The 57,671-nt window shown below is 43.6% G+C and carries 52 protein-coding genes, 1 riboswitch and 1 other annotated feature (2 of these 54 only partly in view); of the genes, 33 read left to right on the forward strand and 19 right to left on the reverse strand.

Going from position 1 to position 57,671, the window contains the following annotated elements:
* The 5 genes from QWZ04_RS18705 to QWZ04_RS18725 all read left to right on the forward strand — a co-directional run.
* Nucleotides 1-45, forward strand: the end of a protein-coding gene (locus QWZ04_RS18705; protein WP_290329754.1) for a LapA family protein. Its footprint begins 231 nt before the window's first position; the window shows 45 of its 276 coding nt (coding positions 232-276); its start codon lies beyond the left edge, outside the window; its stop codon occupies nucleotides 43-45.
* Nucleotides 46-57: 12 nt separating this feature from the next.
* Entirely contained in the window at nucleotides 58-1,227 is a 1,170-nt protein-coding gene (gene lapB / locus QWZ04_RS18710) for a lipopolysaccharide assembly protein LapB (RefSeq protein ID WP_290329755.1), read from the forward strand.
* A gap of 88 nt (nucleotides 1,228-1,315) precedes the next feature.
* Complete coding sequence (gene pyrF, locus QWZ04_RS18715) at nucleotides 1,316-2,011, forward strand: orotidine-5'-phosphate decarboxylase (RefSeq protein WP_290329756.1); 696 nt, start codon at nucleotides 1,316-1,318, stop codon at nucleotides 2,009-2,011.
* A 533-nt stretch (nucleotides 2,012-2,544) separates the two neighbouring features.
* Nucleotides 2,545-3,405, forward strand: coding sequence for a hypothetical protein (locus QWZ04_RS18720; protein ID WP_290329757.1), 861 nt, complete (start codon nucleotides 2,545-2,547; stop codon nucleotides 3,403-3,405).
* 29 nt (nucleotides 3,406-3,434) lie between these two features.
* On the forward strand, nucleotides 3,435-7,100 hold the full coding sequence (locus QWZ04_RS18725) for a zinc-dependent metalloprotease (protein WP_290329758.1): 3,666 nt from the start codon (nucleotides 3,435-3,437) through the stop codon (nucleotides 7,098-7,100).
* 79 nt (nucleotides 7,101-7,179) lie between these two features.
* Here QWZ04_RS18725 and miaE read toward each other — a convergent pair whose 3' ends face one another.
* Together miaE and QWZ04_RS18735 are read right to left on the reverse strand one after the other, a co-directional pair.
* On the reverse strand, nucleotides 7,180-7,950 hold the full coding sequence (gene miaE / locus QWZ04_RS18730; RefSeq protein WP_290329759.1) for a tRNA isopentenyl-2-thiomethyl-A-37 hydroxylase MiaE: 771 nt from the start codon (nucleotides 7,948-7,950) through the stop codon (nucleotides 7,180-7,182).
* 88 nt (nucleotides 7,951-8,038) lie between these two features.
* Nucleotides 8,039-8,803 (reverse strand): DNA repair protein, encoded by a 765-nt coding sequence (locus tag QWZ04_RS18735; protein ID WP_290329760.1) that lies wholly within the window; start codon nucleotides 8,801-8,803, stop codon nucleotides 8,039-8,041.
* Between the two features lie 349 nt (nucleotides 8,804-9,152).
* Between QWZ04_RS18735 and cysB the strand changes: the two genes are divergently transcribed.
* On the forward strand, nucleotides 9,153-10,127 hold the full coding sequence (cysB, locus tag QWZ04_RS18740; protein ID WP_290329761.1) for an HTH-type transcriptional regulator CysB: 975 nt from the start codon (nucleotides 9,153-9,155) through the stop codon (nucleotides 10,125-10,127).
* A gap of 55 nt (nucleotides 10,128-10,182) precedes the next feature.
* A complete protein-coding gene (locus QWZ04_RS18745) occupies nucleotides 10,183-11,379 on the forward strand; it encodes a methyltransferase (protein ID WP_290329762.1) in 1,197 nt (398 codons plus the stop codon).
* Nucleotides 11,380-11,456: 77 nt separating this feature from the next.
* Here the strand turns inward: QWZ04_RS18745 and ald are convergent, their stop codons facing one another.
* On the reverse strand, nucleotides 11,457-12,581 hold the full coding sequence (gene ald / locus QWZ04_RS18750; RefSeq protein ID WP_290329763.1) for an alanine dehydrogenase: 1,125 nt from the start codon (nucleotides 12,579-12,581) through the stop codon (nucleotides 11,457-11,459).
* 153 nt (nucleotides 12,582-12,734) lie between these two features.
* On the opposite strand from ald, the gene lrp reads away from it, so the two are divergent.
* The 5 genes from lrp to serS all read left to right on the forward strand — a co-directional run bounded on the left by lrp (nucleotide 12,735) and on the right by serS (nucleotide 19,751).
* Nucleotides 12,735-13,229 carry a leucine-responsive transcriptional regulator Lrp gene (gene lrp, locus QWZ04_RS18755; RefSeq protein ID WP_102521801.1) on the forward strand — a complete coding sequence of 165 codons (495 nt, stop codon included), beginning with the start codon at nucleotides 12,735-12,737 and terminating at the stop codon, nucleotides 13,227-13,229.
* A gap of 156 nt (nucleotides 13,230-13,385) precedes the next feature.
* A complete protein-coding gene (locus QWZ04_RS18760) occupies nucleotides 13,386-16,325 on the forward strand; it encodes a DNA translocase FtsK (protein WP_290329764.1) in 2,940 nt (979 codons plus the stop codon).
* A gap of 69 nt (nucleotides 16,326-16,394) precedes the next feature.
* A complete protein-coding gene (gene lolA, locus QWZ04_RS18765; RefSeq protein ID WP_290329765.1) occupies nucleotides 16,395-16,994 on the forward strand; it encodes an outer membrane lipoprotein periplasmic chaperone LolA in 600 nt (199 codons plus the stop codon).
* A gap of 9 nt (nucleotides 16,995-17,003) precedes the next feature.
* Nucleotides 17,004-18,353: a replication-associated recombination protein A gene (locus QWZ04_RS18770; protein WP_290329766.1), complete on the forward strand. Its 1,350-nt coding sequence runs from the start codon at nucleotides 17,004-17,006 to the stop codon at nucleotides 18,351-18,353.
* A 90-nt stretch (nucleotides 18,354-18,443) separates the two neighbouring features.
* Nucleotides 18,444-19,751, forward strand: coding sequence for a serine--tRNA ligase (gene serS, locus QWZ04_RS18775; RefSeq protein WP_290329832.1), 1,308 nt, complete (start codon nucleotides 18,444-18,446; stop codon nucleotides 19,749-19,751).
* Nucleotides 19,752-19,913: 162 nt separating this feature from the next.
* Here serS and bioA read toward each other — a convergent pair whose 3' ends face one another.
* Nucleotides 19,914-21,194: an adenosylmethionine--8-amino-7-oxononanoate transaminase gene (gene bioA / locus QWZ04_RS18780; RefSeq protein ID WP_290329767.1), complete on the reverse strand. Its 1,281-nt coding sequence runs from the start codon at nucleotides 21,192-21,194 to the stop codon at nucleotides 19,914-19,916.
* A gap of 138 nt (nucleotides 21,195-21,332) precedes the next feature.
* Between bioA and bioB the strand changes: the two genes are divergently transcribed.
* Genes bioB through bioD form a run of 4 tightly spaced genes read left to right on the forward strand, consistent with a single transcriptional unit; the run spans nucleotide 21,333 to nucleotide 25,008 of the window.
* On the forward strand, nucleotides 21,333-22,385 hold the full coding sequence (gene bioB / locus QWZ04_RS18785; RefSeq protein WP_290329768.1) for a biotin synthase BioB: 1,053 nt from the start codon (nucleotides 21,333-21,335) through the stop codon (nucleotides 22,383-22,385).
* Nucleotides 22,372-23,520, forward strand: a complete 1,149-nt coding sequence (gene bioF / locus QWZ04_RS18790) for an 8-amino-7-oxononanoate synthase (protein ID WP_290329769.1) — start codon at nucleotides 22,372-22,374, stop codon at nucleotides 23,518-23,520. Before bioB ends, bioF begins: the two co-directional genes overlap by 14 nt.
* 1 nt (nucleotide 23,521) lies before the next feature.
* A complete protein-coding gene (gene bioC, locus QWZ04_RS18795) occupies nucleotides 23,522-24,325 on the forward strand; it encodes a malonyl-ACP O-methyltransferase BioC (protein WP_290329770.1) in 804 nt (267 codons plus the stop codon).
* Nucleotides 24,322-25,008, forward strand: coding sequence for a dethiobiotin synthase (gene bioD / locus QWZ04_RS18800; protein ID WP_290329771.1), 687 nt, complete (start codon nucleotides 24,322-24,324; stop codon nucleotides 25,006-25,008). The genes bioC and bioD overlap by 4 nt, the downstream gene beginning before the upstream one ends.
* Before the next feature lie 95 nt (nucleotides 25,009-25,103).
* Here the strand turns inward: bioD and QWZ04_RS18805 are convergent, their stop codons facing one another.
* Nucleotides 25,104-25,271 carry a hypothetical protein gene (locus QWZ04_RS18805; RefSeq protein WP_290329772.1) on the reverse strand — a complete coding sequence of 56 codons (168 nt, stop codon included), beginning with the start codon at nucleotides 25,269-25,271 and terminating at the stop codon, nucleotides 25,104-25,106.
* 324 nt (nucleotides 25,272-25,595) lie between these two features.
* On the opposite strand from QWZ04_RS18805, the gene htpX reads away from it, so the two are divergent.
* Together htpX and QWZ04_RS18815 are read left to right on the forward strand one after the other, a co-directional pair.
* The gene (gene htpX, locus QWZ04_RS18810; protein ID WP_290329773.1) at nucleotides 25,596-26,462 is read left to right on the forward strand and encodes a protease HtpX; all 867 of its coding nucleotides are present in this window, start codon (nucleotides 25,596-25,598) and stop codon (nucleotides 26,460-26,462) included.
* A 172-nt stretch (nucleotides 26,463-26,634) separates the two neighbouring features.
* Nucleotides 26,635-27,177, forward strand: coding sequence for a chalcone isomerase family protein (locus QWZ04_RS18815; RefSeq protein WP_290329774.1), 543 nt, complete (start codon nucleotides 26,635-26,637; stop codon nucleotides 27,175-27,177).
* Between the two features lie 9 nt (nucleotides 27,178-27,186).
* Here QWZ04_RS18815 and rsmS read toward each other — a convergent pair whose 3' ends face one another.
* Genes rsmS through dinG form a run of 4 tightly spaced genes read right to left on the reverse strand, consistent with a single transcriptional unit; the run spans nucleotide 27,187 to nucleotide 30,787 of the window.
* Nucleotides 27,187-27,354: a pleiotropic regulatory protein RsmS gene (rsmS, locus tag QWZ04_RS18820; protein ID WP_290329775.1), complete on the reverse strand. Its 168-nt coding sequence runs from the start codon at nucleotides 27,352-27,354 to the stop codon at nucleotides 27,187-27,189.
* Nucleotides 27,355-27,891 (reverse strand): primosomal replication protein, encoded by a 537-nt coding sequence (locus QWZ04_RS18825; RefSeq protein ID WP_290329776.1) that lies wholly within the window; start codon nucleotides 27,889-27,891, stop codon nucleotides 27,355-27,357. It lies immediately after the preceding gene.
* Complete coding sequence (locus QWZ04_RS18830; RefSeq protein WP_290329777.1) at nucleotides 27,888-28,697, reverse strand: sulfite exporter TauE/SafE family protein; 810 nt, start codon at nucleotides 28,695-28,697, stop codon at nucleotides 27,888-27,890. Before QWZ04_RS18830 ends, QWZ04_RS18825 begins: the two co-directional genes overlap by 4 nt.
* Before the next feature lie 11 nt (nucleotides 28,698-28,708).
* A complete protein-coding gene (dinG, locus tag QWZ04_RS18835; protein ID WP_290329778.1) occupies nucleotides 28,709-30,787 on the reverse strand; it encodes an ATP-dependent DNA helicase DinG in 2,079 nt (692 codons plus the stop codon).
* A 513-nt stretch (nucleotides 30,788-31,300) separates the two neighbouring features.
* Here dinG and QWZ04_RS18840 point away from each other — a divergent pair.
* From QWZ04_RS18840 to QWZ04_RS18850, 3 genes are all read left to right on the forward strand, one after another.
* Nucleotides 31,301-32,266 carry a porin gene (locus QWZ04_RS18840; RefSeq protein ID WP_290329779.1) on the forward strand — a complete coding sequence of 322 codons (966 nt, stop codon included), beginning with the start codon at nucleotides 31,301-31,303 and terminating at the stop codon, nucleotides 32,264-32,266.
* A gap of 175 nt (nucleotides 32,267-32,441) precedes the next feature.
* On the forward strand, nucleotides 32,442-33,113 hold the full coding sequence (locus tag QWZ04_RS18845; RefSeq protein ID WP_290329780.1) for a YccT family protein: 672 nt from the start codon (nucleotides 32,442-32,444) through the stop codon (nucleotides 33,111-33,113).
* A 229-nt stretch (nucleotides 33,114-33,342) separates the two neighbouring features.
* The gene (locus tag QWZ04_RS18850) at nucleotides 33,343-34,647 is read left to right on the forward strand and encodes an inosine/guanosine kinase (protein WP_290329781.1); all 1,305 of its coding nucleotides are present in this window, start codon (nucleotides 33,343-33,345) and stop codon (nucleotides 34,645-34,647) included.
* An 87-nt stretch (nucleotides 34,648-34,734) separates the two neighbouring features.
* Here the strand turns inward: QWZ04_RS18850 and QWZ04_RS18855 are convergent, their stop codons facing one another.
* Entirely contained in the window at nucleotides 34,735-35,142 is a 408-nt protein-coding gene (locus QWZ04_RS18855) for an H-NS family histone-like protein (RefSeq protein WP_290329782.1), read from the reverse strand.
* A 314-nt stretch (nucleotides 35,143-35,456) separates the two neighbouring features.
* Nucleotides 35,457-35,642, forward strand: a riboswitch (Lysine riboswitch).
* Nucleotides 35,643-35,742: 100 nt separating this feature from the next.
* Between QWZ04_RS18855 and QWZ04_RS18860 the strand changes: the two genes are divergently transcribed.
* The 9 genes from QWZ04_RS18860 (at nucleotide 35,743) to hisIE (ending at nucleotide 44,927) form a co-directional block, all read left to right on the forward strand.
* Nucleotides 35,743-37,338, forward strand: coding sequence for a Na+/H+ antiporter NhaC family protein (locus tag QWZ04_RS18860; protein WP_290329783.1), 1,596 nt, complete (start codon nucleotides 35,743-35,745; stop codon nucleotides 37,336-37,338).
* A 181-nt stretch (nucleotides 37,339-37,519) separates the two neighbouring features.
* Nucleotides 37,520-37,658, forward strand: a sequence feature (His leader region).
* A gap of 42 nt (nucleotides 37,659-37,700) precedes the next feature.
* Nucleotides 37,701-38,597 carry an ATP phosphoribosyltransferase gene (gene hisG / locus QWZ04_RS18865; protein WP_290329784.1) on the forward strand — a complete coding sequence of 299 codons (897 nt, stop codon included), beginning with the start codon at nucleotides 37,701-37,703 and terminating at the stop codon, nucleotides 38,595-38,597.
* 4 nt (nucleotides 38,598-38,601) lie between these two features.
* Nucleotides 38,602-39,900 (forward strand): histidinol dehydrogenase, encoded by a 1,299-nt coding sequence (gene hisD / locus QWZ04_RS18870; RefSeq protein ID WP_290329785.1) that lies wholly within the window; start codon nucleotides 38,602-38,604, stop codon nucleotides 39,898-39,900.
* Nucleotides 39,901-39,914: 14 nt separating this feature from the next.
* Nucleotides 39,915-40,967 (forward strand): histidinol-phosphate transaminase, encoded by a 1,053-nt coding sequence (gene hisC / locus QWZ04_RS18875; protein ID WP_290329786.1) that lies wholly within the window; start codon nucleotides 39,915-39,917, stop codon nucleotides 40,965-40,967.
* A gap of 14 nt (nucleotides 40,968-40,981) precedes the next feature.
* Nucleotides 40,982-42,055, forward strand: coding sequence for a bifunctional histidinol-phosphatase/imidazoleglycerol-phosphate dehydratase HisB (gene hisB / locus QWZ04_RS18880; RefSeq protein WP_290329787.1), 1,074 nt, complete (start codon nucleotides 40,982-40,984; stop codon nucleotides 42,053-42,055).
* On the forward strand, nucleotides 42,055-42,675 hold the full coding sequence (hisH, locus tag QWZ04_RS18885; protein ID WP_290329788.1) for an imidazole glycerol phosphate synthase subunit HisH: 621 nt from the start codon (nucleotides 42,055-42,057) through the stop codon (nucleotides 42,673-42,675). Before hisB ends, hisH begins: the two co-directional genes overlap by 1 nt.
* Nucleotides 42,676-42,802: 127 nt before the next feature.
* Entirely contained in the window at nucleotides 42,803-43,540 is a 738-nt protein-coding gene (gene hisA / locus QWZ04_RS18890) for a 1-(5-phosphoribosyl)-5-[(5-phosphoribosylamino)methylideneamino]imidazole-4-carboxamide isomerase (RefSeq protein WP_290329789.1), read from the forward strand.
* The gene (hisF, locus tag QWZ04_RS18895; RefSeq protein WP_290329790.1) at nucleotides 43,522-44,295 is read left to right on the forward strand and encodes an imidazole glycerol phosphate synthase subunit HisF; all 774 of its coding nucleotides are present in this window, start codon (nucleotides 43,522-43,524) and stop codon (nucleotides 44,293-44,295) included. Before hisA ends, hisF begins: the two co-directional genes overlap by 19 nt.
* Nucleotides 44,292-44,927, forward strand: coding sequence for a bifunctional phosphoribosyl-AMP cyclohydrolase/phosphoribosyl-ATP diphosphatase HisIE (gene hisIE / locus QWZ04_RS18900; RefSeq protein WP_290329791.1), 636 nt, complete (start codon nucleotides 44,292-44,294; stop codon nucleotides 44,925-44,927). Before hisF ends, hisIE begins: the two co-directional genes overlap by 4 nt.
* 147 nt (nucleotides 44,928-45,074) lie before the next feature.
* Here the strand turns inward: hisIE and QWZ04_RS18905 are convergent, their stop codons facing one another.
* The 4 genes from QWZ04_RS18905 to QWZ04_RS18920 all read right to left on the reverse strand — a co-directional run bounded on the left by QWZ04_RS18905 (nucleotide 45,075) and on the right by QWZ04_RS18920 (nucleotide 48,263).
* Complete coding sequence (locus QWZ04_RS18905; protein ID WP_290329792.1) at nucleotides 45,075-45,599, reverse strand: YchJ family protein; 525 nt, start codon at nucleotides 45,597-45,599, stop codon at nucleotides 45,075-45,077.
* Between the two features lie 66 nt (nucleotides 45,600-45,665).
* Nucleotides 45,666-46,874 carry an EAL and HDOD domain-containing protein gene (locus QWZ04_RS18910; protein WP_290329793.1) on the reverse strand — a complete coding sequence of 403 codons (1,209 nt, stop codon included), beginning with the start codon at nucleotides 46,872-46,874 and terminating at the stop codon, nucleotides 45,666-45,668.
* 126 nt (nucleotides 46,875-47,000) lie between these two features.
* On the reverse strand, nucleotides 47,001-47,729 hold the full coding sequence (gene lpxH / locus QWZ04_RS18915) for a UDP-2,3-diacylglucosamine diphosphatase (RefSeq protein WP_290329794.1): 729 nt from the start codon (nucleotides 47,727-47,729) through the stop codon (nucleotides 47,001-47,003).
* Nucleotides 47,730-47,768: 39 nt separating this feature from the next.
* A complete protein-coding gene (locus tag QWZ04_RS18920) occupies nucleotides 47,769-48,263 on the reverse strand; it encodes a peptidylprolyl isomerase (protein ID WP_290329795.1) in 495 nt (164 codons plus the stop codon).
* A 215-nt stretch (nucleotides 48,264-48,478) separates the two neighbouring features.
* On the opposite strand from QWZ04_RS18920, the gene cysS reads away from it, so the two are divergent.
* On the forward strand, nucleotides 48,479-49,870 hold the full coding sequence (cysS, locus tag QWZ04_RS18925; protein ID WP_290329796.1) for a cysteine--tRNA ligase: 1,392 nt from the start codon (nucleotides 48,479-48,481) through the stop codon (nucleotides 49,868-49,870).
* 92 nt (nucleotides 49,871-49,962) lie between these two features.
* Nucleotides 49,963-50,541, forward strand: coding sequence for a thymidine kinase (locus QWZ04_RS18930; protein WP_290329797.1), 579 nt, complete (start codon nucleotides 49,963-49,965; stop codon nucleotides 50,539-50,541).
* Between the two features lie 107 nt (nucleotides 50,542-50,648).
* Here the strand turns inward: QWZ04_RS18930 and QWZ04_RS18935 are convergent, their stop codons facing one another.
* The 5 genes from QWZ04_RS18935 to cmoA all read right to left on the reverse strand — a co-directional run bounded on the left by QWZ04_RS18935 (nucleotide 50,649) and on the right by cmoA (nucleotide 55,882).
* The gene (locus QWZ04_RS18935; RefSeq protein ID WP_290329798.1) at nucleotides 50,649-51,620 is read right to left on the reverse strand and encodes an alpha-L-glutamate ligase-like protein; all 972 of its coding nucleotides are present in this window, start codon (nucleotides 51,618-51,620) and stop codon (nucleotides 50,649-50,651) included.
* 3 nt (nucleotides 51,621-51,623) lie between these two features.
* Entirely contained in the window at nucleotides 51,624-53,132 is a 1,509-nt protein-coding gene (locus tag QWZ04_RS18940) for an inactive transglutaminase family protein (RefSeq protein WP_290329799.1), read from the reverse strand.
* 22 nt (nucleotides 53,133-53,154) lie between these two features.
* Nucleotides 53,155-53,892 (reverse strand): ATP-dependent zinc protease family protein, encoded by a 738-nt coding sequence (locus QWZ04_RS18945; protein ID WP_290329800.1) that lies wholly within the window; start codon nucleotides 53,890-53,892, stop codon nucleotides 53,155-53,157.
* Nucleotides 53,893-53,999: 107 nt separating this feature from the next.
* A complete protein-coding gene (gene cmoB / locus QWZ04_RS18950) occupies nucleotides 54,000-54,971 on the reverse strand; it encodes a tRNA 5-methoxyuridine(34)/uridine 5-oxyacetic acid(34) synthase CmoB (RefSeq protein WP_290329801.1) in 972 nt (323 codons plus the stop codon).
* 182 nt (nucleotides 54,972-55,153) lie between these two features.
* Nucleotides 55,154-55,882, reverse strand: coding sequence for a carboxy-S-adenosyl-L-methionine synthase CmoA (gene cmoA, locus QWZ04_RS18955; protein WP_290329802.1), 729 nt, complete (start codon nucleotides 55,880-55,882; stop codon nucleotides 55,154-55,156).
* A gap of 421 nt (nucleotides 55,883-56,303) precedes the next feature.
* On the opposite strand from cmoA, the gene aspS reads away from it, so the two are divergent.
* On the forward strand, nucleotides 56,304-57,671 hold the 5' portion of the coding sequence (aspS, locus tag QWZ04_RS18960; protein ID WP_290329803.1) for an aspartate--tRNA ligase. Its footprint extends 411 nt past the window's final position; the window shows 1,368 of its 1,779 coding nt (coding positions 1-1,368); its start codon is at nucleotides 56,304-56,306; its stop codon lies beyond the right edge, outside the window.

Below are 57,671 nucleotides of genomic sequence, written 5' to 3' on the forward strand. Positions count from 1 at the left end.
AAAAAGTATCAACCAAAGATTGATGCAAAAGAGAGCAAGGCCTAAAAGGGCAACTGAATGCTGGAATTACTCTTCTTGCTCCTACCCGTTGCGGCAGCTTATGGCTGGTACATGGGCAACCGCAGCGCTAGGTTCGACAAGCAGAAACAATCTAATCAAATCTCTCGTCAATATGTGATGGGGTTAAACTTGCTACTGTCTGATCAATCAGATAAAGCCGTTGACCACTTCATTGAGCTACTGCAAGTAGATGACGAGACCATCGATACCCATCTTGCACTCGGTAACCTGTTCCGTTCCCGAGGTGAAGTTGATCGTGCTATTCGCATACACCAAAATTTAATATCTCGTTCCGGTTTAACGATTGAACAAAAAAATATAGCTTTGCAGCAGCTAGCGAAGGACTTCATGGTCTCTGGTTTGCTCGATCGCGCTGAGCGTATTTTCATGCAGTTATTGGATGAACCTGATCACCGAACGGCAGCTCTTGGACAATTGGTCGCTATCTATCAACAAACTCGTGAATGGCAAAAAGCCATTGATTATGCATTGGCCTTGGTTAAAACAGGTAAGAAAAAATTCAAAAAAGACATCGCACATTATTATTGTGAACTTGCTATGTTGGAACAGGGTGAAGGTAACCAAAAGCGTGTTATTGGCTTATTGAAAAAAGCGTTACTTGAAGATCCTAAGTGTGTACGAGCTACTATCCAGTTGGGCAAAGTCTATTTAATTAACGAAGATTATGCTCAAACTGCGTCTTATATGGAAATGGTCTTGGATCAAGACATCGACTTTGTCGGGGAAGTCTTACCAATATTGGCAGACTGCTACCACCATTTAGGACGTGAAAATGAACTGCTCACGTTCCTTCAACAATGTATCGCGAAAAAAGCAGGGGTATCAGCTGAATTGATGCTTGCTCAATTAGTCGCGCAACATGAAGGGCCGGCTGCTGCACAAACCTTGCTTACAAGGCAGCTAATTAAGAACCCAACAATGAAAGGGTTCTATCGCCTAATGGACTACCATCTTTCTGAAGCAGAGGAGGGTAGGGCAAAAGACAGCTTAACGACTCTTCAATCCATGGTTGGCGAGCAGCTTAAATTAAAACCTCATCATCGATGCCGCAAATGTGGCTTTTCGACCCATTCCCTTTATTGGCATTGTCCATCATGTAAGGGTTGGGGGACGATCAAGCCTATACGAGGCCTTGATGGAGAGTAATTTACAGAGTTGGGATAATACCCAAATTAAAATGGCAGCGGCGTTCCCGCTGCTTTTTTTAGATTTTCAAAGTTAGTTAGGAGAGAAAATGAACGACCAAAAAGTCATCGTGGCATTAGACTATGATAACCAAGCAGACGCATTGGCCTTTGTAGACAGAATCGACCCAGCAAGTTGCCGCCTAAAAGTAGGCAAAGAGATGTTTACTTTATTTGGTCCTGAATTTGTACGCGAACTGCATAAGCGCGGCTTCAGTGTTTTCTTAGACCTAAAGTTTCATGATATTCCAAATACATGTTCCAAAGCCGTTCGTGCTGCTGCAGAAATGGGCGTATGGATGGTGAATGTTCATGCGAGTGGCGGAGAGCGCATGATGACGGCTTCACGCGAGATACTTGAACCGTATGGTAAGGATCGTCCTTTACTTATTGGTGTAACAGTCTTGACTAGCATGGAACAATCAGACTTAGCAGGTATAGGTTTAGACATTGCTCCACAACAACAAGTGATGCGCCTTGCGAATTTGACCAAAAATTCTGGTTTAGACGGGGTGGTATGCTCTGCTCAAGAAGCCTCTATGCTTAAATCTGAGCTTGGTAAGTCATTTCAGCTTGTAACGCCTGGAATTCGTCCGGTTGGCGCGGCTGTTGGCGACCAGAAGCGTATCATGACACCCCCTCAAGCAATTGAAGCGGGCTCTGACTACTTAGTGATCGGCAGGCCGATCACGCAAGCTAGTGATCCTGCGGTAGTGCTGCAACAGATAAACGAAACGTTAGCATAAATATCAATGTGCTTTGAAAAAACGCTCATCCTTCAGGGTGGGCGTTTTTTTTGATGAAGTGAATAGGATCAACGCTATCTTAACTTGATTAGCTTACTCAAATTCTGGCTATTTATAGAGTATATAGTTGTGAGTCTAAAGAGCACTATTTATTTTTAGGGATTAATTAAAAGAATATTATCTTATCATATTTGATATAACAGGATCATAACTCACCAATTAATAATGAATTCCAACTTATCAAATTAGGCTCATCAAGTTTCATTGGGTTTACGTGAAGTGCTTCGCACTGCTGTTTGATATTCTAATCATCACTATAATTAATAAATGACATAAAGTACTATTTGTTACTTGTATCAGCTGACTAGTATGGTGAGTAGTGGCAATAAATAAAAATACAAAAATGTAAAAATTCAATACTTTCCGAGATTATGCTATTTATATTTATTTAAATGGTAGTGTATTTATATGTCTCTCGCCAAAATAAAACGGAATTAGCATTATAGCTAATGTACATTCATGGAAGATTTATTATGCAGAACACAGAAAAGTGGATGCTTAAATCAACATCTCTAATTATAGGTTTACTAATTAATTCCCATTTATATGCAGGGGAAGTGATGGTTGATGAAAGTGAAAACTCGACGAATATAACAGAAAGCGGCAACTGCTTTGACTGTAAGCTAAGCGGTACAATAACCGGTGGTTACGATACTAATATATACAACCGTAATGACCATCGTTCAATCAGAAGCTTATCATGGCGGCTATCGTTGGATTACTCGTTCTTAAACCACTATAAAGTATATTTAAAAACCGGTGGTTATCGAGCTCTTGAGGACAAAGTAGGAGACTATTTTACAGATAGCGTTATAGGTATGAGCCGGAGCAACCTATTTAACTTCGGAGAAAGTGGCGAAATTGGTCTGTCTGGTCAATTTACAATACCGACCTCAGAGACATCGCGTAAAGATTCTTTGAATACTGCCATTCGCGTGGCGGTTCCTGTCAGCGCAAAACACTGGGGAGTTAGATTTTCAGTAACTCCAAGGATTTCGAAGAGCTTTCATCAATATAAAACGTCTGGTGAAAAATCACTAACAGAATGGATTTACTCATTATCAATGGCTGCTAGTTATTCGTGGTCTGATTTGTCAGTTGGTGCGTCCATGTTGGGTGGAAATAGCCGCTCTTATCAAGGGACTCGTCGTAACGACATAACTTATGCTGGTTCTATATATGGAGGTTATAAAATTACCGACAATATAGGGGTATCTCTTTCTGCATCGACATCTGGGTTTTATGCAGATGCTGAGCGAGGAACGCTTGGAAATATAGATTTATTTGACCCAAACAGTGCTAGCTATAACGCAGAAATATCTTATTCATTTTAGGGAAAGACGAGTAATTAAAGGACACAGATATGAAATATAATAAAGTTGCTTTAGTAGCAGCTATAGGTGGAATACTTTCGGGCTGTGGTGCGGATGATCAAGCGTACGATACAGCAACAAAATCAGCTAGTTTAGTTGCAAAGTCTCAGATTAAAACCGACCAAGTTTATTTATATATGCCTTCAATGGCAAGAGCACCTAAGTATGCCGTCTCAATGGCTCCATTTATGCAGGGTCAGGAAAAACTTGTCACACTTTCTTTTGAAGGCGGACTGACAAGTGATGAGAAGGGCGGCTTAAAAGTTACCATGATCAGCCCCGATGTAATAAGCCAAGATGAAATTGATCAAGGTAAGCTTGGTCGTTGGATGGAAGATCAAGACAGTGCTCGACCTGTATTAACGATCCCTGGCCTATTCATTGACTATCAGTGTAAAGAAGATAGTTACGGAGATTGTACAAACGTTGAAGAGAAAGTCGATGAGAATGAGGTTGCATGGCAAGCCCGTAAGTACTTCTTACCTGACTTTGCCGACGTAGAGGTGCATGAGCGTAGCTGGAATGATTTATTCACTCATGCTGACGGGTGTATTAAAACTTCTGGAAGCGCTCGATTAGCAACGGATCAGAATAGTAACTGGAAAGGTTACGAAGTAAATTCTGAAGGTGTTATAAATTTTGAAATCGAGCAAGACTATCAAGTAACGAACAGTTGGGATTGCATGATAAATGCCTTATCCCAGTCCAATTTCGATATGTCGACTCTTACCTTTACGGTTTCTCAATTCTACTCGTTGGTTCCACTAGATTTAGTGCGGTCGCCATCTCCGGCGAAAGCTGGTCAAACAATGATCGATGGTGCGTACGAGCCAATTGTTTATATGCGTGGCGATGAAGATACCTTTGGTTTTTTCTCCAATACTCGGGGGCGACCAGACCCATCTTATGTCGATGGTCAATTTGACCAGAACTTTGATTACTTACATAGATTCAATCCAAATTTGGATTCAATCGTATATCATTTATCAGACAGTTTTGATCTTAATGAAGAAACGCGCTTCTTCAAACAGGTGACAAAAGACGTCGTAGAAAAACTAAATCCTCAATTGGCAAAAGTAGGCGTTCCTACCATTCTTCTAGAAGAACCGTCTGGTAAGCAATCTGGGGACCTACGTTATAACGTAATAAATCTCATAGATGAGCCTCTTGATAACGGTTTAGCAGGCTATGGTCCTTCAGCCGTTAACCCGATAACGGGAGAGATTGTCCATGCTCATGTTAACCAGTACTCAGGCGTCCTCCGTTCTATATCAGACTGGCTGTGGGATAGAATTGTACTTGACTACAATAAAGGCCGTGTAACACCGGTTGAATCTTTGGTTACCACCAACATTCCAGCAACGAATACATCTACGCAAGGGGGAACGGTCGAATTAGATCCAAACGCAAGTCAAATTGATGATAGTGGTGTCAATACCGAAAGACTAAACAACCTGCCAGTTGCAAATGAGACATTGCAGCATGTCATTGAAGCATTCAATGAACAAATGCAGTATACGGATGAAGATGTAACTATTGAGAAAATGTCTGCAATTACCGAGTTGGAAAAACGTTTGTGGGCTGAAAACAATATGTATCCGGTAAGTGCTATGCGTGGTGGTACGACGATTAAATCGTTGCCGACGACGATTGGTGGCCGGCAGTTAGACATGCAAGCCCCTGAGCTTTGGAAAGATGAGGTTGTTGGAGGAAAACTTAAGAGTTGGTCTGAGCTTACCGAAAAAAAACAGGAAGAACTGAGCTTACTTATTGTTGGTGTTTTTTACGCAAAAACACTTGTACATGAACTTGGGCACAACTTAGGTCTACGACACAACTTCAAAGGCAGCAACGATTCAACCAACTACTTTAAAGACAGTGAACTGGCTGAACATGGCCTAAAAACGGTTCCAGATTATTCTTCTATTATGGACTATAACCCATCTTTACTAAATGCACTTCCAGTATTCGGGCCATACGACTTGGCTGCATTACGATTTGGCTACAAACGTGAAGTAGAAACGACGCATAAGTTCAAAGCGAGCAGTGATCTGCCTAGCCACGAATTTACTAGTGTAAAGCAATATGATGATACGATTCGCGCAGAGGTGCTCGATGGGTATACGCGTCCATCAGACCTTGTTTATGACGGTGTTGTTAATGCGTTAGAGAGTATATTTGAGAAAGATCGAGAAGATAGCTCGGTTGATACCGAATCCAACCTACGCGTCTTTTCGTACTGTACTGATGGGAATGTTTCACTCAACGAAGATTGTAACCGTCACGACGAAGGTCGTAACCGTGATGAAATCATGGCATTCAAGTTAGAAACTTACGATGATCTTTACTACAAGCGCTCAATGCGAGGTATGAAAGAGAATTTCTCTGAAAGCACGATTTCATCGTACGCAAACCGCCGCATCAATGATTTTATGGACTGGAGAAACAGCATCCATGATTTCCAACGCTGGAAAGAGTTTATGCCGAGCTCCTTCCAAGATGATGGTTACCGTATCTTTGTTTCGAAGATTGATCCTTATTGCAGTAATGAAGCAAACAAAACTGGAATTACCTACGAACTATATTGTGGCTCTCCAAAAGCAGTTGAAAGTGCAAGAGATAAATTGGTAGATATTTTGATCACCCCTGATCATCACTGTGAGCTAGTAGATAGTAGTAATAATTATAGCTATCAGAAGCTGGCTACGGTTATTGATGAATGGAATTATCGCAATTTCTTCCCTATCAACCATGTGCCTCAGTCATGTTTTGACGCGACTGTCGTAGACGCGTTAAATACGGTTGGTTTAACCGTCACAGGTGAAATAGGTAAATATTTGAATAGTGGTAGTGCTCCTCGTCCGGCACCAGTAAACAACTATTCAAACTATATCGATTACGTCGGACATTGGGCGGATAAACTTGCAGCTGCTGTTGCGTTGGTCGACCGAGTGGGTCATAGAAACACGACAAGTCGCTCTACGGTAGCGTTGCTTGACTTACCTGATGTATCGATCACTTCTTCCGGTGGTAGAGTGATTGATGTTAAAAAATACTTGCTTGATACTCTAATCTTGGGCACTGAAGATTATAGTAAAATGTTTAAAGATTCTGCAGGAAACTATCAAGCAGCAAAAGGTGATTTCAACGGGATAACCTGGGAAGACAAGATTGAGATCATGCCTTATTATGGAAGTTACTCCATACGCACACATTTCAATATACCTCGATTCCAGCAAGTACCTTTAACAAAAGCGATTTTAGTCGCTATGGTGACTCACAGTGCAGGAAATATGGTCGATCAGCGTGACGAAACTTTCTCTCGTATGATTACAATACGCAGCGATTATCCTTCAGCATCAGACGTCCGTAGTTACAAACGTCAAAACGGACGCACCTACTATGCAACGGAAGAAAATCAATATGCTTGGGGTATGATCGAATTCACTAACGAGTTCGAAGCTCTGCAGAGTGCGGAAGCAAACAGCATAGACTTGACTACAATTTCGTTAAATTCCATAGCACTAGCTGATTATCAAGATGCCGACAAAAAACTGAAATTGACCAAATTATATAATTATCAACTCAGTTCACTAGAGAACCTGCCAGTATATAACTTAGTGAGAGATCTAGACTTAGATCTAACGACTCACTAGTCACATCAATACAGTAAGGCTCCCATTTATACTTAAATGGGAGCCTTTTTCGTTTACGTGACAAAAACGATGCAATTAGTTAAGTCGGCCTGCCGCTATGAAACTTAAAGTCGGCATCGGGTGAACTGATAAGCTCAGCTTCAATCTTACCAAAGAAAGCGACCCGTTCGCTGATATCGCGGCCGGCAATTTGTTGTGCAAGTTCTAGGTAATCTTGATAATGCCTTGCTTCAGAGCGCAGTAGAGAGATGTAGAACTTGGCGATGTCATCATCTAAGTGCGGTGCCAGTTTTGCAAAACGTTCACAAGAACGAGCTTCAATATAAGCACCGATAATCAGCTTATCGACTAACGTATGCGGTTCATGAGTAATGATATTAGACAGCATTCCTTTCGCATAGCGACTCGCAGAAATGGTTTCATAAGCAATACCACGGCCTTCCATTATTTCTAACACTTGATAAAAGTGGTGCAGCTCTTCTTTGATCAGCATGACCATTTTATCGATTAGATTTTGGCTGTAAGGAGAGTCGGATTTGGCCATAATAGCTTTAGAAATATTACTCTTACCTTTTAAACTTTCTAAGTTACCTACCTTTTTGTACGCAAACTCTTCATAGGGCTTGAACCACTCTAACAAGGTCTGGGAACTGGCTTTGTCCACCGCATATTTTCGAATGAGATACATTGCCGATTGACCGGCCTTAAGTTCACAAATTAAATGATCAATCAGGATAGTTTTTAGTCGTTCTGGTTTTTTAGCTTCTACTATCCATTCATCTGGAGTTTCGCACTGTAAAAAACTCTGGATAGGGGCGAGCAATTCTTGGTATTTGTCGAGTGATATCATGATAGTTTTATTAAGGAAGTAGGTTTAAAGGCATAAAAAAGGTCGCGCATTGCGACCTTTCTGGAAATGGGTAATGGTTAACTCAATGTTACCACTTTTTCTTCTCACCAAATAATGCGTCCATGTCGTTATTGCGCTCTTTCTCTTCGCGCTGCATCATGTCTTGCGCATCTTTACTTTGGCGTTTTTGGTCTAAATCATCCAGCATGCCTTGCAGCTTTTCTTTAGCTTGGCTCGAGTAACTGTCGTTTTTCGAGGCAAGTGCGTCAATGCCTTTCTTCAGAAGTTGCTTAGCCGTTCCGGCTTGCCCGCGCAATACCGAATCGTTGGCGCGTTTAATCACGTTCTCGATATTGATTCTGATTTGTATTTGTTCCAAACGAGCATTTTCGGCCACATAGCCTTGGGTATCAAAGCGGCCTTTATTGTGTTCGCTCCGAATGGTTTCTCGCAGTCTTTTAACTAACTTAAGCATAATGATTGCTTGTTTATCACTGCTTGGCACCTTAAAACTATTGGTGTCGCCGCCTTCGTAGTTTGCTTTAAGCTGATCTACTTGGGTCTGCATGTTGGTAATGCGAGATTTTAATTGTTTATTCTTAGGGTCAAGCTCAAACATTGCCTGTAAGGCATCTAGGATGCGCTGATTAAGGCAGACTAGGAGCTCTTTGCTGTAAGGAAGATGGTGAGCGTTGCCGATCAGATCCTCAGTCGCATCGATAACGGCAAGATGTCGAGTGGACTCTTGTCTTTTGTTAGTCTCAACTTTCATGCGATATTGAAGCATTATGTTATAGCCGATGACTAACACAAATAAAATGGCTACTAGCGCAATAATTAAACCGATATTCATAAACTTAAGTCTGCATTCCGTACAAAAAGCTAACCTTAGAGGATACACGAACTTTCGTGTGACAGCATCTAAGAAAGTTACAAATTACATTATTATCTTAACTATCAAGAAACTTAATGAAAAACCGTATTTTGGCCTCCAATAATGCGGGGCCGCTTGCAAAACTCTTTTATTACTATAGTTGATGGCGCTATGTCCGCGAGTTAAATGTCCGATTTTTACTGTCAATTAGAGGGTTATCGCGTTATAACTAATACTTATATGAGAGTTAATATATACATATAGCATGCCGTGACCAATGTGGCTTTGCTTAGTAGCACAACAAAAGTAATGGAGTACGAGGCTCACAATGAAATTACAGCAACTAAAGTATATTGTGGAAGTGGTCAATCATAACCTTAATGTATCTGCCACCGCAGAAAGCCTGTTTACTTCCCAACCAGGGATCAGTAAGCAAGTACGATTACTTGAAGATGAACTCGGAATCCAGATATTTGAACGGAGTGGTAAGCACCTAACCCAAGTAACTGGAGCGGGTGAAGACATTGTTCGTATCTCGCGTGAAATATTGGCCCGCGTTGAAAGCATTAAGGCTGTTGCTGGAGAGCATACTCACCCAGAGATGGGAACTCTGAATATATCGACGACCCACACCCAAGCGCGTTATGCGCTTCCTGATGTCATCAAAGGTTTCACGAAGAGATACCCTAAAGTTGCGTTAAATATGCACCAAGGTACCCCAACGCAAATGTCAGAAGCGGTGGCGAAAGGAACGGCGAATTTTGCGATCGCAACCGAGGCATTACACCTGTATCACGATGCGATCATGTTACCTTGCTACCACTGGAATCGCTCGATCGTTGTGCCTAAAGATCATCCGTTGGCACAAAAAAACAATATTAGTATTGAAGATCTCGCCACGTACTCGTTGGTGACCTATGTGTTTGGCTTTACTGGCCGTTCAGAGCTTGATACCGCGTTTAATCGAGCTGGCTTGACTCCAAAAATTGTCTTTACTGCTACCGATGCTGATGTCATTAAAACCTATGTAAGAATGGGCATTGGCGTTGGTGTTATCGCGAGTATGGCGGTAGATAAAGCACAGGACTCTGACTTGGTCGCCATTGATGCTAGCCATATTTTTGGTGCGAGCACGACGTCAATTGGATTTAGAAAAGGAACGTTCTTACGCTCGTACATGTATGACTTCGTTGAGCGATTTGCCCCACACCTAACCAGGCCGGTTGTTGAACAGGCCATTTCATTAAAAAGTAATGCAGAGATAGAAGAGATGTTTAAAGATATCGAATTACCTATTCGTTAAACTTCTTTCGTCGAGATACGATTCCCCCTACAATGCGCCAGCGAGGGGGGATCACATGTTTTCTATTTTTACTCAAATCAATGCCATATTAACGGCAAACCAGTGTTACTGGCGTTTCGAACCATTTCACTGCACTGCAGAGTCGACGCTAAAACAGCTCCGTCAAGCCCCCGAATTAAAGCAATGGTTAATGTCTTTAAATGACCATGAAGTCGAGTTATACAAGCAAAATACCGCGCCTCTCATAACCAAGATTGGTCAATACATTCCAGACGTATTGAAACTCGATTTGCTGTGCCAGTTGCCGAGACATCATCTCACGTCATTATCCATGCCGCGTGGTATTGAGACGGGCATTCCTGGAAGAAAACTGAATCAGATAGTGGCGATGAGCCAGGCGTCGCTTGATGACCATCAGGGGTCTGAATGGTTAGAGTGGTGCTCTGGTAAAGGTTATCTAGGCCGAATGCTGACAGCGAGCACCTCAGAGCCAGTGACCAGTTTCGAGTGGCAGCACTCTCTGTGTGAATCAGGCCAAAAAGAAGCAGACAAGCAAGTGTTGCCGATGACCTTTGTTCAAGGGGATGCGTTAGCGGGAGATGCGTGGCAGATCATGAACAACCGACAACATGGTGTAGCTTTGCATGCTTGCGGCGACTTACATGTCAATTTAATAAGGCATGGTTGCCAAGTCGGATTACCTGCTTTAACCATTGCGCCCTGTTGCTACCACCTAATTCAAGATGAATACTATCAAGCCTTGTCTGATCTTGCTCGTCAGAGCCAGCTCAAGTTGACTCAGTCTGAACTGCGTATCCCACTTCACGCTACGGTAACAGGCGGAGAGCGAGTGAAAAGGCATCGTTACTTAGAAATGAGCTACAGGCTTGGGCTAGATAATTTTCTTAGGGATGAAAAAAAACATACCAAATACACGCCATTACCAAGCATCAAAAAGTCGGAGTTGAGTTTGGGTTTTGAGCATTTTTGTTTGTGGGCCTCGAAAAAGAAAAACCTAGACGTAAGCGGTATGGATTTCAACCGCTGGCTTATTTCAGGACAAGAAAGGTTTGTTGAAATGGAGCGAATGAGCTTGATCCAGCAAGTTTTTCAACGGCCACTGGAGATGTGGCTAGTGTTAGATAGAGCATTGTATATAGAGCAACGTGGATATCAGGTCAAACTTTCAGAATTTTGTGACCGTCGCGATACACCTCGAAATATACTGATTCAAGCGAATAAAAAAGCTTAAGCCAACAAAAAGCTCGCCGAAGCGAGCTTTAAATTGTAGAGGCCTAAGCCTAACTAAAGCAATGTAATGACTTGTTTCTAGTTAAACATCGCCATTGCTGCTTTTGCTTCTACGTATTCTAGGTCAAACGCCTCAGCAACTTCTTTACAAGTGACTTTACCGTGAATCACATTCAGACCTTCAAGTAGTCCTTCATCAGCAAGCAGAGCTTGCTGGTAGCCTTTATCGGCTAGTTTGATGATGTACGGCAAGGTTGCGTTATTAAGTGCAAACGTTGAAGTACGAGCAACCGCACCAGGCATGTTTGCAACGCAGTAGTGGACAACTTCATCTACCACGTAAGTAGGGTCAGCATGTGTGGTTGCGTGAGATGTTTCGAAACAACCACCTTGGTCAATGGCCACATCAACAACCGCCGCACCAGGCTTCATGTTTTTAATGTGCTCTTTAGTGATCAACTTAGGTGCTGCCGCTCCTGGAATCAATACCGCGCCAATGACGAGATCAGCTTCTAAAACGTGACGTTCTAGTGCATCAACAGTCGAGTATACAACTTTAGCACGGCCTTGGAACTCTTCATCCAATGCACGAAGTGTGTCGATGTTGCGGTCAAGGATAGTCACATCAGCTCGAAGACCAACGGCCATTCGTGCAGCATTTGAACCAACCACACCACCACCTACAACAACAACTTTCGCAGGCTCAACACCAGGTACGCCACCTAATAAAAGGCCACGTCCACCGTGAGATTTTTCTAAAGTTTGGGCACCTGCTTGAATAGACATGCGACCGGCAACCTCAGACATTGGCGCTAATAGTGGCAGACGACCCATATTATCTGTTACAGTCTCATAAGCTATGCAGACAGCTTTGCTCTTAATTAGCTCTTCTGTTTGTGGAAAATCTGGTGCAAGGTGCAAATAGGTGAACAATATTTGCCCTTCGCGAAGCATAGCTCGCTCGATAGTTTGAGGTTCTTTAACCTTAACAATCATATCTGCTGTCGCGAATACGTCAGCAGCAGTAGGAAGAATGGATGCGCCTACGGCAATATAGTCCTCGTCAGTAAACCCAATGCCGCTACCGGCTTGTGTTTCAACTATGACCTGGTGACCGTGAGAGATAAGCTCTCGCACACTAGATGGGATCATACCCACGCGATATTCGTGGTTTTTGATTTCCTTAGGTACGCCAATAATCATCCTGAATCCTCGTGTTTTTTAGTTATATTATCTATGTGTAGGGTAATTCTGTCGAATTAACAACTAGTATAGGGTTCTTTTTGAAGAATTTGATACTGAATATTAAGAAAATGTAGTATATTTTATTGCAAGGAAGTAACAAGGTAGGAAGAAATGGTGGATAATTATAAAAAACCGTCCAAGGAACTGGATCGAATTGATAGAAACATTCTTAACGAGCTTCAAAAAGATGGTCGTATTTCGAATGTGGAATTGTCAAAAAGAGTGGGATTGTCACCAACGCCATGTTTAGAGCGTGTGCGTCGTTTGGAAAGACAAGGGTACATTAATGGGTACACAGCACTTTTAAACCCTCAATATTTAGACGCTTCACTTCTCGTGTTCGTCGAAATTACATTGAATCGCGGTGCTCCTGATGTATTCGAACAATTTAACCATGCGGTACAAAAACTGGATGACATCCAAGAATGTCACCTCGTTTCTGGAGATTTTGACTATTTGTTGAAAACTCGCGTATCGGACATGAGTGCTTATCGTAAGCTGCTGGGTGATACGCTGTTGCGTTTGCCGGGTGTCAACGATACTCGTACTTATGTTGTTATGGAAGAAGTGAAACAAACCAATCACTTAGTGATTAAAACCCGATAATTGACATAAATTTAGCCAGTCACGTTCTAGAAGACGCTACATTGGCTATATTTATTGGGTTTTACCTCCTGATATGGTTAAATCAATACACCGAGTGGCCTGTGCCTCTCGGTGTATTTTGATTAGAGCCATCCCATTTAGGTCATAAGTTTAAGTATGTTCAAAGAGAACAAAGAAAAGGTTGAAACCTTCATCAAATCCCAAGAGTCAGCGAATAGCTCCCGTTTAGATGGCGTACAACGTCTACGAGATTGCTGCTTTATCGTGGGCTGTTTGATTGCGATTCTGGTTTCGATAGCATTGTTATCATTTAATCCTGCCGATCCATCTTGGTCTCAAACATCTTGGGGTGGCGAAGTAAAAAACCTCGGCGGCCATTTTGGTGCTTGGGTTGCAGATAGCCTTTTGTTTGTTTTTGGCTCCATCGCCTATCCTCTCCCAATTGCAATCTCTATCATGACATGGGTTCTGTTTCGTAAACGTAGTGAGCAAGAAGACATCGACTTTATGTTGTGGGGAACACGTTTTCTTGGCTTTGTCGTGGTTCTTTTAACAAGCTGCGGGTTGGCGGACATCAACTTTGATGATATTTGGTACTTTTCGTCTGGTGGTGTGATTGGGGATGTACTCACCAGTTTAGCGATCCCGACCTTTAATACATTAGGCACGACTTTAGTCTTTTTATTTTTGTGGGGCGCGGGATTTACCTTACTAACGGGCATTTCATGGTTATCTATTGTTGAATGGTTGGGTAATGCAGCCATTGGTGCGGTCACTTGGATGCTAAATCGCTTTCGTGGCACGGAAAAAGAGGTTCTTGAACCTGAGCTTACGCATCTATCGGACACGCCAACGTTTGATGAAACGTTTGAAGATAATGTGGATGAGAGTTTACAAGACAATCTGGAGCCTCAATTTAGTGCACCAGAGTTTACCTCGGTACCGGATATCGCTGATACGGAAGAAGGTGATAAACGTCGTTTTAACATCCACATGCCGACTCACTCGATAGATGAAGTGAATACTCCTGAGGTTCAGCCATTAAGTGCTCATGCAGAGCATTCGTCTATCGAAGATAAGGCTGCTGATGAAGAGAACTATGTTAACGAAGAGAGCTATGCTGAACACTCTAATTTTGGCGAGGTAGCACCTGAACTCGAACCAAGTGAATTCCTGGAGTCTGAACATGAGTATGCAGACCAGCATCTATCGACTGATCCTTTGCCAACTGAATCACCATTGGTTGAGAACTATCAAGAGAGTGAGCGTACTAGCGACCGCGCAAAACAACTGGGCGCAACAATAGAAGAGTTGACCCAAGCCGCTGAAGATGCGGATGACTATGCTCAAGGAGCCGAGTTAGTCTCTGACTATGCTCCAGCAGAGGCTCTCGAAGCTGAGCCTGAAGTGGATGAGCTTCGACCACAAGAAACAAAACAGCAATCAGACGATCTCGTTACAGAAAGCATTATTGCAGAAGAGATCGTTCCGGAAGACCCAGACGCAGTGGCGTTTCAGAATATGGTCTCTGAAGCTCAGAAAAATATGGCAGGAACACAGAACCCATTCTTGGTACAAGCTGAGCCAAACTTACCTGTGCCAACTAGCCCAATGCCAACGTTAGAATTACTGTATCACCCAGAGAAACGCGAAAACCACATAGACCGCCAAGCCCTAGAGGATATTGCTCGCCTTGTTGAATCAAAACTGGCTGATTACAAAATAAAGGCAAGAGTCGTCGATATTTTCCCAGGCCCTGTGATCACAAGATTTGAGCTGGATCTAGCGCCAGGTGTAAAAGTGAGCCGTATTTCCAGTTTATCGATGGATTTGGCTCGCTCATTATCTGCAATGGCCGTACGTGTTGTTGAAGTGATTCCGGGTAAACCATACGTTGGGCTAGAACTGCCGAACATGAGCCGTCAAACGGTGTTTTTATCTGACGTAATCAACAGCCCTCAGTTTGAAGAAGCAACATCGCCAACCACGATTGTACTTGGCCAGGATATTGCTGGTGAAGCTGTAATCGCAGATCTATCCAAAATGCCCCATGTGCTGGTAGCGGGTACAACAGGTTCGGGTAAATCTGTGGGTGTGAACGTCATGATCCTAAGTATGCTTTATAAGGCTACGCCTGATGAAGTACGCTTTATTATGATCGATCCAAAAATGTTGGAGCTTTCGATCTATGAAGGGATCCCACACCTATTGAGCGAAGTGGTGACTGACATGAAAGATGCATCGAACGCTCTGCGTTGGTGTGTTGGTGAAATGGAACGTCGTTACAAGCTCATGTCTGCGCTGGGTGTTCGTAACATTAAAGGCTTTAATGAAAAATTGAAAATGGCCGCTGATGCTGGGCACCCGATCCATGACCCACTGTGGCAACCAGGCGACAGCATGGATGAAATGCCTCCGTTGCTAGAAAAACTGCCATACATCGTGGTCGTGGTCGATGAATTTGCCGACATGATGATGGTTGTGGGTAAGAAAGTTGAAGAACTGATTGCTCGTTTGGCGCAAAAAGCACGTGCGGCGGGCATTCACTTAATTCTTGCAACTCAACGGCCATCCGTAGATGTCATCACGGGTTTGATTAAAGCTAACATACCGACTCGTGTTGCATTTACCGTATCCACTAAAACCGATTCCAGAACCATCTTGGACCAAGGCGGAGCTGAATCATTATTAGGCATGGGTGACATGTTGTATTTACCGCCAGGCTCAAGCCACACAATACGCGTTCATGGTGCGTTTGCATCGGACGATGATGTACACAGCGTGGTTAATGATTGGAAAGCGCGCGGTAAGCCGCAATACATTGAAGACATTGTAAAGGGTGAGCAATCTGCTGACACACTCCTTCCCGGTGAGAAAATGGAAGGGGAAGAAGAGCACGACCCATTATTCGATCAAGTGGTTGAGCACGTTGTTCAGTCTCGCCGTGGCTCGGTTTCCGGTGTTCAGCGTCGATTTAAAATTGGGTATAACCGAGCGGCCAGAATTGTAGAGCAGCTAGAAGCGCATGGTATCGTGAGTGCACCAGGCCATAATGGTAATCGTGAAGTATTAGCACCACCGCCAATAAAAGAATAACGCTCTGCTGACGAACTTTGGAATCAAGTGTTGTCCAATGAGCAGTAAACATATTAAGAGATAAGATAAATGAAAATTTGGATTGCCGTATTAGCGTTAGTGAGTGCGACAGCGTTTGCTGGCCCGAAAGAAGAGTTAAATGATCGTCTATCATTGAATTCTGGTTTTAGTGCTGATTTTGAACAAAAAGTATCAACGCCTGAAGGTATTGTTATTCAAGAAGCTCAAGGCAAGGTGGAGATTTCTCGTCCGAGTTTATTCCGTTGGACATCCGTTGTTCCTGACGAGAATCTATTAGTCTCTGACGGAAAATCGCTTTGGTATTACGACCCGTTCTTAGAGCAAGTGAGTATATATAACCAAGAAGCGGCGACCAGCCAAACACCATTTGTATTACTGACTCGCAACCAAGCCAGCGATTGGGATAACTACTCGGTTAGCCAAATCGGCAATAGCTTTGTGCTTGAGTCGACTCAAGCGGATTCTAATCAAGGCCAGTTTTTGGTCGATATTACCGAAAAAGGTGTTGTGCTAGGTTTTGCAGTCGTTGAACAAGACGGCCAAAAAAGTGAATTCAGTTTTAAAAACATGGATCTGACGGTACCAGATAATTCTCGATTTACTTTTGTTCCACCGGTTGGAATCGAAGTTAATGATGAGCGCAACTAAGGCTTCCCATTGAGTAACTTCAGCTTAGATTTTTCATCAGGTGATGATTTTCGTCCACTGGCTGCGCGTATGCGGCCTCAAACTGTTGAGCAATATATCGGTCAACAGCATATTCTTGGGCCAAACAAACCATTGCGCCGAGCGTTAGAAGCTGGCCATATTCACTCGATGATTTTGTGGGGGCCACCGGGCACAGGGAAAACCACCTTAGCTGAAGTTGCGGCAAATTACGCGAACGCTGAAGTAGAACGAGTGTCGGCTGTTACTTCTGGCGTGAAAGACATTCGCGCTGCTATTGAAAAGGCACGTGAAAATAAATTAGCGGGCTTGCGTACTATCTTGTTTGTAGACGAAGTCCATCGCTTCAATAAAAGCCAACAAGATGCTTTTCTGCCACACATCGAAGATGGCACAATCACCTTTATTGGTGCCACCACAGAGAACCCTTCTTTTGAACTCAATAACGCATTGTTATCACGAGCTAGGGTCTACAAGTTAACCTCGCTTAACGTAGAAGACATCGGGTTGGTGATTACCCAAGCCATTGAAGACAAGCAGCGTGGCTTAGGTGAAATAGACGCGAAATTTGATGACGATGTTCAAGACAGGCTTGCAGAGTTGGTCAATGGTGATGCTCGAATGTCCCTTAACTATCTTGAACTGCTGTTTGATATGGCAGAAGAAGACAAGTCAGGTGTAAAGCGAATAAGCTTAGAATTGTTGGCGGAAGTGGCAGGTGAGAAAGTCGCCAGGTTTGATAACAAAGGCGATATTTGGTATGACCTCATTTCAGCCTTACATAAATCCGTCCGAGGCTCAGACCCTGACGCTGCTCTTTATTGGGCCGCTCGTATGATAAGCGCAGGCTGCGATCCACTCTATATAGCCAGACGATTACTTGCCATTGCCTCTGAAGATATCGGCAACGCAGATCCAAGAGCCATGCAAGTTGCGATTTCTGCGTGGGATTGCTTTACACGTATAGGCCCCGCGGAAGGTGAGCGAGCACTCGCTCAGGCGGTAGTCTATTTAGCCTGTGCGCCTAAAAGTAATGCGGTTTACACAGCGTGGAAGCAAGCACTTAGAGATGTGAGCAACCAACCTGAATATGAAGTGCCTCATCACTTACGCAATGCGCCAACCAGCCTAATGAAAGACTTGGGCTATGGAGATGAGTATCGTTATGCTCATGACGAACCCGGCGCCTATGCCGCAGGTGAACAATATTTCCCCGTTGAAATGGCACAAACTCGCTACTATTTTCCAACAAATCGAGGCTTAGAGACGAAAATTGGTGAAAAGTTAGATTATCTCGCCAGTTTGGATGCAAAAAGCCCACAAAAGCGCTATGAAAAGTAGTGCTTTTTGGATATCTTAGTCAGGAAATTCTTCTAAGCGGCGCAGATGTCGTCGCTATCTCAATACCAACTAAAAGGCCTAGGATTAGCAATGCTGGATTCTAAATTACTTCGAACTGAGCTGGATGAAACAGCTGCAAAATTAGCACGTCGCGGTTACGACCTCGATGTAGAGACAATTCGTCAACTTGAAGAACAACGTAAGTCCATTCAAGTAGAAGTTGAAAATTTACAATCCTCGCGCAACTCCATCTCTAAGCAAATCGGCCAAAAAATGGCGGCTGGTGATAAAGAAGGCGCTGAAGAGATCAAGAAGCAAATTGGTAATCTTGGCAGTGAGCTTGAAGCAAAGAAAGTGGATCTTGCAGAACTGCAAGCTAAGCTAGAAGCTGTGACAATGGCTGTACCTAACTTACCACACGATTCTGTACCAAACGGTAAAGATGAAGATGAAAACGTTGAGATCTCTCGTTGGGGTGAGCCAAAAGCTTACGACTTCGAAGTAAAAGATCACGTTGATCTTGGTGAAATGTCTGGTGGTCTTGACTTTGCAAGTGCGGTTAAGATTTCTGGCTCTCGCTTCATCGTAATGAAAGGTAAGTTTGCTCGCCTGCACCGTGCTATCGCGCAGTTCATGCTTGATCTTCATACCGATGAGCACGGCTACACCGAAATGTACGTACCGTACCTAGTCAACTCAGACAGCTTATACGGCACAGGTCAACTTCCAAAATTTGGTGAAGACCTATTCCACACAAGCCCACTGACTGAACAAGTAAGTGATGTTCCGCTTAAGAAGTTGTCGCTGATCCCTACGGCTGAAGTACCAGTAACCAATATGGTTCGCGATACGATTTCAGACGAAGCGGATCTGCCGCTTAAAATGACGGCACACACACCGTGTTTCCGTTCTGAAGCCGGTTCTTACGGTCGTGATACTCGTGGTCTTATTCGTATGCACCAGTTCGATAAAGTTGAATTGGTTCAAATCACTAAGCCTGAAGATTCAATGGATGCGTTAGAAGAGCTAACTGGCCACGCAGAGAAAGTACTGCAGTTGCTAGAACTTCCTTACCGTAAAGTGGTTCTATGTACTGGTGACATGGGTTTCGGCGCGAGCAAAACTTACGATTTAGAAGTTTGGGTTCCAGCTCAAGAAACGTATCGTGAAATCTCTTCTTGTTCAAACATGTGGGATTTCCAAGCTCGTCGTATGCAAGCGCGTTTCCGTCGTAAAGGCGAGAAGAAACCAGAGCTAGTGCACACACTGAACGGTTCTGGTCTTGCGGTTGGTCGTACTATGGTTGCTATCTTAGAAAATAACCAAGAAGCAGACGGTCGTATCGCTATTCCTGCAGTACTTCAACCCTACATGGGTGGCTTAACGCACATTGGTTAATATAGAGCGAAATGCTAAGTTCTAAAAGCTAAGTTACGAAAGCTAAGAGCCTAAAAGAACTAAGCAAAAATAAAAAACCTGACGTTTTGGCGTCAGGTTTTTTTGTAAGGATAGAAAAGAGCGGATACAGAAATAAAGCGAATACAGATGTGAGGGAATTCTTTACTTTGCAAAACACTTATTATTATCGAGAGATAGTTCTATGGCACGAATGAGAGTTTCTACATGCTTCACCTCACATACAAACGGAGGCATCATATATATTCGGTTCATAAATGGGCGAATCCAAACGCCATTAGCGACGAACAGCCGTTGAATTTCTTCCATATTGACGTTCTGGTGAGCTTCTATCACCCCAATCGCGCCTAGCCATCTTACGCTCTTCACTCGGTCATGCTTTGCAAGCTCTGGTAATCTTTCCGCAAAGATTTGTTCGATGCATTGGGTTTGGTTTTGCCAATCGCCAGTTTGGATTAAGTCTAAACTGGCAGAGGCTACGGCACAGGCTAACGGGTTTCCCATAAACGTTGGGCCATGCATAAAGCAACCTGCTTCTCCGCCACATACCGTGTCGGCAACGTGTTTTGAGGTAAGAGTGGCAGACAGCGTCATATAGCCACCGGTGAGGGCTTTGCCAACGCACATGATATCTGGCTGAATGTTAGAGTGCTCACAGGCGAACAGCTTTCCAGTACGACCGAACCCTGTTGCGATTTCATCCAAGATCAATAGAACTCCATACTTATCGCACAAACGACGCACTTCAACTAAAAATTGCGGATGGTATATGTGCATCCCGCCAGCACCTTGAACGATAGGCTCAAGAATAACGGCGGCGATGCTTTGATGATGTTGCTGTAGTTGATGTTCAAAGTCAGCAATATCATTTTCGTTCCAGTCATCGAAATAGCCAGTTGTTGGACCATTTGCGAAGATGTGTTCTGGCAGAAAACCTTTATAGAGGCTGTGCATAGAATTGTCAGGATCAGTGACGGACATGGCAGCAAAGGTATCGCCGTGATAGCCATTTCTTAATGTCAGAAACTTTGGTCGTTGTTCCCCTTTAGCGTGCCAATATTGAAGCGCCATTTTCAAACTCACTTCAACCGCCACCGAACCTGAATCGGCAAGGAAAACATGCTCAAGGTTGTCAGGCACTATTTCAAGTAACTTTTTACAGCAATCAATCGCGGGCTGGTGGGTGATACCGCCAAACATGACATGAGACATCTTATCAAGCTGGCTTTTTGCTGCGTTAGTTAAAGTAGGGTGGTTATAACCATGAATCGTCGACCACCACGAAGACATGCCATCAATAAGCTGGCTGCCATCTTCGAGTTCCAAGTAAACCCCTTTGGCTGATACAACCGGGTAACAGGTAAGAGGACTAAGGGTAGAAGTATAGGGATGCCAGATGTGCTGGCGGTCGAAAGCTAAATCCATAAAATGCGCTCAATTAAAATCGTTTAAGTTTTATACAAATGTAAATCTACTCACATTGTGATTGGTTGACAGTTTATTATGGCTAGGTAGACTAGCCAAGTAGAAACACAAAATATTCAGAATAATAAGGAACATCACGTGGAAGCTCGTCACAACTGGACCGTGCCAGAAGTAAAAGCGCTGTTAGATATGCCATTTATGGACTTGGTATTTGAAGCTCAACAAGTGCATCGTCAGCATCAACAGACCAACTATGTGCAAGTGAGTACGCTGCTATCAATCAAAACTGGCGCTTGTCCAGAAGACTGCAAATACTGCCCTCAAAGTGCGCACTATCGTACCGACGTAGACAAAGAGCGCTTGATGGAAGTCGATCGTGTACTGGATGCCGCGACCAAGGCAAGAAACTCAGGCTCTACGCGTTTTTGTATGGGAGCTGCATGGAAGAACCCTAAAGCGCGTGATATGCCTTACCTGTTAGACATGATCAAAGGCGTCAAAGACATGGGGCTAGAAACCTGCATGACTCTTGGCATGTTAACCCCAGATCAAGCGGTTGAATTATCTGATGCTGGCTTGGATTACTATAATCATAACCTTGATACGTCCCCTGAGTTTTATGGAAGCATCATCACCACTCGTACTTACCAAGATCGTCTAGATACCTTGTCACACGTGCGTGATGCAGGGATGAAGATCTGCTCAGGTGGTATTATTGGTATGGGAGAAAGCGCGTCTGACCGTGCGGGGCTGTTTGTCGAATTAGCGAACTTGCCAACTCACCCAGAAAGCGTGCCAATCAATATGCTGGTGAAAGTGAAAGGCACACCAATGGAAGACGCCGAAGACGTTGACCCGTTTGACTTTGTGAAGCTGATAGCGGTGGCACGAATCATGATGCCAAACTCAGCTGTTCGACTGTCTGCGGGCCGTGAAGATATGAACGAACAAATGCAGGCATTGTGCTTTATGGCTGGAGCAAACTCCGTATTCTACGGCTGTAAATTGCTAACAACACCGAACCCAGATGAAGACTCAGACATGAAGTTGTTCAAAAAACTGGGGATCAATAGCCAGCAGGTGAGTCAAAAGCCAGACGAAATTGAAGAAAATGAATTGCTCGATCGAGTGGTAGAGCGTGTCGCCGCAAGACCAGGTAAAAACGACTTGTTTTACGATGCGAGCGTTTAATCAAAGAATACAAGCTAGGCTGGATGAGCGTGAAGCCAAAGGGTTAACTCGCTCATTACTTTGCCTGGATGGTGCCAACACATCAGCATTCAAATACCAAGGCTGTGAAAAGGTCAACTTTTCAAGTAACGATTACTTAGGTTTAGCCAGTGACCATGACATGGTGAGCGCCTGGCAAGATGGACTTGATAAATATGGTGCTGGCAGCGCAGCGTCGCCTTTGGTTACCGGATTTTCATCAGCACACCAAATGCTTGAAGATGAGCTTTGTGATTGGCTAGGTTATTCTCGGGCGATTTTATTTGGATCAGGGTTTAGTGCCAATCAGTCGGTTTTATTTAGTCTGTTAGAAAAAGGCGATAGCTTGTTTCAAGATCGCCTCAACCATGCTTCTTTAGTGGAAGCGGGAATGCTTTCCCCTGCGCGAATGCAACGATTTAGACACAATGACGTCAGTCACCTTAAAAAACAGCTTATAGGCAATGCATCACCCTTAGTTGTAACTGAAGGTGTGTTTAGTATGGATGGCGACTTAGCACCGTTAACTGACCTCAGCAAGTTATGCAACACGACGGAAAGCCTATTTATGGTCGATGATGCACATGGTGTTGGGGTGTTGGGTGCTGATGGTCGAGGAAGCTGTGATTTTGCCAATGTGGAACCTGATATTTTAGTGGTCACCTTTGGTAAAGCATTTGGTTTGTCCGGCGCAGCGGTGATGTGCGGCAGTGAGATGGGCGCGTATCTTACGCAGTTTGCAAGACATCATGTCTACTCTACCGCGATACCCCCATCTCAAGCGTATGCGTTGACACATTGTGTTAATAAAGTGAGATCAGAGAGCTGGCGAAGAGATAAACTGAGTACGTTGCAGCAAGCTTACAACGACAATTTTAGCCAGCTTCCTGGATACGTAGAAACAATCACTCCCATAAAGCCATTGATGGTTGGGGAGGCGTCAAAAGCCGTGCTGTATTCTGATCAGCTAAAGCAAGCAGGCTTTTGGACGACGGCTATTCGCCCGCCGACGGTACCCACTGGTGAGGCTCGATTAAGAATAACGTTAACCGCCAATCATTGTGTTGAGGATGTTCGACGATTGGCAAACGCACTAAAACCGCTTGTAGAGGATTAAGATGTTAGCTCAACAAGACAACGCATTTAAAAATACGCAACGCAAACAAGCCATCATTGAAGCGTTTGGGCGTGCTGCGTCTAAGTACGATCAACATGCGGAATTTCAGCGTGATGTCGGTCACCGTTTACTCGATAAACTACCGCAAGATTTATCAAACTATCGTGTTCTAGATGTTGGTAGTGGTACTGGCTATTTTTCTCATCAACTTGCTTTGCGCGGAGCCAAAGTCATTGCAGTAGACATTTCTGCGCAGATGTTAGAACAGTGCCGAAAGCGTTGCGCTGGAATGGATGTGATCACCGTTGAAGCAGACGCAGAACACTTACCATTTGATATGCAAGAATTTGATGTTGTGTTCTCTAGTTTGGCGTTGCAATGGTGTGAGGATCTTTCTGTTCCTTTGGCTGAAATGAAACGAGTTGCTAAATTGAATGCGACAATCGTTTTTTCTTCGTTATTGGATGGATCGCTACATGAGCTAAAAAAAGCATGGAGTAAAATTGATTCTCATCAACATGTAAACGAGTTTCTCCATGAAAAGCAGGTAAAACTTGCGTTAGCGCAATCTGAAAATGTGATCCATGACCTAGACTCGATTCCTGTTACAGTTTGGTATCAATCTTCTTTTGAGTTAATGAAAGACTTAAAAGGCATTGGTGCAACTCATGTAGCAGAAAGAACGAACGGGTTAACGACTCGCCATTCATTACGTGGCGTAGAAGAAGAATATCAAAAATTCAGAAACCATCTGGGTCTATTACCTGCAACCTATCAAGTATGTTTTGGAGTGATTACATCATGATTGATGCATTTTTTATTGCCGGTACGGACACCGAAGTTGGAAAAACTGTTGCTTCAAAGGCAATTTTGCAAGCGATTGCCGCAAAGGGGAAGTCGACGATAGGGTATAAGCCCATTGCCGCAGGAAGTGAAAAAACCGAACAAGGTCTGCGAAATTCAGACGCGCTGCACCTTCAAGAAGCGGCAACGTTAGATATAGATTACGATGACGTCAATCCATACGCATTGTCTTTACCAACGTCACCTCATATTGCAGCCAAGCATGACGGTGTGGTCATCGATTATGACGTATTAAGTGAGAAACTGGCGCAACATAAGCAAAATGCTGATGTGGTTTTAACCGAGGGCGCGGGTGGTTGGTATGTCCCGGTTTCAGATACCGATCAATTGGCGACGTGGGTCAAAAAAGAACAACTACCCGTCGTGCTGGTCGTTGGTATTAAGTTAGGCTGTTTGAGCCATGCATTTCTAACCGCGCAAGCCATTATTAACGACGGTTTGAATTTGGTAGGGTGGGTTGCAAACCGTATTAACCCAGGCACAGAGCATTACGCGGAGATCATTGAGGCATTAGAACAAAACATTCCGGCACCAAAGCTAGGTATGATCCCTTATGTGCCTAATGTGAAGAAAAAAGACATCGGTAAATACATTGATTTATCTCCTTTGGAAAATGCTAAATAGCCAAGGCATATACAAACAGTCTTCATAAATCGTCGATGTAGAATGCAAAAAAGGGCCGTACAATTAAGTACGGCCCTTTTTAATATTAGGTACGGCTACTTTTCTTGAATTAAGCCGAGCAGCGCAGACTGAGTTTCTATGATGTGTTGGTCCGTTTTGCTTTGGCTGTCAATGCCTAGCTCTTCGCGGGCTTCATCTTCAGACAGTCCTAAGTGGCAACACAGCATATCTATAGCCATTTGAAAACTTCCGTTCTCTGTCATTGTCCGATCTCCGTGGATAAGTAAGTGATGAAGAAGCGTGATATTTTAATGCTTCTTTAGACACGAAAAATTCGCCTATAAGTTGCACTTTAAACGTGTGCTATAACAAGAGCAATACGACCATAGTCGTAGATGAATTTATGATTCAAATGCATACCCGCTCATGAATGTATTTGGTGAATAATCGCTATTTTTTATCACTAATTGAAAACAAAATGTTTCAATTTAAAACTTAACCTTGTATTAAAAAAAATAGACACTATATGTAGTAAAAGCCCAGCGAAAGACTGGTGCATTAATGCTTCTTAGATCTGGAGAAAGTAAATGAAGCGAGTCATGTTATTTTTAGCCACCAACTTAGCCGTTATGCTGGTGTTAAGTGTGGTACTTAATATTGTTTATGCCACCACGGGGATTCAGTCAGGCAGCCTAAGTGGGCTCATCGTTTTAGCCGGCGTGTTTGGTTTTGGCGGTGCTATCATCTCGTTATTGATGTCGAAAGGCATGGCGCTTCGTTCTGTCGGCGCTCAAGTCATAGAGAGCCCGCGTAACGAAACGGAACATTGGTTAATGGAAACAGTAAGCCGTCAAGCTCAACAAGTGGGTATCGGCATGCCAACCGTTGCCATCTACGACGCGCCAGATATTAATGCATTCGCCACCGGTGCTAAACGCAATGATTCGTTAGTCGCTGTGTCTACCGGGTTACTGCACAACATGACGCGTGATGAAGCGGAAGCGGTATTAGCCCATGAAGTCAGTCACATTGCCAATGGTGACATGGTAACCATGACCTTAATGCAAGGTGTTGTGAATACCTTTGTTATATTCCTTTCTCGCTTCATTGCGAACATTGTTGCCTCTAATGGCGACGACGAAGAAGGACAAGGTAGTAATATGATGGTTTACTTTGGTGTTTCCATTGTGTTGGAACTCGTATTTGGTTTCCTAGCGAGCTTCATTACTATGTGGTATAGCCGTAAGCGTGAGTACCATGCTGATGCTGGTGCTGCTAGCCTCGTTGGTAAGCATAAGATGATCGCAGCTTTGGAGCGCCTAAAAGTAAGTCACGAGCCGCAATTGGAAGGTTCTATGATGGCATTTGGCATCAATGGTAAAAGTACAATGACTGAGCTGCTAATGAGCCACCCTCCACTAGATAAACGAATTGATGCGTTACGTGCAAGCTAATTCGTAGGTAATATAGTTTGACTGCGGTCTAGATTATTGTGAAAGCCAGAAGTGTAACCTTCTGGCTTTGTTGTATCTGGGAATCGGCTGGTGGATTTGTGGTTAATAAATAGACACTGGAATGGTTCTTGCTCTATTCAGCTTAAGTCTTAATAGTGGCAAAGAGGTGTTTATGAAGTGGTTTTTATTCCTGGTAACGCTGTACGCTGGATCGTGCTTAGCATCGACTCCCAATTCACAAGACAATAAAGATTGGCACGGTTGGCCAACAGTGGGCACGTCAAGCTTGAGCTGGCTGCTGTTCGATCTTTTTGACTCTGAGCTGAAAACACCAACAGGGTCATATGAAGAAAGTGCTGATGTCACACCGCATGCTCTTGCTTTATTGATCAGCTATTTACGGGATGTTCCAAAAGATAAGCTGTTAAAGGCGACAAAGAAGCAGTGGACTAAGCTAGGTTATGCTGAAGAACTTACATCAGGCTGGTTGGTCAAGCTAGATCTGATTTATCAAGACATCAATGAAGGTGATCGTCTCGTCTATATTACGGATGGTATCTCTGGGGAGTTCATCATGTATGACAGGCAAAACAATGCCTCTTCTTTAGGTACTATTAAAGATGAACAACTGAATGATGCTTTTCTCGCAATATGGTTGTCACCCAATACTCAGTACCTCAATCATCGAAACCAGCTGTTAGGAAAAAAACGCTAAAAGGCGAGTCTATTCAGCCGAAGATAATTTTCTTTGCAGATCTTGCTCAACGATCTTTAGGGCTTTTAACGCAGTTTGTGGGTCAACTTCGTTATTTTCAAATAGATAGATGAGGTCGACAGCCAATTTAATATCATCGGGTGCTTGTTCTAGACTGCTGGGTGTGTTTTGACTCATTTATTGATTTCGCTCTCGGAAGTGGATTCTGTTTTCTATGCTGACTTTAGCTTGTTGGCAACGAGCAAGTCGTTGTTCCGCTGTCATCAGCACATTTTGAATTTGCTGTTGCAAGTAGGCTGGTGCTCGTTCTAATTCTGCTTGCTTAGTATGTACCTGAAGTTTGAGTCGTCGTTCCCATTCATTATGTTGAGACAACTCTTGGTATAGCTGATTAATTGGCTTTCGATAGTAACTGCTGTGCTTTATTTCATTGCGACGAATCGTGGTTGTTGATAGCTCTCGCGTGATGGCTTCTATTTGAGCAATCAAATGCTCGCTAAGGAAGCCAGCGCGAACTTTCGTTAAGGCTTTTTTATTTAGCGCATCAAATGTCGCTCGCGCTTCTTTTACACATGGGCTGAGTAGCTTTGAACGGCCATGAAACAGTTGAGCGTCAAATAATGGCTTATGATGCTCGCCACGCTGTGTATCAAGTTGTTCTGCTTGATGAGCTAAGTCATTCAAATGCAGATCAAATGCAGATAAGCGGCTCATAGTGTAGTAAACCATTCGTCAACAAATGACCCGTTAATAAACCAGGCATCAAACGCGAGCTTACCTGCCAATATTATTACTACGGTAACAAATACTGGGCGAATAAAGGTCGCCCCAAATTTTATCGCGGAATGTGCCCCGACATAAGCGCCGGCCATCAAGCAAACGCCCATCGTCAATCCGAGCACCCAGTTGATATGACCAAGAAAAGCAAAGGTAACTAATGAGGTGAGGTTGCTAGTAAAGTTCATCGCTTTTGATAAACCTGAAGCCAGTAAAATGTTGATTTTGTACAGCGCCATACTGCTTACGGTCCAAAATGCCCCTGTCCCTGGGCCTGCAACGCCATCATAAAACCCCAAGCTGAAACCTTGAATCGTTTGCTTTCTGTCTAGCTTTGGGCAAGCGGTAGGCAGCACATTTCCTGCATTGGGTGGAGACTTATGCCAAATGGTATAAAGGGCAGCTAGAAGAATCACGAGAGGCAGCGCTTTTTCGAGCCAGTCAGTACTGATCGCATCAACGGCAAGGGTCCCGATGGTCGCACCGATAAAGGTGGCCACAAATGCTTTGTACCAAAACTTAGGTTGGAATAACCGCTTACGGTAATAAGTGAAGGCTGCAGTAGACGAAGCAAACGTTGCCGCTAACTTATTTGTACCCAAAGCCACATGAGGCGGAAGGCCTAATGAAAGTAGGGCAGGGACGGTTAGCATGCCGCCGCCGCCGGCTACGGCATCAATAAATCCAGCAAGAAAGGCAACCAGTGCAAGTACTACCATGGTTGTTGGTTCAAGTAATTCCATGTTTATTGTTCTTAGTATTCGATATTACGTTTGAAAGGCGGAAGCGAGTCGAGTAAGGACTTTCCATAACGTTTCGTGACGATGCGTCTGTCTAATAGCACGACTCTACCAGAATCTCTCTCTTTTCGCAGCAATCGACCGACAGATTGAATCAGTTTCTTACTGGCGTCTGGCACGGATATCTGCAAGAAAGGATTACCGCCACGACTTTCAATGTATTCAGCATGGGCTTCTTCAACGGGAGACGTTGGTACGGCAAATGGGATTTTAGTGATGATCAGGTTCTCCAATAATTCACCGGGTAAATCCAACCCTTCAGAGAAACTGCTGGTGCCAAATAGCACGCTGGTTTTCTGCTGTTTACACAACTTGGCGTGCTTACTTAAAATCTCGGTTCTGGATGAGTCTCCTTGCATCTGAAGATTCCATTTTTTTGATTTTCCGGATTGATCCAGCGTTGCGGCCACTTGTCTCATTTGCCAATAGGAAGCAAATAGAACCAAGTTGGCTTTGTTTTCGACAATAATGTCAGGCATTTTTTCTGCTAGAACATCACTGAATTCAGGAGACGACGGCTCACACTTAAGCCGAGGGATATAAAGCTCCGCTTGATTTTGGTAATCAAAGGGTGATGCTAAGGCCAAGAACTGCGTTCCGTCTTCTGGCTTATCGCTTATACCTGCTTGACGACAAAAATAACTGAATGAATTTAAGGCACGGATAGTTGCAGAAGCCAAAATGGCGCCATTGCAACGGCTCCATAGCATTTGGTCTAATTTCCAACCCACCTCTAAAGGTGATACCGAAACCACAAAGTCGCCCTCGCGTTCATCACTGACAGATATCCAGCGAGCGAGCGGGGCGCCTTTCTCTCGTGTTGGCTCGGCCATTAGGTGCCAGACTTTGGCTAAATTGTCTAGTCGATTAATGAAAAAGCCTGCTTCCGCAAGCGCTGGCTCGGCTAGCCGAGTGGCCAATTCACCATCTTTAACGCGTTCACTGATCAAGTCAGCAATCTTGCCCATGGCTTGGGATGCTTTAGCGGATATTTTCTTCAGTTCTTTAGATTCTAACTCTAGCCATTCTGGCAGTTCACCATTTTCAAATCGCAGTGTTTTTTCTTTGAACGCAGAGGGATCAATTTGCTTTGCCAATTGGTTGAGCGACGGAATGAGCAGCTGTATTGATTCTTGTAGTTCATTTCTGAAACGAGAGACACGCTTGTCGTCCGCTAAGCTCGCCAGTTTGGCCGAGACTTGAGTGAGTTTTTCTAACCAACTGGCCGCGCCTTTTAAACTGGCGGCAGCAGAGGAGTGGTCTCGAGCCACACTTGGCAAGTGATGAGCTTCATCAAAGATAAATATGGTTTGTTCAGGTTCAGGCAAGATGACACCACCGCCTAGATCCGCATCAGCCATCACTAAGCTGTGATTGGCAATGATCACGTCTGATTTATCGAGGTGCGTACGTGCTTTTTGGAACGGGCAGTTGCGGTGAGTGGGTAAACTGTTATTGCAACTGTGTTTATCACTAACAATAGACAACCAGATAGAATCTGGAATGGTCGAAGGCCAGCTATCACGTTCACCGTCCCACTTATTCTCATTAAAGGCTTTAAAAAGTCGGGCCAATAGCTCGATGTCTTTTGTGCTTGGCTTCTTGTCGAACATGGCTAATTGTTCTGAGCCCTGTTGACCGCTTGCGGCTGCCAGTTTTTCTGCGCAGCAGTATCGTTGCCTGCCTTTAGCAATGGTAAATGAAAAAGGTTTGTCAGAGATGCGTCTATATAGAGGCAGGTCTTTACTAATTAACTGCTCTTGTAGTGCGACAGTGGCCGTTGATATCACCACTTTCTTATTACTGTGCAAAGCAACGGGAATCGCGCTCATTAAATACGCCATCGATTTACCAATGCCGGTCCCCGCTTCTGCGACCATAATGCGGTTGGTTTTGTGGTATTGACCAGCCAAAGTGCGAGCGATTTCTGCAACAAGATAATTCTGTGCTCGGCGAGGAACAAAGTTTTCAAGTTGATGCTGAAGGTTCTGATAGCTTTCTCGGATGGATTTTTGAATGTTTGGATTAAGCATTTTTGGTCTCTGTATTGAACGTCGATAGTGTACCACATTCCCAAAAAAGCACCGATAAACGGCTATTTACTTATTTTATTAGGCAAATATAGATCTCAATCACAAAAAAAAACTGAACCTTACGGGAGCTGTTTTGTAGTGAACTGTTGACGGGAGATTAGTGTTGTATTTTGCTTTCTATGTGGTTGTTTATTCTTTTTAATTTGTTTGTAATCGATATTATTAAATTTTTATCCTGAAAAAATAAAAACTACAGGTGTTGTTTTTTTTAATGTTTTTGATGTGATTTTGCTCTAAATTTTATTTGTATCACTGTAAGTTATTGATTTTTAATGGTTGATGTTTTTTTATTTTGTTTTTTTTAGCCATTTGACAGTGGGGGGAATATTTTGCAATCTAGACCTCGAGATTTTTAGGAGCGGTTTGATTGGTTTTATAGTCGAATTGACTCCAAACAAAACAAAAAGGGAACCGAAACGGAATTCCCATTCTAAGAAAAGGCAGTGGATTATTATGAAAAAGACTCTAGTAGCTCTAGCAGTTATGGTTGCAGCTGGTTCTGCAAACGCAGCTATCGAACTTTACAACAAAGATGGCGTAACTGTTAACATGAAGGGCGACGTAGAAGTACGTTATAAGAAAGCAAATGTAAAAGATGCTGATCTAAAGCAGGAAATCGATGATGCTGATTTCGGTTTTGATACTCGTTACGCAATGGATGATACCACTCAAGTAGGTTTCTATTGGGAGTTCTCTGGTGTTGATAAAGATCAAGCTGCTAAATTCGCTGGTGTTAAAAATGTCTATGTTGGTTTCTACAACGACCAGTTCGGCTCTCTAAAAATTGGTAAGTTAGATACTGTACTTGATGATTCAGGTGTTGGTTCAGATTACCTATTCGGTGTTACTTCTTTTGTTAACGATGCTGACTTCAGCGCTGATGAAGCAATTCGTTACGACTTAGATAAGGGTAATTTCTACGGTGCATTTGCTATTGCTCAAGATAAGCAAGACGCAGACAAACTAGGTAAAGATGGTAGCTACATGGACCTTAAATTAGGTTACCGTGTTGCAGACTTCGATTTTACTGGTTTCTACGGTCAAGCTAAGTTTGAAAAAGCATCTGGTACTATCGCGAAAGGCGATAAAGAAGCACTAATGGCATTAGAAGCTGTTTACAAAGGCTTAGAAAACACCACTTTAGAACTAGGTTACTACTCAGTTAAGAACTCTCCAAACACAGGTTCTGATACAACTGATAGCAGCATTGCAGCAGGAGCTGATTACACAATGAATGCTTGGAAATTTGCTACAGGCTTCAGCGTAACTTCTCCTGACTCTGGTGATAAAGTTAATGCATGGTTCCTAAACGCAGGTTACGCAATTGCACCATCTACTACTGCATACGTAGAAGTTGGTGATAACAATAAAGATAACCACGAGCTAGGTTACGGCGTTGGTATCAAAGCATCTTTCTAATCTCTGATTAGTTAACAGCTTATATAAAAGCCACCTCAGGGTGGCTTTTTAGTTTTTATAGTTAGGTAAAATCTATATATTAACTAGTAATCTCATTGCTCTAGTCGGCTCTGGTTTAGTATCGGCGGAAGTGATTTAATAGGTCTAGTTTTAATACATCATTTGGAGAGTATGTATGTGTACCAATAAATTATTTTTATCAGCAACGGTAGCATTAAGTGTTTTTTGGGCTTCGACCGCGCTTGCTTCAGAGGTTATTCCTACGAAAGGTGTCAGTGTATTGATGGTTAATGGTGCTGAAGCAAACAGTAAAATGAAACCAAGTAATCTAAAGCACGGTCAGAATCAGATTGTAGTTGAAATGGATAAAAATATCGGAAAGGGGAGTTCGAACGGTCAGTTTACTTCCGCCCCTTTTGTCATTACGTTTGAAGCGGGTTCGGATGATATAAAAATTAACCACCCTAAAGTACACAGCATTCAGCACGCTGAGCAGGTATTTAAAAATGAGCCTAAATGGCGTCTAACTTCAGCTGGGAAATCAATTGATTACAAGAGTGATGAATTGAAAGGTAAAAAAGGCTTCTTGCCATACTCTGATATGGATGAATTGGTGAAAGAATACAACCAACAAAACGGCATTTATGTTGGCCCAGCAGCCATAACGGTTGCTGCAGCGAGTCAAGTTGAGCCTGCTGTTAAGAGTGCTAGAGCGACACCTAAAAAACAAAAAACAACACAAGCTGCGGCTCACCCACAAGCCTTAGAGCAAATGCAAGCTTGGTATTTAAAAGCGTCTAAGCAAGATCGCAAAGAGTTCCGTAAATGGATGATCGATCAAGAGTGATAAAATAGAACCAGTTGAACTTTAAAAGCGAGCTCCTATGATATTAGGATCTCGCTTTTACTTTTATAGTGATAAGCGACCAAGTTTCTAGTAGGAAGCTAGTGCAGTTTAAAGCCCTTTAATTATTTTCACTTCGCAAACGTTTGCTATAGTTATCCTTATTGATGCCAATAAATTGGCAAGCTACAATCTCGAACCCGAATTGTCCCTCATATAAGACTGTGTAAATATGAAATTCCCTGGCCAACGTAAATCGAAACATTATTTTCCAGTTCACGCTCGTGATCCACTGGTAAGCCAAGCGCAAGTCAGTAAAAAAATGTCGCGCATCCATGTTGTTGGTATCGATCAGACTTTGGTGGATATTGAAGCAAAAGTATCGGATGAGTTCATTGAAAAATTTGGTTTGAGCAAGGGACATTCGCTCGTGATAGATGACCAAACCGCAGAGCAGTTGTATTGCGAACTAAAATCTCAGGGATTGGTGACCAATGAATACGCTGGCGGAACCATCGGTAACACACTGCATAACTACTCAGTATTAGCCGACGACAAGTCTATTTTGCTTGGCGTAATGAGCCAAGATATACAGATAGGCAGTTACGGTTACCGTTACCTATGTAATACATCAAGCCGTATGGATCTTAACCACTTACAAGGGGTTGATGGTGCCATTGGACGCTGTTTCGCCTTGATCAGTGAGGATGGAGAACGTACCTTTGCAATTAGCGAAGGTCAAATGAACCAACTTCAACCGGAAAGCATTCCAGAGTCAGTATTTAAAAATGCGTCCGCGCTTGTTTTGACTGCTTATTTGGTTCGTTGTAAGCCTGGCGACCCAATGCCAGAAGCGACGATGAAAGCGATAGAGTACGCTAAGCAATATGACGTACCTGTGGTACTAACCTTAGGGACTAAATACGTCATTCAAGACGACCCTGAATACTGGCAAGCATTTTTACGTGATCATGTTTCTGTTGTTGCGATGAACGAAGATGAAGCTGAAGCGCTTACCGGAGAAAGTGATCCATTGTTGGCGTCAGACAAAGCGTTAGAGTGGGTTGACCTGGTTCTTTGTACCGCAGGCCCTGTTGGCCTATACATGGCCGGTTATACAGAAGAGAGCATGAAGCGCCAAACAAGTTTACCTTTATTGCCTGGTGCTATCGCTGAATTTAACCAGTACGAATTCAGCCGCCCTGTTAAAAAAGAATGCAGCGAAAATCCAGTCAAAGTGTATTCTCACATCGCACCTTATATGGGCGGGCCTGAGAAGATTAAAAATACCAATGGCGCGGGTGATGCTGCACTATCTGCATTACTGCACGATATGTCAGCTAATCGTTATCACAAAAATAATGTACCAAATTCAAGCAAGCATCAAATTCCATTTTTGACTTATTCTTCATTTTCACAAGTTTGTAAATATTCGAATCGCGCGAGCTATGAGGTACTTGTTCAGCACTCACCAAGACTTTCTCGTGGGTTGCCAGAACGGGAAGATAGTTTGGAAGAAGCGTATTGGGAAAGATAAATTCAATTAGGGGCTATTGATAATAACGCCTTTGTTGAAACAAAAAAAAGAGCGCATTAGGCGCTCTTTTTCTATCAAATTTGATTCTTAAAGAAGGAAGTCTTCTAAAGAGCGACCCGCATCCAGTTGCTCTTGAATAGCAGAAGGAGTACGACCTTGACCAGTCCAGGTTTTCTCTTCGCCATTTAATTCATATTTGTATTTCGCAGGGCGAGGTTCACGCTTCTTTTTCGTTTTAACTTTGCTTTCATTGCCAGACATAGCAGCAATTAAGTCTTCAATAGCGATACCATCTTTGCTTATCATATCGGCATATTCAGCCAGTTTAGCATTACGTTCAGCTTGAGCTGCACGTTCTTCTTCTTCACTGCTGCGACGCTCATCAACAACAATAGTAAGTTTTTCTAGTGCTTCTTCTAAGCTTTCAAGTGGTAATTCACGAGCAAAAGCGCGAAGGCTACGGATATTAAGTAAAGTCTTAGCAAGATCTGACATGGTTATTCCTATCTGAATAATTACGATAACGGCTTAATAATAACAGCGTATAAAAAGAATTCAATATATATGGTTGTAATTGTTCTTTACTGCCAAGTAATAAAATATAATTAAGTGTAAATATAAATTCTCTTTTTCAAGCCAAGATAAAAAACGCGTCAATAGAACTGGTTTTTTTTACTAATAGTGCAATAGGTTTCAGTCTATGAGTTGGTATCATGGTAAAAAAGTGAAGTTTTATGTTGCAAATTTGGTCTCATTCCGTAGAATCGCGCTTACCTGATTTGGGCTTTTTGTTTTTCGTAAACAAACATGTTCAAGGTAGAGGCGCAAGAACCATCAGTATATGTTTTTAGGGTGATACCAGTAAGAAGCATAAAAAGGGGTTGTTGCCGAAGTGGAGTCAGTAATATCAAAGCTCTCCGCTGGGGTTATCTTCGAATAGGGATAACACTGCCATAGTCTATATTGTTGTTAAACTATGGAGCGCTACTGTAGGGCATAGGTGAAGCATCGCTTTCCTTTCGCTTGTTCAACAATAATACCCGCTACTGGGTTATCTGCAGTAGATCTCTAACCAAACATTGGTTTTTGAAGATCATGAATTTAATCGATTTTACATCCTCCTCATTGTCACTTTTACCACCGCTTGTTGCGCTGGGTTTGGCAATAGTTACAAGACGCGTACTCATTTCTCTTGGAGTAGGCATACTTCTAGGTTCTATCCTCCTTAATGATATGTCCTTTTCGAATACTGCTAGCTATATAGCGGATACCGTATCGGGCCTAGTTATATCTGATGGTAGTATTAATAGTTGGAATATGAGTATCGTTGCATTTTTATTATTGCTCGGTATGACGACTGCTTTACTGACCCTTTCTGGAGGCACTCGTGCTTTTGCAGAGTGGGCACAAAAACGAGTCAAAAGTAAACGTGGAGCTAAGTTACTGGCTGCATTTTTAGGTGTTTTTATATTTGTTGATGATTATTTTAATAGTTTAGCTGTTGGCGCTATTTCAAGACCCGTCACTGACCGCTTCTATGTGTCCCGTTCAAAATTGGCGTATATTTTAGATTCAACGGCTGCTCCAATGTGTGTATTAATGCCAGCTTCTAGCTGGGGTGCATATATTATGACGATCATCGGAGGTATCTTAATAACACACGGTATGACGGATTATTCGGCGTTGGGTGCTTACTTACGTTTAATACCAATGAACTTTTACGCGGTTTTCGCTTTATTAATGGTGTTTGCTGTTTCGTGGTTCCAACTTGATGTTGGTGCGATGCGTAAAAAAGAAATTGAAGCGTCGCAGGGCCACGGTTTTAGCGGAAAAAATGATAGCCAAGAAGCTCACGATTTAAATGAAGAGCTGGATATCGAAGAAAGTGATAAAGGTCGTGTTTTAGATTTAGTGCTGCCTATTGTTGCATTAATCGTCGCGACGATTTCTTCGATGATATTTACAGGCGGTCAAGCACTCGCATCGGATGGTATTGCATTTAATTTATTGGGTGCGTTTGAAAATACCGACGTGGGTAAATCTCTTTGTTACGGTGGTGTGGTCGGTTTTGCGTTTGCTCTATTTACTGTGCTTCGCCAAAAACTGCCAGCAATTGAAATTGCAAGAACGATGTGGATTGGTGCTCGTTCTATGTTTGGCGCAATTCTGATTCTATTCTTCGCCTGGACCATCGGTTCTGTTATCGGAGATATGAAGACAGGCGCTTACTTGTCATCTCAAGTACAAGGTAATATTGGCCCACATTGGTTGCCGGTTATTTTGTTCCTTTTGGCTGGACTTATGGCGTTTTCTACCGGAACGTCTTGGGGCACATTTGGAATCATGCTACCTATTGCCGGTGATATGGCTGGCGCGACAGATTTAGCTCTTATGCTGCCTATGTTGGGTGCCGTGCTTGCGGGTTCTGTTTTTGGTGATCACTGTTCACCAATCTCTGATACTACGATCTTGTCTTCGACAGGGGCTCGCTGTAATCATATCGACCACGTTGCCACTCAGCTACCTTATGCTATTTCAGTGGCACTGGTTTCTTGTGTTGGCTTCATTGTGTTGGGAATGACAACGTCCGTTGCGTTATCGTTTTCTGCGGCAAGCATCACCTTTGTGATTGTATGTTTTATCTTGTCTATTCTTGCTAAGTCTAAAGCGAGTAAAGAAGCTGCAATCTAACGCATTTGACGTGCTAGTTACCTGCGAGTGCTAGTGGTTCAATGTTTCGAGAAAGGAGAAGACCATGTCTTTTCCTTTTTTTTTTGTTTTTTTTAATTTGGGGTTGCAAAAGTGCAGTGGCTTCGATAGTGTGAAGTTAACACATGGAGATACTAATTATGCGTAAACAAGCAATGAACATTCATCATCGCCATCATCCTGACTAAGTCTTTCGGGAGGTTTACGTGTAACCGAGAGACAAGGAAAACTCTCGGTGGTTAAGTCCAAATACAAAATATTTAGACCCTCGAGAGACCAGAATCTCTCGGGGGTTTTTTAATTTTATTTATTCGATTTACCGAATTTCGCACAGGGAAAATACAATGCAAACACAACGACTAAGAATTGCAATTCAAAAGAAAGGACGCTTAAGCAAAGAGTGTCAGGATCTGCTTAAAAAGTGCGGTGCTAAATTTAACATCATGGGTGAGCGTCTTGTCGTTCATTCTGAAAACATGCCGATAGACTTGCTACTTGTTCGTGATGACGATATCCCAGGGCTTGTAATGGACGGGGTTGTCGATCTCGGCTTTATTGGTGAAAACGAATTAGAAGAAGTTCGCCTAGAACGTTTATCTCTTGGTGAGCCAGCAGAATTCACGTCTTTACGCCGTTTAGACTTTGGTGGTTGCCGCCTGTCTATCGCTATTGATAAAGACTTGGAATACAACGGCCCACAAGATCTTGCGGGTAAACGCATCGCAACGACTTACCCTCAATTACTTAAACGCTATATGGATGACCAAGGCGTCGATTTTAGTGCTTGTATGCTAACGGGCTCTGTTGAAGTTGCCCCGCGTGCTGGCCTTGCAGACGGTATTGCAGACTTGGTGTCTACAGGCGCAACATTAGAGGCTAACGGCCTAAAAGAAGCGGAAGTTATTTTTCGCTCAAAAGCTGCATTGATCAAACGTGCTGGCGAGTTCGACGCAGACCGAGAAGCCCTTATAGAAAAACTGCTTACCCGTATGCAAGGTGTGATTCAGGCTAAAGAATCAAAATACATCATGCTGCATGCACCTGCTGATAAATTAGAGCAGGTAAAAGATCTTCTACCAGGCGCTGAAGATCCAACTGTATTGCCATTATCTGCAGAACAAAACCGAGTGGCTGTTCACCTTGTGAGTACCGAAAATCTATTCTGGGAAACCATGGAACAACTAAAAGAACTTGGTGCAAGTTCTATCTTGGTATTGCCAATTGAGAAGATGATGGAGTAACACCATGAAAACGTTAGTGTGGCAGTCGTTAAGTAAAGAGCAGCAAAACTCAGTACTAGAGCGACCAGCAATAACCGAAGGCGCGAACATCACTTCCGCGGTTGCAAGTGTCATTGCAAACGTTCAGGAAAATGGTGATAAGGCTCTGCTAGAGTTGACTGAAAAGTTCGACTCGGTCTCTCTGGATTCGGTTCAAGTCAGCGGGCAAGACATTGACGCTGCTTGCGAACGCTTATCCGAAAAAATGAAGTCGGCACTGCAGCAGGCTTATCAAAATATAGCGAAGTTTCACAATGCGCAAAAGCCTCAGCCTTTACGTGTCGAAACTCAGCCAGGAGTCGTGTGCGAGCAAGTTACCCGCTCTATCAATAAAGTGGGTCTTTACATTCCCGGAGGCAGTGCGCCACTTCCGTCTACAGTACTTATGCTGGGTGTGCCTGCTCAAATTGCAGGGTGCCGTGAAGTTGTGTTGTGTTCACCTCCGCCAATTGCTGATGAGATTCTTTATGTTGCAAAGCTTTGTAATATCGACAAAGTATTCAGCGTGGGTGGCGGTCAAGCGATTGCAGCAATGGCGTATGGCACCGAGACCGTTACCAAGGTGGACAAGATTTTTGGGCCAGGTAATGCGTACGTTACTGAAGCAAAACGTCAAGTAAGCAATGATTTCAAAGGCGCAGCCATCGATATGCCCGCTGGCCCATCTGAAGTGTTGGTTATTGCAGATGAAACCGCCGATGCGGATTTTGTCGCGGCAGACTTATTGAGCCAAGCGGAGCACGGACCGGACTCCCAAGTGGTATTGGTGACACCATCTGTGGTGCTTGCTGACCAAGTCACTGATGCTGTGCAAAAGCAATTGGCGCAGTTGTCCCGTAAGGACATTGCGGCGCAAGCCTTAGGATCAAGCTTGATTGTGATTGCAGAATCATTGACTCAATCAATTGCCATCTCAAACTTCTATGGCCCTGAACACCTGATTGTTCAAACCAAGAACCCACGTGAGTTGTTGCCATTGCTTGATAACGCAGGATCTATTTTCTTAGGGGATTGGTCTCCTGAGTCTGCCGGTGATTACGCTTCTGGTACTAACCACGTCTTACCTACTTATGGTTACACTCGCACCTATTCAAGCCTAGGTCTGGCGGATTTCTCAAAACGAATGACTGTGCAAGAGCTCTCTAAAGAGGGATTAAAAAACTTGGCTCCTACCGTGGTTACCATGGCAGAGGCTGAAGGGCTAGATGCGCATAAACGTGCAGTGACAATCCGAGTTGAAAAACTCGCGTTAAGCCAAGATTAGAAGGAATTGCCGTCATGGAAAAATTGGCTAGAAAGCAAATTCAGAAATTGACCCCATATTTGTCAGCAAGACGAATAGGCGGTAGCGGTGATGTTTGGCTGAATGCCAATGAATCTCCGTTTGATAATGACTATAAAGTGAGTTACGACCGCTTAAATCGCTACAGTGAATGTCAACCAGAAGCCTTGATTAGCGCGTATGCAGCCTATGCGGGTGTAAAAAATGATCAAGTGCTGACCTCTCGCGGAGCGGACGAAGGCATTGAACTGTTGATTAGAGCATTTTGTGAGCCAGGTGAAGATGCCATTTTATATTGCCCGCCGACGTATGGCATGTATGCAATCAGTGCTGAAACGATCGGTGTCGAACAAAAAACAGTGCCGCTAACCGCGGAGTGGCAGCTTAACTTGCCTGAGATACAGAATAACTTAGAGAATACAAAGTTGGTGTTTGTTTGCAGCCCGAACAACCCGACAGGCAATGTAATTAACCGCAAAGATATTGAAGCGCTGCTTGATATGACGACAGATAAAGCCATCGTCGTTATGGATGAGGCGTATATCGATTTTTGTCCTGAAGTATCAACCGTTGATCTGTTAGAACGTTACCCTAACTTAGCGATATTGCGCACGATGTCTAAAGCGTTTGCTTTAGCGGGCTTACGCTGTGGTTTTACGTTAGCCAATAAAGAGCTGATTAACGTGTTACTTAAAGTGATTGCGCCTTATCCTGTGCCTATCCCTGTGGCAGATATCGCAGTTCAGGCGCTCTCGGAAGCGGGCTTAGCTCGAATGAAGTATCAATCTCTGGAACTGAATGCAAACCGCGCTTACTTACAAGTGGGCTTAAGCATGCTAGAGGGAGTTGAGGTTTTTGAAGGGTGGGGCAACTACCTGTTAGTCAAATTTACTAACGGTGATGACATATTCAAAGCGGCGTGGGAGCAAGGCATTATTCTGCGCAATTCACCGATTGAAAACTGTGTCCGTATTAGTGTCGGAAACAGAGACGAGTGTGAAAAAACCGTCGCGTTTATTCGTAACTTATTATCAAAAAATGTCGCTTAAGCAAGGAAGTCGTAGTGAGTACACAACAAAAAATTCTATTTATTGATCGCGATGGCACATTGATCGTTGAGCCACCAGTAGATTTTCAAGTAGATCGCTTGGATAAGCTGAAATTTGAGCCATTGGTTATTCCAACATTGCTTGCTCTGCAGGATGCTGGTTATCGTTTAGTGATGGTAACTAATCAAGACGGGCTCGGGACAGACAGCTACCCACAAGCCGATTTTGACGCGCCTCAAGATATGATGATGGAGATCTTTGAATCTCAAGGCGTTAAATTTGATGACGTGCTGATTTGCCCACACTTTGACGAAGATAATTGCTCTTGCCGTAAACCAAAATTGGGCATGGTAAAAGAGTACCTGCAAGGTGGTAAAGTCGATTTTAAATCATCGGTGGTTATTGGCGATCGTGTTACCGATCTTCAACTGGCAGAAAACATGGCCATCCGTGGTATTCAATATCACCCTGAAACCATGAACTGGCCTGCGATACTTAAAGATTTGACGGTCAACGCACGTACTGCTGAAGTGGTGCGAACCACTAAAGAAACCGACATTCGCGTTGCTATTAACTTGGATGAATCTGGCGGCAACGAAATTAACACAGGCATGGGCTTTTTCGACCACATGCTGGATCAAATTGCTACCCACGGCGGTTTTCAAATGAAAGCAACCGTGAAAGGCGATTTACACATCGATGATCACCACACTATTGAAGATACAGCGCTGGCTCTAGGGCAGGCACTAAAAGAAGCGCTTGGTGATAAGCGTGGAATTGGTCGTTTTGGCTTCAGTTTGCCTATGGATGAATGCTTGGCGCAATGTGGCTTGGATTTATCTGGCCGCCCATACTTAAAATTTGATGCTAAGTTTAGCCGTGAGCAAGTTGGGGACTTATCTACCGAAATGGTGGAGCACTTCTTCCGTTCGCTGACTGATACTCTAGCGTGTACCTTGCATTTGTCTTCTTTTGGCGATAACGATCACCACATCATTGAAAGTCTGTTTAAGGCATTTGGGCGCACACTTCGACAGGCGATCAAAGTGGAAGGTACTGAGCTGCCGAGTAGTAAAGGGGTATTGTAATGTCTGTTGCAAACCAAAAAGTTGTCATTATCGACACTGGCTGCGCTAACGTTTCATCGGTCAAATTTGCGATTGAACGTCTCGGTTGCCAAGTTGAGATATCGAAAGACCCTAAAGTAGTACTTGCCGCAGATAAGCTCTTTTTGCCTGGTGTCGGTACCGCCAGTGAAGCAATGAAAAACCTCGCTGAACGCGACCTCATTGAGTTGGTCAAGCAAGTAGAAAAACCGCTACTGGGTATTTGCTTAGGTATGCAATTGCTTGGCAAACAGTCGCAAGAAAAAGGCCAGGCGGCGAATGAGCAAGTTGAGTGCTTAGGTTTGTGCGACGGAGAAGTTCGCTTAATGGAAACCGGCGACTTACCTCTGCCTCACATGGGGTGGAACACCGTTAAAGCTTTACCTGACCACCCTTTATTTAAAGGCATCGATGCTGGTGAATACTTCTATTTCGTCCATAGCTTCGCAATGCCAGTGGGTGAGTATACTATCGCGCAGTGCAACTATGGCGATGCGTTTACTGCCGCTCTGCAAAGCGGAAACTATTACGGGGTTCAATTTCACCCAGAGCGTTCCAGTAAAGTTGGCTCGAAGTTAATACAGAACTTCTTAGAATTGTAGAGAAAGCAGTGCTAAGGCCCCGCATCGCGGGAGGTGAAGGCAAAGTGATAAAACAAAGTGGCGTATTTTTAATGCCTTTTGGCCTTCATCCTATCGCCTTCTTTCGCCTGCACATAAAAGGATTTTTATGATCATCCCAGCATTAGATTTAATTGAAGGTCAAGTGGTTCGCCTATTTCAGGGCGACTACGGGCAAGTAACCGAATACAAAGTAGATCCAGCAGAGCAGTTTAATCTGTACCACCAAGCGGGGGCCAATTGGCTTCACCTTGTGGATCTCACTGGCGCAAAAGACACCTCAGCACGTCAACTAACCTTGATCGCTAAGTTACTCGCAAGTACGCCAGCTAACATACAGATTGGTGGCGGCGTGCGCAGTGAGCAAGACGTGATTGATCTACTGGAAGCCGGCGCTCAACGCGTTGTGATTGGCTCTACGGCAGTAAAACAGCCCGAGCTTGTGAAAGGTTGGATGCAAAAGTACGGCGCAGAGAAAATCGTGCTGGCTTTGGATATCAATATTGATAGCAACGGCATCCGCAATGTTGCGGTTTCGGGTTGGCAAGAAGACTCAGGCGTCACCATTGAGGCTTTACTGGAAGATTATCTCACGGTTGGCTTAAAACATGTCCTGTGTACTGATATTTCTCGTGATGGCACATTAACAGGCTCAAACGTAGAGCTGTATGTTGACCTTTGCCGCGAATACCCACAAGTTCAATTTCAATCATCCGGTGGCATTGGCAGCTTGGCGGATATTGAAGCATTAAAAGGCAGCGGTGTCGCGGGCGTGATTGTTGGCCGAGCATTACTTGATGGTAAATTTAACGCACAGGAGGCTTTTGCATGTTGGCAAAGCGAATAATTCCTTGTTTAGACGTTCGTGATGGACAAGTGGTTAAAGGCGTTCAGTTTAGAAATCACGAAATCATTGGCGACATTGTACCGCTTGCAAAACGTTACGCTGAAGAGGGTGCAGATGAGCTGGTATTTTATGATATTACCGCCTCTAGTGATGGTCGTGTGGTCGACAAAAGCTGGGTTGCTCGTGTCGCGGAAGTCATAGACATTCCATTTTGCGTTGCTGGTGGTATTAAAACTGCCGAAGACGCCTCTCGAATTTTAGAGTTCGGTGCAGATAAAGTGTCGATTAACTCTCCAGCGCTCGCAAAACCAGAGTTGATAACAGAGCTTGCCGATAAATTCGGTGTGCAGTGTATTGTTGTTGGAATTGACTCCTACTTTGATAAAGACACTGGCAAATATCAGGTTTATCAATTTACCGGTGATGAAGCGAGAACTAAAGCCACGAAATGGGAAACCAGTGATTGGGTTCAGGAAGTACAAAAACGTGGTGCTGGCGAAATTGTGCTAAACATGATGAACCAAGATGGTGTGCGTAATGGTTACGATATTGAGCAGTTAAATATGGTTCGAGCTGTTTGCAACGTTCCGTTGATCGCATCAGGTGGCGCAGGTGCTATGGAGCACTTTGCTGAAGCATACAAAAAAACAAATGTAGATGGTGCATTAGCTGCATCCGTATTTCACAAGCAAGTGATTAATATCGGTGAACTGAAGCAGTACCTGAAAGCACAAGGTGTGGAGATACGATTATGAGTTTTCAAATTGAACAAATAGATGCATTAGCAAAACGCATCGACTGGAACAAAGTGGATGGCCTTGTCCCTGCGATCGTGCAGGACTATCAATCAAGCCAAGTATTGATGATGGGCTACATGAATTCAGATGCGTTAAGTAAAACCGCTGATACGGGGAATGTGACGTTTTTCTCTCGTACCAAGGAGCGTCTTTGGACAAAAGGCGAAACATCGGGCAACGTATTACAACTTAAAAACATCGCCTTGGATTGCGACAACGATACCTTGTTGGTTAAAGCAGAGCCTATTGGCCCAACGTGCCATACAGGAACGACTACCTGCTTTGATGCCGACAAGCAAGAAGAGTCTCAGATGGTGTGGCTTCATCAACTTGAGCAGCTACTGGCTGCCCGCAAGAGTGCCGATCCAGACTCTTCCTACACCGCTAGTTTATATGCCCGTGGCACCAAGCGTATTTCGCAAAAAGTGGGCGAAGAAGGCGTTGAAGTTGCGCTTGCGGCGACGTCGGGTGACAAGGCGGAGCTAGTCTGCGAGTCAGCTGATTTGATCTATCACTTGATGGTATTGCTGCAAGACCAAGGCTTATCAATGAATGATGTGATTAATAAGCTGAAAGAAAGGCACAAATAGAGCGGTTAAGGGTAGAAGGGCTATGCCCTACAGGTTACAGGAATAGGAAAGCAAGTGATGGCGACGAAGTTGACAAGACGCCATTCACTCACAATGACCCGTAACCTGTAACCTGTAACCTGTAACCTGTAACCTACAACCTGTAACCTACCCACAACACTTCTTAAACTTTTTTCCGCTGCCACAAATACACGGATCATTTCTACCAACTTTAAGCTCATTTACGCTCTGATTCAGTCTTGGATCTATCGTCGTAGTGACTGGCTCATCTTCTGTAGGAGCACCATCTGGGAACTCGCCATCGATGTAGTACCAGAGGCCATCTTCCTTAATAAAACGAGACTTCTCCGCTAGGCAGTATTGCTCACCATGTTCATTGAAGTAAGCATTAAATGTCACGAAACCTTCAGTGTTGTCGTCATTCACCGATGTTTCTATTACCTCTAAGTTGCACCAATCACTGTCTATGGACTCGGCTATGCCCTCTCGTTCGTGCTCTGCATCGCAACTAGGGTGATAAGTCGCAACTACAAAATCGACAAGGTTAAGAGTATGGGCACAGTATCGGGCGCGCATCACTTGTTCCGGTGTTGTCGCGTGAGAATGCTTGGCATGAACAGGCTCGCAACATTCAGCGTAAGGTTTGTTACTTTTACAAGGGCATAGGTTCATGGTGTTTCCTTGATGAAAAAAGCCACCAAACAAGAGTTTGATGGCTTAGAAAGTCTGATGGTTAGCTTATATATCAACCAAATCTTGAGCCCAAGCTTGAGACTGGTGATAACAATCAGCGACTTGGTCTTCCTGAATCTCAAGAGAGCGGCGGGCTGTGACGACGTCATCCCACTTGGCGCGCTCAAATGCTTTAACGAGTTGGATCAATTTACCTAGATCGCCAGTGCCACCAAGTAGGGCATTCTTGATGGATTGGTCGACAGGGATTGATTCCAATATCGTTTCAATTGTTTGATCGAGTAATGAATCAAGCAGAGAAAAAAGCCCGGTTAGAAAAGCCAAACTGGTGTCTATTTTACCTTTTGACTGACGTGCTAATAGCTCACACTGCCTTGCTCTAGATATCGACAGCGTGTACAACGAATTCGGTTTATGCTCGTTTGTGCTCGACACCGCAACCAAAGAAACAAATTTTTTCAGTCGATCTTCGCCCAGATAAATCAGTGCTTGTTTGAACGATTTGATCTCAGACGATATCAATGAGGACGAATTGACGTACCTTAGCAACTTATACGACAAAGACACATCGGTGCTAATCAGTCGTTCAATTTCACTGTAGTTTATCTCCGTGTTGGCGATTTCCTTGCACAGTTGAACAACCGTTATCAGCGAAGGCTCAATGGCTCTTTGTTGCACCATTTCTGGTTTAGCAAAGAAATAACCTTGAAACAGTGTGAACCCAACGTCTTTTGCTTGTTTGAATTCCTCATGGGTTTCCACCTTTTCTGCTAAGAACTGAATTTTGCTTTTTTTCAACTTAGCGATGAAAAATGCCGCTTTTCCTATGGGAATAGCGCGAATATCAAACTTGATGATCGAAATGAATGGCAAAAATCTAAGCCAGTCTGAACTTGGAACAAAGTCATCTAACGCCAGTGTGTAGCCTTTTTTGTAAAGCTCTTTAATGGCATGAAGAAGCTCATCGGTCGGCTCACAATCTTCTAAGATTTCCACCACAATACTGTTACTAGGGAACAGTTCTGGAATTTGGTTTATCAGGCTTTGATAAGGGAAATTAACATAGCCCCGTTTTTTCCCCAGGCTTTGATAGTGAACACTTAGAAATTGGTCGGACAACAGACGGCTAGTGGCTTGTTCCGCTTCGATATCCGGAAATGTATTCTTTGGGCCATCACGAAACAACAGTTCGTAAGCAACGGCATTACGCTCTGAATCAAAAATAGGCTGACGAGCAACGTATGAATATTTCAATGCTTTAAATTCTTCATCAATAATCACGAAATTAACGAACGCTATTCTACAGGAAGTCGTTCACAAATAACTAATTGAAATTTTTAGACTGAGTTGTTATTTAGTATCTCAAGCCTTGGCTTTGGCTTAAAGAAATGGAAACTTTTCAGTTCTAAACCCAAACTCATCTACGATGAGCACAACCGCGCTGTTGTCCCAATCACCTAGAACTATTCGTGTGGCTGGGGTGTTGTCATCCAAAATAATTTGATGCGTAGCTTCACGATGTGTATGACCGTGGATCATTAGGTTGGTATTATGTTTCGCCATCACGCGAACCACTTCGTTTTTATTGACATCCATGATGTCGAGCGACTTCGAATTTTTGTCACTTCGAGTTTGTCCCTGAATTTTTCGCACAATTTTCTTACGAAATATCAATGGGATGCATTTAAATACTCGTTGTAACCAAGGTTGATGAACCTTAGTACGGAACTCTTGGTATTTGATATCGTCGATACATAACGTATCTCCATGTAAAAGAATAGCAGAGGTACCATGGAGTTCAATTTTGCATTCTTCAGGTAACAGTTTGATGCCCGTTTCCTGAGCGAAGCGTTTGCCGACGAGAAAATCGCGATTGCCATGCTGAAAATAACACTTAACACCAGAGTCGGTTAGCTGTTTAAAAGCGTGTTTGATACGGGTTGCGAATTCTGAGTTATCGTCGTCGCCTAACCAAAAATCAAACAGGTCGCCGAGAACATAGAGCTTGGTAGCATTGCGAGCTTTTTGATCGAGGAATTGAAGAAAGCTCTGGGTAATATCAGGGCGAGTAGGGGATAGGTGAAGATCTGAAATAAATAATATCGTCATAGGATAAAAGAAGAGGAGCCGCAGCTCCTCTTGATCGAATTACTCTTCGATAGTTGTGCTTGTGATAAGAACTTCTTCTAGTGGTACGTCTTGGTGCATACCCATAGAGCCCGTTGCTACATCTTTAATTTTGTTTACGATGTCCATGCCTTCAACGACTTCAGCAAAAACACAGTAACCCCAACCATCTAGGCTTTCTGATTTAAAGTCTAGGAATGTGTTGTTGCTAACGTTGATGAAAAACTGAGAGCTAGCAGAATGCGGTTCCATTGTACGAGCCATCGCCAACGTGCCTACTTTGTTGCTTAGGCCATTGTTTGCTTCGTTTTTGATTGTTGCGCGCGTTTCTTTTTCTTTAAGGCCCGAAGTCATACCGCCGCCTTGAACCATGAAACCATCGATTACACGGTGGAAAAGCGTGTTGTCATAAAAACCATCACGGCAGTACTGAAGGAAGTTAGCACTGGTTGCTGGTGCATCAGTTGTGTTCAGCTGAATTTTGATATCACCAAAGTTAGTGTGAAGGATGATCATTATGTATTCCTTAAATTATTTTCGACTTGAAACGGGAATTCTAGCTCAATTCTACAGACAATCAATAGATGGGTGAAAAGTGGTCAAGAAAACCGACGAAATGTCATAGTCTATGTGCGATCACCGTGAATTTTGTCCCGGCAAGCTATTACCTATCCGTGTTGGACTTGTTATACTGGCGCCTTACTTGTTTCATAATTGATTAGATAGAGATCATGTTAAAGATATATAACACACTCACACGACAGAAAGAGGAATTCAAACCCATTACTGCTGGTAAAGTCGGCATGTATGTTTGTGGAGTAACCATTTACGATCTCTGTCATATTGGTCACGGTCGTACATTCGTTTCATTCGATGTAGTCTCTCGTTACCTTCGTTACTTAGGCTATGACCTAACGTTTGTTCGTAACATTACCGACATCGACGACAAAATCATTAAACGCGCTGCTGAGAATGGCGAAAGCTGCGATGAGTTAACTGAGCGCCTGATTGGCGAGATGTATTCTGATTTTGATGCGTTAAATATGAAGCGTCCAGATATAGAGCCTCGTGCTACCGAGTATATTCAAGAAATCATTGCCTTAGTTCAGCGCTTAATTGAACGCGGCTTCGCCTACGTTGCTGATAACGGCGACGTGATGTTTGAGGTGAAGAAATATGATGAATACGGCAAGCTATCGGGTCAAGACCTAGAGCAGCTTCAAGCTGGATCTCGCGTTACTATTGAAGTCACTAAACGCAGCCCGTTAGATTTCGTTTTATGGAAAATGTCTAAGCCGGGTGAGCCGACGTGGGAATCACCATGGGGCCCTGGTCGTCCTGGTTGGCACATTGAATGTTCTGCGATGAACTCTTCTATTCTGGGTGATCACTTTGATATCCACGGTGGTGGCTCTGATTTGCAGTTCCCGCATCATGAGAACGAAATCGCTCAATCTTGCTGCGCACATGGTACCCAGTATGTAAATACATGGATGCACAGCGGTATGGTGATGATCGACAAAGAAAAAATGTCTAAGTCACTGAACAATTTCTTCACCATTCGTGATGTATTACAGCATTACGATTCAGAAACCGTTCGCTACTTCTTAATGTCGGGTCACTATCGTAGCCAACTGAATTACAGCGAAGACAACTTAAACCAAGCACGTTCAGCTTTGGAGCGTTTGTATACATCTTTACGTGGTTTGGATTTATCAGCAGCACCTGCTGGTGGTGAAGAGTATGTAACACGTTATAGCGATGCGATGAACGATGATTTCAATACACCAGAAGCCTACTCGGTGTTATTTGATATGGCTCGTGAAGTCAATCGCCTAAAAGGTGAAAATATCGAAAGAGCATCGGCACTTGGCGCATTAATGCGTGAGTTAGCGGATGTCATCGGTATCTTGCATCAAGAGCCTGAAGCATTCCTTAAAGGTGGCGCATCTGGCGAAAGTAATGATGATGAAGTGGCAGAAATTGAGGCGCTTATTAAGCTGCGTAACGATTCACGTGCATCAAAAGATTGGGCAAACGCCGACATGGCGCGTAACAAGTTAACGGAAATGGGCATCGTTCTAGAAGACGGAGCACAAGGTACTACTTGGCGTCGTAAGTAATTTTTAAAAGGCACAAAGTGAATATGACCGCCGTAAGATACAGCGTTGTATTGATGATGTGCCTTTTTTACACTTTATGAAAGGCAACTATTTTGGCACAGATGTATTTTTATTACTCGGCGATGAACGCGGGTAAGTCCACCACGTTATTGCAATCTTCTTTTAACTATAAAGAGCGCGGGATGAACCCAGTGATCTTTACGGCTGCACTAGATGATCGTTATGGCATTGGTAAAGTAAGTTCACGAATTGGTCTGCAATCTGAAGCTCAGTTGTTTAGAACAGAATCGAATTTATTTGATGAAATCAAAGCCATTAATGAGCAAGAAAAGCGCCATTGTATTTTGATTGATGAATGTCAGTTCTTATCCAAAGAACAAGTTTATCAATTAACTGAGGTTGTTGATAAACTTCATATTCCAGTGCTTTGTTATGGTTTGCGTACCGACTTCCTCGGTGAGCTTTTTGAAGGCAGTAAATACTTGCTATCTTGGGCGGACAAATTAGTCGAGCTTAAAACGATTTGCCATTGTGGTCGTAAAGCCAACATGGTGATTCGTACTGACGAAGAAGGTAACCCGATTGCAGAGGGTGACCAAGTGGCGATTGGTGGTAATGATCAATACGTCTCAGTATGCCGTCAGCACTATAAAGAAGCGCTAGGCAAATAAACCGTTATAAATACCCAATAAAAAAGAGCGGAGATCCGCTCTTTTTTTCATCTGCTGCTTAGCCTTTAGCCTTTAGCCTTTAGCCTTTAGCCTTTAGCCTTTAGCCTTTAGCCTTTACCATCGACGTGACCAAATTGTTTCGCAGCATAGGCCACTCGTTCAGCTGGTCTCGGGTATTCTGCCATTTCACCAAGATTCTCGATATGGCGAAGGCGAGGCAGTAAACCTGCTCCGTTAGCAATTTGAATAGCCAAGCCTGGGCGAGCATTAAGCTCAAGTACCATTGGGCCTTCTTCTTTATCAAGCACCATATCCGTGCCCATATAACCCAAACCAGTCATTTCCCATGCGCTGGATGCAAGCACGAGTAGTCGCTCCCAGTGAGGAACTTGCAAAAGTGCGAGCTCTTTGTCGGTATCTGGGTGGTGTGTGATGGGCTGATCAAACTGAACGGCACGTACCGCTTTGCCCGTCGCCATGTCAATTCCTACGCCTACTGCGCCTTGGTGTAGATTCGCTTTACCATCAGAGGCAGACGTTGAAAGGCGCATCATCGCCATGACAGGGTAGCCCTTAAATACAATAATTCGTACATCTGGCACCCCTTCGTAACTGAAACCTTCAAAACAGTCGTCAAATTTAATCAAGTTTTCGACTACGGCCACGTCGTTTTTTCCACCAAGAGAAAACAAACCGGCGAGTGCGTTACTAATATGACGTTCGACATCTTCTTTGTTGATGACAGCGCCAGAGGGCTTGGTGTATTCGCCATTTTTGTGCGAAACAATAACCAAGATACCCTTACCACCGCTGCCTTGTGCGGGTTTAATGACAAACCCTGGCCAGTTTTCAACCATCTTATGAATGGATTTTACGGCGGCTTGGTGGCTGATAACACCAATTAGCGCAGGAACCGTAGCCCCTGCTTTTTCTGCGATGATTTTTGTTTTTAATTTATCATCAACCAACGGATACTTTGAGCGATCATTATATCGCCCAATGTAGCTGTGGTTTCTTTGATTCATCCCCATTATGCCCTTGGTTTTTAGCTTAGATGGGGAAGTAAATGACCCAAACATAGTCTAATCCTCAGATAATGGTTTAAAACGACGAAGTTCCGTTAAGCGGTAGCCAGTGTAAGTACCAAGCAGCATGATAACCGCAAGAATAATTAGCTGTAGGCCGATAAAGTTAAACGTTAGGTGCTGAACATACGGGTTAGTCATAGCAAGGTAAACCAGTACAGCTGTTAGCAACGAGCCCCCACCTTGAAGGAATACTTCTTTACCGCCTTCTTCTTCCCATAGAATAGACATACGTTCTACCGTCCAAGACAAGATGATCATAGGGAAGAAAGTAATAGTAAGTCCTTCATTCAATCCAATATTGAACGAAACAATGGTGAAGACCGCGATAATCATAATTACCGTTATGATTACGGCGGATATCCGCGCAACCAACAAGAGGTTGAGCTTAGATAAATACCCACGAATAATGAGACCGGTACCAACAATGAGAAGGAAGCCAACGATACCTGTGAGCAATGTAGTTTGAACAAATGCAACTGCAATCAAAACAGGCATGAATGTGCCTGAAGTTTTTAAACCAATGATCACACGTAAGAACACCACGATGAGTGCACCAATTGGAATGAGCATGATGGTTTTGAACATCGATTGTTCCGCAAGAGGCAAGCTGTGAATTGAGAAATTCAGTAAGCTATCCGCTTCGACTTTTTGAGCAGTTGCTTGTTGCGGAGTGACATCTTGTAAGATCATTGAAAAATGGACTTGGCTATTCTTACCACCGACCACATCGAGTAAGGAAACGTTAGATTCATCCCAGACCAGCAAGTTGTTTTGTTTAACTTGTTCACCTTGGTTTGCATCAAAAAGTTCCCACTGCTTACCATCCCACACTTCGACCATCGGTGTAATGCTTTGGCGACGACGGCCATCTTCTAACTGAACAACACCAACCAGTTTATTTGGAACGGCGGCATAACTTAGAAGCTTAGCGGTGATTTGTACTTTGTCGTTATTGTTGAGTAATAACGATGCATTTTGGCTATCTTTATCGTTAAGCTGTTTGATTAACTCACGAGCTAAAGTGACGTTGTCGGCACTGCGTTGTGTCGCCTGCGCTAAAACAGATTGAGCAGCGGCGTCTTGAGGGCCATCAAAAATGGGTTTTTCTATTGGCTCGTCACTTGGTGGAATGGGATCAACTTTTGCTTGATCATCAACCAAAAACTGAGTTTTGTAATAAATGGTTTGAGGGCCACTCGCATGACGAACAGTCCATTCAGCACGTCGGCCTGCATCGGTTGCTGTGTAAGCAATACCGTAGCCTGGTGAAGACGCGCTTTCGTTAATGAGTGTATAACCAGTTTGTGTACCAGGGGCAGCAAGAGATGCTTTAACTGGTTTGTCTAGCGCGTTGAACTCGACACGAGCTTCAATGTCCCAAATCTGGCGAGTTTCACCAGGAGTCAAAGGAACGCCGTAATCTGTGTGGCGCATAAGGCTCAGTACACTGCCTGCAATAAGCAGGAATGCGACCAAGAAGTAAAACGGAACTTTAGACGTCATAAAGATTTATCCTTAAATACAATTATTTAGTTTTAGTTTGTAGATACTGTTTGCTTACATCAACTAGGGCGATATCTTGGATGAACTCTCTGCCTAGTAAAATAGGGTGACTCATTTGCGAACGGTCAGCCAGAGTAAACTGAGCTTTTTCGTGCACGTCACCAAGTTGTACCCAAAGCTCTACAACAATCCGGCGCTCGGAATCGGAGTTGGTTGCTTGACGAATTTTGACGTATCGTACAACGGGAGCTTCAATCCAGTGCATTTCATCTGCAGCCGCTGAATCATCCTTTATATGAAATTTAACCCAAGTTTTCCCGTTTCGCTCAAATTCTTGAATATCAATGGCATTAATTGATGAAGTTGTGGCGCCGGTATCAACTCGCGCATCAAACTGTTGCTTAATTGTGTCTACTTTTACTTTTTCAATTGCGCCGAGAACAATGGGCTGAGAAGGTGGGGCACTGGTAACGACAGGCGTGACTGTTTGTGTCTCTTTGGTCGCGTGTGTTAAGTGCTTTGCCTGCGTTTTACGTAATTGAACGACTTCACCGTTCAATTTCACTAATTCTTCATTGAGTGCATCAATTTTGCTGTTCTGTTGGTCTATTTCAACGGTAAAGCTATCGAGTTTCGTTTGTATGTTTTGCTCTGATTGATTAATTGCTTCTAGTGTCGATTGGCTGTATTTTTCGCCGTCGATCAACGTACACCCAGATAGGGCAGCAATAATGGCAATGGCGGTGAGTTTTTTGAGCATTGTTTACCTATAGTAGACAGATAGTTAACAGAAGTATTTTCCAAAGTGTATATGATAAAAAAGGATGCGTGAAGCATCCTAATGTTAATCTCTGGTCAGGTTCGCCATTATGGTTTCTTTGCAACCAAAATAGCCCTTCGTGGAGCAGGGTGACCCTCAACCGTTTTGCTTGGATCGTTTGGATCTAAGTAGTTTGGCAGCGAGTTATGGGTCATCCATTCGGTGGTGCGTTGCTCACCAGTGGTGGTCACATTTTCATCAACAATATTCACGTCAACGAATCCACACGTTTCTAACCATACTTTCAGTGCTTTTGCTGATGGGAAGAAGTACACATTACGCATTTGAGCATAGCGGTCCATAGGAACCAGAACGGTGTTTTCATCCCCTTCGATGACCAAGGTTTCGAGCACTAACTCACCACCAGAAACCAATTGGTTCTTCAATTGAATAAGGTGATCCAGCGGTGAACGACGATGATATAACACACCCATACTAAAGACAGTGTCAAAGGCTTTAAGTTCAGGAAGTTGCTCAATTCCTAATGGCAGTAAATGAGCGCGTTGGTCATTGCCCATTAATTTACGGACCGCTTCGAACTGAATGAGGAACAGGTGAGATGGGTCGATCCCTACACATAAGCGAGCTTCTTCACCCAGCATGCGCCACATGTGGTAACCATTGCCGCAACCAACGTCCAACACAGAACGGTTTTTAAGGGGGGATATATGGGGAAGAACACGATCCCATTTCCAGTCTGAACGCCATTCCGTATCAATGTGAATGTCGTGCAGGTTATAAGGGCCTTTACGCCACGGGTGGAATGTTTTTAATAGGTTTTCTAGTTTTTTTTGTTCGCCTGGATGAATAGGAGCCTGATTCGATAGAGTGACAGAATCCTTTAAATCAACGGTATCAGGTGTACCCTCAGGGATTTTTTTGAGTGCTCTTAACCAACGGTCGAAATCACCGTGTTCCGCGTTTTGCCAATCCGTAAGCTGTTGTGGAAGCGTGTTCAACCAAGGTTGAAGCTGATCGTCTTGAGATATCAATTGGTAAAAATTAGCAAAATTGAACATATAAGGTTTCGTTATTAGTTAAGTTAAAGGGGTGAAGATACTGGGTTACAGGTTACAGGTTACAGGTTACAGGTTACAGGTTACAGGTTATAGGTAACAGGTAACAGGTTATAGCTGAGGGGGCAGTCCAATATTCTGTAGGGTTTGCCCGTCCTGTTCTCTGTAACCTTTTACTCATAATCCTATTTTATCGCAAACATAGAGCCGAAGTTAAAGCATTGGAACCAGACTTCATTACTGGAAAAGCCGATCTCTTCAAAGCGGACTTTGTGAGACTGAATAGAGTCTGGGCGCATAACATTTTCAATTGCACTGCGTTTTTGGCTTATTTCTAGTTCGCTGTAGCCGTTAGCGCGCTTAAAGTCATGATGAAGGTCGATCAAGAGTTCATTCGCTGTTTCATCTTCGAACACGTATTTCTCGGACAAAATCAAAATGCCCCCAGGACGCAAACCCGCAAAGATTTTTTTAAGCAAGGTGACGCGATCTTCAGGCGACAAAAACTGCAAGGTGAAATTTAACACCACGACTGAGGCATCCTCTATCTCAATATTTCTGATATCGGCTTCAACAACCGTAACCGGTGTTTCTGAGCGATAAGCATTAATATGAAGCTTACAGCGTTCTACCATGGCCGCTGAATTGTCGACCGCAATGATCTCGCAGCCTTCTTGTTCAATATGACGGCGCATAGAAAGTGTTGCAGCACCTAAAGAGCAGCCTAAGTCATACACTTTAGAGTGCGGTTTCGCAAAACGTTCTGCCAACATGCCGATAGCCGAGATGATGTTACTGTAACCGGGAACCGATCGTTGAATCATATCGGGAAAAACTTCCGCTACGCGCTCATCGAATGTGAAATCACCGATTTTATTAATGGGAGCTGAAAAGATAGTGTCTTTATTGCTCATAATACTCTCTCGCTTGGGCCGTTAACATGCGGTCTAATTTGTAGGCATGCCTATTTAAGGGGGCGTATTTTATGCAAAATTGCTGCAATTGTCATTAGTAGAGAAAGGTACTTATAAATTAACTGGTGAAAGGGCCACTAAATTACACAGATTTGGAATAGATTGAGTCAAACCCCGGTGATTCTACTTTGCTCATAAAATGAAAATGAGGCTATAATCGTGGCTTCGTTTTTGTCTTTGCCGATAAATTGGTCGCTTGTTGTGCTAAAAAGCAGCAAGGCTAGATAAAACACAACAAATTCTATGCCTGATGGTCGATTTTTAATGACTTTCAGCGTATAAATGGACGTTTGCACTGCTGGCACTCAATCGCGCGAGCAGCTTAGAAATTGATAACTTATTAGAGATTGGGAAATTCATTATGCGTACCCATTATTGTGGTCACCTGAACAAGTCCCTTGCAGGACAAACTGTAGAACTTTGCGGCTGGGTTAACCGTCGCCGTGATTTAGGCGGTCTTATCTTCATTGATATGCGAGATCGTGAAGGCATCGTTCAGGTTGTCGTCGACCCAGATATGAAAGATGTATTTGCGGAAGCGAACCAGTTACGTAATGAATTTTGCATCAAGCTAACGGGTGAAGTACGCCTTCGCCCAGAAAGCCAAATCAACAAAGATATGGCAACCGGTGAAGTTGAGCTGATCGCAACGGGTTTAGAGATCATTAACCGCTCTGAAGCATTGCCGTTAGACTTCAACCAAACAAACAGTGAAGAGCAGCGTCTTAAGTACCGTTACATTGATCTTCGTCGTCCAGAAATGAGTGACCGCATCAAACTTCGCGCTAAAGCATCAAGCTTCGTTCGTCGTTTCTTAGATAGCAACGACTTCCTAGACATCGAAACGCCCGTACTGACTAAAGCAACACCAGAAGGCGCTCGTGATTACCTAGTACCAAGCCGCGTACACAAAGGCAGCTTCTATGCATTGCCGCAATCACCACAGCTATTTAAGCAGTTGTTGATGATGTCTGGTTTTGATCGTTACTACCAAATCGTTAAATGTTTCCGTGATGAAGATTTACGTGCTGACCGTCAGCCTGAATTTACTCAAATCGATATCGAAACTTCTTTCATGTCTGCTGAACAAGTTCGTGGCGTGACAGAAAAAATGATCCGCGAAATGTGGCAAGAGCTATTGAGCGTGGACTTGGGTGAATTCCCAATCATGCCTTTCTCTGAAGCGATTCGTCGTTTCGGTAGTGATAAGCCGGATCTACGTAACCCGCTAGAATTAGTAGACGTTGCTGACCTAGTTAAAGACGTTGAATTTAAAGTCTTCTCAGGCCCTGCTAACGATGAAAAAGGCCGTGTAGCCGTAATTCGTGTTCCAGGCGGAGCGAAACTAACGCGTAAGCAAATCGATGGCTACGGCGCATTTGTTGGCATTTACGGCGCGAAAGGTTTGGCATGGATGAAAGTAAACGACCGTGCTGCTGGCATGGAAGGCATTCAATCTCCTGTGGCTAAATTCCTGAGCGAAGACGTAATCAACGGCATTCTTGATCGTACTCAAGCTGAAAGCGGCGATATCATCCTATTTGGTGCTGATAAAGCAAGCATCGTTTCTGAAGCTCTGGGCGCACTTCGTCTGAAACTTGGCGAAGATTTAGAGCTAACCAACAAAGAAGCATGGGCACCACTTTGGGTTGTTGACTTCCCAATGTTCGAAGAAGATGGCGAAGGTAACTTGCACGCAATGCACCACCCATTTACTTCTCCATTAGGT

The sequence above is a fragment of the Vibrio tapetis subsp. quintayensis genome, from assembly GCF_030409945.1.
GTDB classification, from domain to species: Bacteria; Pseudomonadota; Gammaproteobacteria; order Enterobacterales; family Vibrionaceae; genus Vibrio; species Vibrio quintayensis.

Excerpts from the sequence above, each read along its gene's own strand:
- QWZ04_RS18940 (WP_290329799.1), bottom strand. The coding sequence starts at position 53,132 with ATGACGTCTAAAGTTCCGTTTTACTTCTTGGTCGCATTCCTGCTTATT.
- cmoA (WP_290329802.1), bottom strand. The coding sequence starts at position 55,882 with ATGAGCAATAAAGACACTATCTTTTCAGCTCCCATTAATAAAATCGGT.
- hisIE (WP_290329791.1), top strand. The coding sequence starts at position 44,292 with ATGAGTTTTCAAATTGAACAAATAGATGCATTAGCAAAACGCATCGAC.
- pyrF (WP_290329756.1), top strand. The coding sequence starts at position 1,316 with ATGAACGACCAAAAAGTCATCGTGGCATTAGACTATGATAACCAAGCA.
- QWZ04_RS18735 (WP_290329760.1), bottom strand. The coding sequence starts at position 8,803 with ATGAATATCGGTTTAATTATTGCGCTAGTAGCCATTTTATTTGTGTTA.
- serS (WP_290329832.1), top strand. The coding sequence starts at position 18,444 with ATGCTGGATTCTAAATTACTTCGAACTGAGCTGGATGAAACAGCTGCA.
- lrp (WP_102521801.1), top strand. The coding sequence starts at position 12,735 with ATGGTGGATAATTATAAAAAACCGTCCAAGGAACTGGATCGAATTGAT.
- QWZ04_RS18815 (WP_290329774.1), top strand. The coding sequence starts at position 26,635 with ATGAAGTGGTTTTTATTCCTGGTAACGCTGTACGCTGGATCGTGCTTA.
- QWZ04_RS18850 (WP_290329781.1), top strand. The coding sequence starts at position 33,343 with ATGAAATTCCCTGGCCAACGTAAATCGAAACATTATTTTCCAGTTCAC.
- dinG (WP_290329778.1), bottom strand. The coding sequence starts at position 30,787 with ATGCTTAATCCAAACATTCAAAAATCCATCCGAGAAAGCTATCAGAAC.
- QWZ04_RS18725 (WP_290329758.1), top strand. The coding sequence starts at position 3,435 with ATGAAATATAATAAAGTTGCTTTAGTAGCAGCTATAGGTGGAATACTT.
- QWZ04_RS18920 (WP_290329795.1), bottom strand. The coding sequence starts at position 48,263 with ATGATCATCCTTCACACTAACTTTGGTGATATCAAAATTCAGCTGAAC.
- hisA (WP_290329789.1), top strand. The coding sequence starts at position 42,803 with ATGATCATCCCAGCATTAGATTTAATTGAAGGTCAAGTGGTTCGCCTA.
- QWZ04_RS18830 (WP_290329777.1), bottom strand. The coding sequence starts at position 28,697 with ATGGAATTACTTGAACCAACAACCATGGTAGTACTTGCACTGGTTGCC.
- QWZ04_RS18905 (WP_290329792.1), bottom strand. The coding sequence starts at position 45,599 with ATGAACCTATGCCCTTGTAAAAGTAACAAACCTTACGCTGAATGTTGC.
- cysB (WP_290329761.1), top strand. The coding sequence starts at position 9,153 with ATGAAATTACAGCAACTAAAGTATATTGTGGAAGTGGTCAATCATAAC.
- QWZ04_RS18720 (WP_290329757.1), top strand. The coding sequence starts at position 2,545 with ATGCAGAACACAGAAAAGTGGATGCTTAAATCAACATCTCTAATTATA.
- bioA (WP_290329767.1), bottom strand. The coding sequence starts at position 21,194 with ATGGATTTAGCTTTCGACCGCCAGCACATCTGGCATCCCTATACTTCT.
- lapB (WP_290329755.1), top strand. The coding sequence starts at position 58 with ATGCTGGAATTACTCTTCTTGCTCCTACCCGTTGCGGCAGCTTATGGC.
- QWZ04_RS18840 (WP_290329779.1), top strand. The coding sequence starts at position 31,301 with ATGAAAAAGACTCTAGTAGCTCTAGCAGTTATGGTTGCAGCTGGTTCT.
- lolA (WP_290329765.1), top strand. The coding sequence starts at position 16,395 with ATGAAAATTTGGATTGCCGTATTAGCGTTAGTGAGTGCGACAGCGTTT.
- lpxH (WP_290329794.1), bottom strand. The coding sequence starts at position 47,729 with ATGACGATATTATTTATTTCAGATCTTCACCTATCCCCTACTCGCCCT.
- ald (WP_290329763.1), bottom strand. The coding sequence starts at position 12,581 with ATGATTATTGGCGTACCTAAGGAAATCAAAAACCACGAATATCGCGTG.
- hisH (WP_290329788.1), top strand. The coding sequence starts at position 42,055 with ATGTCTGTTGCAAACCAAAAAGTTGTCATTATCGACACTGGCTGCGCT.
- htpX (WP_290329773.1), top strand. The coding sequence starts at position 25,596 with ATGAAGCGAGTCATGTTATTTTTAGCCACCAACTTAGCCGTTATGCTG.
- hisD (WP_290329785.1), top strand. The coding sequence starts at position 38,602 with ATGAAAACGTTAGTGTGGCAGTCGTTAAGTAAAGAGCAGCAAAACTCA.
- bioC (WP_290329770.1), top strand. The coding sequence starts at position 23,522 with ATGTTAGCTCAACAAGACAACGCATTTAAAAATACGCAACGCAAACAA.
- hisF (WP_290329790.1), top strand. The coding sequence starts at position 43,522 with ATGTTGGCAAAGCGAATAATTCCTTGTTTAGACGTTCGTGATGGACAA.
- bioF (WP_290329769.1), top strand. The coding sequence starts at position 22,372 with ATGCGAGCGTTTAATCAAAGAATACAAGCTAGGCTGGATGAGCGTGAA.
- cysS (WP_290329796.1), top strand. The coding sequence starts at position 48,479 with ATGTTAAAGATATATAACACACTCACACGACAGAAAGAGGAATTCAAA.
- hisC (WP_290329786.1), top strand. The coding sequence starts at position 39,915 with ATGGAAAAATTGGCTAGAAAGCAAATTCAGAAATTGACCCCATATTTG.
- cmoB (WP_290329801.1), bottom strand. The coding sequence starts at position 54,971 with ATGTTCAATTTTGCTAATTTTTACCAATTGATATCTCAAGACGATCAG.
- rsmS (WP_290329775.1), bottom strand. The coding sequence starts at position 27,354 with ATGAGTCAAAACACACCCAGCAGTCTAGAACAAGCACCCGATGATATT.
- miaE (WP_290329759.1), bottom strand. The coding sequence starts at position 7,950 with ATGATATCACTCGACAAATACCAAGAATTGCTCGCCCCTATCCAGAGT.
- QWZ04_RS18745 (WP_290329762.1), top strand. The coding sequence starts at position 10,183 with ATGTTTTCTATTTTTACTCAAATCAATGCCATATTAACGGCAAACCAG.
- QWZ04_RS18825 (WP_290329776.1), bottom strand. The coding sequence starts at position 27,891 with ATGAGCCGCTTATCTGCATTTGATCTGCATTTGAATGACTTAGCTCAT.
- QWZ04_RS18860 (WP_290329783.1), top strand. The coding sequence starts at position 35,743 with ATGAATTTAATCGATTTTACATCCTCCTCATTGTCACTTTTACCACCG.
- QWZ04_RS18945 (WP_290329800.1), bottom strand. The coding sequence starts at position 53,892 with ATGCTCAAAAAACTCACCGCCATTGCCATTATTGCTGCCCTATCTGGG.
- QWZ04_RS18760 (WP_290329764.1), top strand. The coding sequence starts at position 13,386 with ATGTTCAAAGAGAACAAAGAAAAGGTTGAAACCTTCATCAAATCCCAA.
- QWZ04_RS18845 (WP_290329780.1), top strand. The coding sequence starts at position 32,442 with ATGTGTACCAATAAATTATTTTTATCAGCAACGGTAGCATTAAGTGTT.
- QWZ04_RS18855 (WP_290329782.1), bottom strand. The coding sequence starts at position 35,142 with ATGTCAGATCTTGCTAAGACTTTACTTAATATCCGTAGCCTTCGCGCT.
- QWZ04_RS18935 (WP_290329798.1), bottom strand. The coding sequence starts at position 51,620 with ATGTTTGGGTCATTTACTTCCCCATCTAAGCTAAAAACCAAGGGCATA.
- QWZ04_RS18805 (WP_290329772.1), bottom strand. The coding sequence starts at position 25,271 with ATGACAGAGAACGGAAGTTTTCAAATGGCTATAGATATGCTGTGTTGC.
- bioD (WP_290329771.1), top strand. The coding sequence starts at position 24,322 with ATGATTGATGCATTTTTTATTGCCGGTACGGACACCGAAGTTGGAAAA.
- hisG (WP_290329784.1), top strand. The coding sequence starts at position 37,701 with ATGCAAACACAACGACTAAGAATTGCAATTCAAAAGAAAGGACGCTTA.